This window comes from Vreelandella boliviensis LC1 (genome assembly GCF_000236035.1).
Lineage (GTDB): Bacteria > Pseudomonadota > Gammaproteobacteria > Pseudomonadales > Halomonadaceae > Vreelandella > Vreelandella boliviensis.
The window spans coordinates 271,076-316,746 of sequence record NZ_JH393258.1; the positions used below are offsets into that span (position 1 = coordinate 271,076).

43 protein-coding genes are annotated in these 45,671 nt (G+C 52.9%); 16 read left to right on the plus strand and 27 right to left on the minus strand.

The annotated features are described in order from the left end of the window. The 5 genes from KUC_RS10440 to KUC_RS10460 form a co-directional block, all read left to right on the plus strand. Window positions 1-963, plus strand: a 963-nt coding sequence (locus KUC_RS10440) for a thiolase family protein (protein WP_244264785.1), incomplete at its 5' end; no start/stop codon positions are given. Next, window positions 960-1,511, plus strand: coding sequence for a sigma-70 family RNA polymerase sigma factor (locus tag KUC_RS10445; RefSeq protein WP_007113164.1), 552 nt, complete (start codon window positions 960-962; stop codon window positions 1,509-1,511). The genes KUC_RS10440 and KUC_RS10445, both read left to right, overlap by 4 nt. Window positions 1,512-1,600: 89 nt before the next feature. Then, window positions 1,601-2,608 carry a permease gene (locus KUC_RS10450; protein ID WP_007113165.1) on the plus strand — a complete coding sequence of 336 codons (1,008 nt, stop codon included), beginning with the start codon at window positions 1,601-1,603 and terminating at the stop codon, window positions 2,606-2,608. Window positions 2,609-2,625: 17 nt separating this feature from the next. Beyond that, window positions 2,626-2,862, plus strand: a complete 237-nt coding sequence (locus tag KUC_RS10455) for a thioredoxin family protein (RefSeq protein WP_007113166.1) — start codon at window positions 2,626-2,628, stop codon at window positions 2,860-2,862. A gap of 76 nt (window positions 2,863-2,938) precedes the next feature. Continuing rightward, window positions 2,939-3,223, plus strand: a complete 285-nt coding sequence (locus KUC_RS10460; protein WP_007113167.1) for a CC/Se motif family (seleno)protein — start codon at window positions 2,939-2,941, stop codon at window positions 3,221-3,223. Window positions 3,224-3,332: 109 nt separating this feature from the next. Here KUC_RS10460 and KUC_RS10465 read toward each other — a convergent pair whose 3' ends face one another. From KUC_RS10465 to KUC_RS19360, 6 genes are all read right to left on the minus strand, one after another. Next, a complete protein-coding gene (locus tag KUC_RS10465) occupies window positions 3,333-4,157 on the minus strand; it encodes an inositol monophosphatase family protein (RefSeq protein ID WP_007113168.1) in 825 nt (274 codons plus the stop codon). After that, window positions 4,147-5,175, minus strand: coding sequence for an ABC transporter ATP-binding protein (locus KUC_RS10470; RefSeq protein ID WP_007113169.1), 1,029 nt, complete (start codon window positions 5,173-5,175; stop codon window positions 4,147-4,149). Before KUC_RS10470 ends, KUC_RS10465 begins: the two co-directional genes overlap by 11 nt. A 21-nt stretch (window positions 5,176-5,196) precedes the next feature. Further along, window positions 5,197-7,398, minus strand: coding sequence for an ABC transporter permease (locus KUC_RS10475; protein ID WP_007113170.1), 2,202 nt, complete (start codon window positions 7,396-7,398; stop codon window positions 5,197-5,199). 50 nt (window positions 7,399-7,448) lie between these two features. Continuing rightward, window positions 7,449-8,471: an ABC transporter substrate-binding protein gene (locus tag KUC_RS10480; RefSeq protein ID WP_040480654.1), complete on the minus strand. Its 1,023-nt coding sequence runs from the start codon at window positions 8,469-8,471 to the stop codon at window positions 7,449-7,451. A gap of 193 nt (window positions 8,472-8,664) precedes the next feature. Beyond that, a complete protein-coding gene (locus tag KUC_RS10485) occupies window positions 8,665-9,264 on the minus strand; it encodes an SIS domain-containing protein (RefSeq protein ID WP_007113172.1) in 600 nt (199 codons plus the stop codon). A 100-nt stretch (window positions 9,265-9,364) separates the two neighbouring features. Beyond that, on the minus strand, window positions 9,365-9,808 hold the full coding sequence (locus KUC_RS19360; RefSeq protein WP_083825772.1) for a GNAT family N-acetyltransferase: 444 nt from the start codon (window positions 9,806-9,808) through the stop codon (window positions 9,365-9,367). Window positions 9,809-10,365: 557 nt separating this feature from the next. Here KUC_RS19360 and KUC_RS10490 point away from each other — a divergent pair. After that, window positions 10,366-10,887, plus strand: a complete 522-nt coding sequence (locus KUC_RS10490; protein ID WP_007113173.1) for an arsenate reductase (azurin) small subunit — start codon at window positions 10,366-10,368, stop codon at window positions 10,885-10,887. 15 nt (window positions 10,888-10,902) lie between these two features. Continuing rightward, window positions 10,903-13,380, plus strand: a complete 2,478-nt coding sequence (locus KUC_RS10495; RefSeq protein WP_007113174.1) for an arsenate reductase (azurin) large subunit — start codon at window positions 10,903-10,905, stop codon at window positions 13,378-13,380. Between the two features lie 376 nt (window positions 13,381-13,756). Here the strand turns inward: KUC_RS10495 and KUC_RS19800 are convergent, their stop codons facing one another. From KUC_RS19800 to KUC_RS10515, 4 genes are read right to left on the minus strand one after another with little or no spacing between them, the layout of a single operon-like run. Then, window positions 13,757-14,140: a pyruvate-flavodoxin oxidoreductase gene (locus tag KUC_RS19800; protein WP_007113176.1), complete on the minus strand. Its 384-nt coding sequence runs from the start codon at window positions 14,138-14,140 to the stop codon at window positions 13,757-13,759. Further along, on the minus strand, window positions 14,109-14,417 hold the full coding sequence (locus tag KUC_RS19805) for a pyruvate-flavodoxin oxidoreductase (protein ID WP_007113177.1): 309 nt from the start codon (window positions 14,415-14,417) through the stop codon (window positions 14,109-14,111). The genes KUC_RS19800 and KUC_RS19805 overlap by 32 nt, the downstream gene beginning before the upstream one ends. A 47-nt stretch (window positions 14,418-14,464) precedes the next feature. Then, window positions 14,465-15,364 carry a cation diffusion facilitator family transporter gene (locus tag KUC_RS10510; protein WP_007113178.1) on the minus strand — a complete coding sequence of 300 codons (900 nt, stop codon included), beginning with the start codon at window positions 15,362-15,364 and terminating at the stop codon, window positions 14,465-14,467. Then, window positions 15,364-16,197, minus strand: coding sequence for a class II glutamine amidotransferase (locus tag KUC_RS10515; protein ID WP_007113179.1), 834 nt, complete (start codon window positions 16,195-16,197; stop codon window positions 15,364-15,366). Before KUC_RS10515 ends, KUC_RS10510 begins: the two co-directional genes overlap by 1 nt. 647 nt (window positions 16,198-16,844) lie before the next feature. Between KUC_RS10515 and KUC_RS19810 the strand changes: the two genes are divergently transcribed. Continuing rightward, the gene (locus KUC_RS19810) at window positions 16,845-17,261 is read left to right on the plus strand and encodes a cation transporter dimerization domain-containing protein (protein ID WP_040480656.1); all 417 of its coding nucleotides are present in this window, start codon (window positions 16,845-16,847) and stop codon (window positions 17,259-17,261) included. A gap of 48 nt (window positions 17,262-17,309) precedes the next feature. Here the strand turns inward: KUC_RS19810 and KUC_RS10525 are convergent, their stop codons facing one another. Continuing rightward, window positions 17,310-17,735 carry an arsenate reductase ArsC gene (locus KUC_RS10525; RefSeq protein WP_007113180.1) on the minus strand — a complete coding sequence of 142 codons (426 nt, stop codon included), beginning with the start codon at window positions 17,733-17,735 and terminating at the stop codon, window positions 17,310-17,312. A 292-nt stretch (window positions 17,736-18,027) separates the two neighbouring features. On the opposite strand from KUC_RS10525, the gene KUC_RS10530 reads away from it, so the two are divergent. Next, entirely contained in the window at window positions 18,028-19,260 is a 1,233-nt protein-coding gene (locus KUC_RS10530; protein ID WP_007113181.1) for a DUF3422 domain-containing protein, read from the plus strand. A gap of 255 nt (window positions 19,261-19,515) precedes the next feature. Here the strand turns inward: KUC_RS10530 and KUC_RS10535 are convergent, their stop codons facing one another. Beyond that, complete coding sequence (locus KUC_RS10535) at window positions 19,516-19,938, minus strand: hypothetical protein (RefSeq protein ID WP_007113183.1); 423 nt, start codon at window positions 19,936-19,938, stop codon at window positions 19,516-19,518. A 200-nt stretch (window positions 19,939-20,138) separates the two neighbouring features. Here KUC_RS10535 and KUC_RS19375 point away from each other — a divergent pair, with 200 nt between their 5' ends. The 6 genes from KUC_RS19375 (at window position 20,139) to KUC_RS10560 (ending at window position 27,344) form a co-directional block, all read left to right on the plus strand. Beyond that, a complete protein-coding gene (locus tag KUC_RS19375; RefSeq protein WP_007113184.1) occupies window positions 20,139-21,203 on the plus strand; it encodes a 4Fe-4S dicluster domain-containing protein in 1,065 nt (354 codons plus the stop codon). A gap of 94 nt (window positions 21,204-21,297) precedes the next feature. Continuing rightward, entirely contained in the window at window positions 21,298-23,784 is a 2,487-nt protein-coding gene (locus tag KUC_RS10540) for a molybdopterin-dependent oxidoreductase (protein ID WP_040480658.1), read from the plus strand. A gap of 41 nt (window positions 23,785-23,825) precedes the next feature. Then, the gene (locus tag KUC_RS10545; RefSeq protein ID WP_208854492.1) at window positions 23,826-24,587 is read left to right on the plus strand and encodes a 4Fe-4S dicluster domain-containing protein; all 762 of its coding nucleotides are present in this window, start codon (window positions 23,826-23,828) and stop codon (window positions 24,585-24,587) included. Continuing rightward, window positions 24,584-25,789 (plus strand): NrfD/PsrC family molybdoenzyme membrane anchor subunit, encoded by a 1,206-nt coding sequence (gene nrfD, locus KUC_RS10550; RefSeq protein WP_050804846.1) that lies wholly within the window; start codon window positions 24,584-24,586, stop codon window positions 25,787-25,789. The genes KUC_RS10545 and nrfD overlap by 4 nt, the downstream gene beginning before the upstream one ends. A 68-nt stretch (window positions 25,790-25,857) precedes the next feature. Continuing rightward, window positions 25,858-26,772 carry a molecular chaperone TorD family protein gene (locus KUC_RS19095; RefSeq protein WP_007113188.1) on the plus strand — a complete coding sequence of 305 codons (915 nt, stop codon included), beginning with the start codon at window positions 25,858-25,860 and terminating at the stop codon, window positions 26,770-26,772. 92 nt (window positions 26,773-26,864) lie between these two features. Continuing rightward, a complete protein-coding gene (locus KUC_RS10560; RefSeq protein WP_007113189.1) occupies window positions 26,865-27,344 on the plus strand; it encodes an FKBP-type peptidyl-prolyl cis-trans isomerase in 480 nt (159 codons plus the stop codon). A gap of 108 nt (window positions 27,345-27,452) precedes the next feature. Here the strand turns inward: KUC_RS10560 and KUC_RS10565 are convergent, their stop codons facing one another. Further along, on the minus strand, window positions 27,453-28,484 hold the full coding sequence (locus KUC_RS10565; protein ID WP_007113190.1) for a permease: 1,032 nt from the start codon (window positions 28,482-28,484) through the stop codon (window positions 27,453-27,455). Between the two features lie 211 nt (window positions 28,485-28,695). Here KUC_RS10565 and KUC_RS10570 point away from each other — a divergent pair, with 211 nt between their 5' ends. Then, the gene (locus tag KUC_RS10570; protein WP_040480660.1) at window positions 28,696-29,010 is read left to right on the plus strand and encodes an ArsR/SmtB family transcription factor; all 315 of its coding nucleotides are present in this window, start codon (window positions 28,696-28,698) and stop codon (window positions 29,008-29,010) included. Between the two features lie 57 nt (window positions 29,011-29,067). On the opposite strand, the gene KUC_RS10575 is transcribed toward KUC_RS10570, so the two are convergent. From KUC_RS10575 to hrpA, 14 genes are all read right to left on the minus strand, one after another. Beyond that, window positions 29,068-30,231 (minus strand): MFS transporter, encoded by a 1,164-nt coding sequence (locus KUC_RS10575; protein ID WP_007113192.1) that lies wholly within the window; start codon window positions 30,229-30,231, stop codon window positions 29,068-29,070. After that, the gene (gene arsJ / locus KUC_RS10580) at window positions 30,228-31,439 is read right to left on the minus strand and encodes an organoarsenical effux MFS transporter ArsJ (RefSeq protein ID WP_050804865.1); all 1,212 of its coding nucleotides are present in this window, start codon (window positions 31,437-31,439) and stop codon (window positions 30,228-30,230) included. Before arsJ ends, KUC_RS10575 begins: the two co-directional genes overlap by 4 nt. A gap of 16 nt (window positions 31,440-31,455) precedes the next feature. Further along, window positions 31,456-32,487, minus strand: a complete 1,032-nt coding sequence (locus tag KUC_RS10585; protein WP_007113194.1) for an ArsJ-associated glyceraldehyde-3-phosphate dehydrogenase — start codon at window positions 32,485-32,487, stop codon at window positions 31,456-31,458. A gap of 130 nt (window positions 32,488-32,617) precedes the next feature. Next, a complete protein-coding gene (gene pstB / locus KUC_RS10590; RefSeq protein WP_007113195.1) occupies window positions 32,618-33,457 on the minus strand; it encodes a phosphate ABC transporter ATP-binding protein PstB in 840 nt (279 codons plus the stop codon). A 25-nt stretch (window positions 33,458-33,482) separates the two neighbouring features. Continuing rightward, complete coding sequence (gene pstA / locus KUC_RS10595; RefSeq protein WP_040480662.1) at window positions 33,483-34,649, minus strand: phosphate ABC transporter permease PstA; 1,167 nt, start codon at window positions 34,647-34,649, stop codon at window positions 33,483-33,485. 15 nt (window positions 34,650-34,664) lie between these two features. Next, complete coding sequence (gene pstC / locus KUC_RS10600) at window positions 34,665-35,921, minus strand: phosphate ABC transporter permease subunit PstC (RefSeq protein WP_007113197.1); 1,257 nt, start codon at window positions 35,919-35,921, stop codon at window positions 34,665-34,667. 176 nt (window positions 35,922-36,097) lie between these two features. Then, window positions 36,098-37,108, minus strand: coding sequence for a substrate-binding domain-containing protein (locus KUC_RS10605; protein WP_007113198.1), 1,011 nt, complete (start codon window positions 37,106-37,108; stop codon window positions 36,098-36,100). Window positions 37,109-37,238: 130 nt separating this feature from the next. After that, window positions 37,239-37,970, minus strand: a complete 732-nt coding sequence (locus KUC_RS10610) for a sulfite exporter TauE/SafE family protein (RefSeq protein WP_007113199.1) — start codon at window positions 37,968-37,970, stop codon at window positions 37,239-37,241. Window positions 37,971-38,005: 35 nt separating this feature from the next. Next, window positions 38,006-39,202, minus strand: coding sequence for a Bcr/CflA family multidrug efflux MFS transporter (locus tag KUC_RS10615; protein ID WP_007113200.1), 1,197 nt, complete (start codon window positions 39,200-39,202; stop codon window positions 38,006-38,008). Window positions 39,203-39,385: 183 nt separating this feature from the next. Next, on the minus strand, window positions 39,386-39,904 hold the full coding sequence (locus KUC_RS10620; RefSeq protein ID WP_007113201.1) for an STAS domain-containing protein: 519 nt from the start codon (window positions 39,902-39,904) through the stop codon (window positions 39,386-39,388). Further along, complete coding sequence (locus tag KUC_RS10625; protein WP_040480664.1) at window positions 39,894-41,087, minus strand: PP2C family protein-serine/threonine phosphatase; 1,194 nt, start codon at window positions 41,085-41,087, stop codon at window positions 39,894-39,896. Before KUC_RS10625 ends, KUC_RS10620 begins: the two co-directional genes overlap by 11 nt. 8 nt (window positions 41,088-41,095) lie before the next feature. Further along, window positions 41,096-41,965, minus strand: coding sequence for an MlaA family lipoprotein (locus KUC_RS10630; protein WP_007113203.1), 870 nt, complete (start codon window positions 41,963-41,965; stop codon window positions 41,096-41,098). Between the two features lie 31 nt (window positions 41,966-41,996). Next, on the minus strand, window positions 41,997-43,118 hold the full coding sequence (locus tag KUC_RS10635; protein WP_007113204.1) for a beta-ketoacyl-ACP synthase III: 1,122 nt from the start codon (window positions 43,116-43,118) through the stop codon (window positions 41,997-41,999). A 126-nt stretch (window positions 43,119-43,244) separates the two neighbouring features. Next, a partial coding sequence (hrpA, locus tag KUC_RS20045; protein ID WP_244264787.1) for an ATP-dependent RNA helicase HrpA occupies window positions 43,245-45,671 on the minus strand: 2,427 nt, incomplete at its 5' end.

Genomic DNA, 45,671 nt, shown 5'->3' on the forward strand with positions numbered 1-45,671 from the left:
GGCGGGCTTCCTGTTGAAGTTCCGGCGCTTACCGTCAACCGCGTCTGTGGCTCTGGGGCTCAGGCCGTCGCGAGCGCCGCCATGGAAATTTGGAGCGGTATGGCCGATTGTGCCATCGCCGGCGGCATGGAGAACATGGATCGTGCGCCCTATGTGCTTCCCCAAGGCCGCTGGGGCGCGCGTATGGGCGACGTCACTATGTATGACACCATGCTTCTCGATGGCCTAAATGATGCTTTCAGCGGCAAGCACTCCGGCTGGCACACCGAGGATTTAGTCAACCGCTACAGCATCTCCCGCGACGACCAGGACGACTGGGCACTGCGCTCCCAGCTGAATTTTTCCAAGGCCCAGGAGGCCGGCCACTTCGACGCAGAAATCGCCGCTGTGGAACTCACCAGCCGCAAAGGCACCACGATGTTCGCCCGTGATGAGCACAACCGTGGTGATACCACCGTGGAATCCTTAGCGAAGCTTAAACCCGCCTTTCGCAAAGATGGCACCATCACCGCCGGCAACGCCCCCGGCCTCAACAGCGGTGCCGCGGCAATGATCGTCGCCGACCGCGATTGGGCTGAAAAGCAGGGCCTCACCCCCATGGCTCGCTTGGTGGCTTTCGGCATTGGTGCCGTAGAGCCCGACTACTTCGGCATCGGCCCGGTGCCAGCGGTACAGCAAGCGCTTGAGCGCGCTGGATGGTCGGTGGGCGATCTGGACCGTGTAGAGATCAACGAGGCCTTCGCCGCTATTGCCTTGGCCTGCCAGCGAGAACTTGGCCTGCCCGAAGATATCGTCAACATGGAGGGAGGCGCCATTGCACACGGCCATCCTATCGGCGCTAGCGGTGCGGTGCTGACCACACGCTTGTTGCATGCCATGCAGCGCAACGGCGAACGTCGCGGCATCGTTACTCTGTGTATCGGCGGCGGTCAGGGCATCGCCCTGGCACTGGAAAGCCTATGACAGTTAAGCCACAGCGATATCCCTGTATCGAGACCGCCTGGCAGACCCACCGAGATGAGCTTCGTGGCTTTCTGCTCAAACACAGCGGTGATCGCGATGACGTCGACGATCTCCTTCAAGGTATCTATATCAAGGCACTGACTCACCGCACCCGCTTTTGCGAGTTAGACTCACCTCGAGCTTGGCTTTTCCGTGTAGCCCGACATCAATGGATCGATGACCAGCGCCGCGCAAGGCGCTGGACAGGCGAGGAGCCACCCGAGATTGCCGAGGAACTGCAGAAGACCTCACCGCTGGAGAGCCTCGCTGACTGCATCTACCGTGCGCTGCCCGACTGCTCCCCGGAAGATGCCGACATTATCCAGCAGTGTGACCTGGAGGGTACGCGGCAGGCCGACTATGCAACACGTCACGGCCTGGGCCTGCCTGCCACTAAGGCGCGGCTGCGCAGGGCACGGCAGCGGCTGCGTGAGCGACTGATTGAGCAATGCGACATCATCTTTGATCAGCAAGGACGCGTCTGCTGCCATGGCGCTCTACGAAAATAGGCAACGTTTTTCGCATCAAATTTGCATCCTTTTGCCTCCTGCTCCGTCTTCTTATGTGACAACGTCTTTCACACAGGGAGCTAATTGAAATGTTGGAGGTCTTTACTTGGCTGGCCGATTGGCTGGTCTACGGGGTGGCAGGCCTGAACCCCGAGAGCAAGCTCGGCACCTCACTACACTTTTTCGTCGAGGACACCACCAAAATATTCGCACTTCTAGTGGTGATGATTTACGTGATTGCCCTGGTGCGCGCCTCGATGAACCTGGAGCGGGTGCGTCACTACATTCAGCAGAAGAATCGTATGGCAGGCTACGGCCTGGGCGCCGGTTTTGGTGCCATCACGCCCTTCTGTTCCTGCTCAAGCATCCCCCTATTTCTGGGCTTTACCAGTGCCGGGATTCCGCTGGGTATCACCATGGCGTTCTTGTTTACCTCGCCGATCATCAACGAGGTGGCGGTGATCATGCTATGGAGCCTGCTCGGCTGGGAATTCACCCTGGTCTATGTGGTCATCGGCATGGGGGTGGGTATCGGTGGAGGCATGATCCTCGATGCCCTCAAAGGCGAGCGCTGGTTGAAGGATTTCGCTGCCAAGGCCTATCAACAAGCCGCTGTGGCACCCCTAAGTGACGAGCCCGCCCCCGAGACTCCCTCTCTCACCATGAGGGACCGCCACGAGTTTGCCTGGAACGAACTCAAGGAAATCGTCGAGCGGATCTGGAAATGGGTCATCATTGGCGTCGGCCTAGGTGCCATCCTTCATGGCTTTGTCCCAGATGATTGGTTCAGTAACAACCTGGGTAGCGGCCAGTGGTGGAATGTCCCGGCAGCTGTATTGGCGGGCCTGCCGCTTTACTCCAACGCTACCGGCGTCATTCCCATCATGGAAAGCTTGATCACTAAGGGATTGCCCGTGGGTACGACCTTGGCCTTCTGTATGAGCACCGTTGCGGCGAGCTTTCCTGAATTTATCATGCTCAAACAGGTCATGCTGTGGCGCTTACTGGCCACCATTTTCATCATTCTACTCATCAACTTCATGTTGGTGGGTTGGATAATTAATCTGCTGGCACCCTGGTTATTCAGCAGCTTATAAACCCAAGAGGACATCACATGAAAAAGATCGAAGTATTAGGCACAGGCTGCAAAAAGTGCACCGTCACCGCGGAGCAAATTACCGCGATTGCCAAAGAGCTGGGCACCGATGTAGAGGTGACTAAAGTCACTGACCCGCAAGTCATTATGCGTTATCAGGTCATGTCGACCCCAGCCGTTGCGGTCAACGGCCAACTTGCCCACAGCGGAGGCATCCCGAATCGCGAAAAAATCGAAGCACTACTCAAAGCCTAAACGCTCGGTGCCTAGATTTCTTTCTGGCTCCCAGCTTACTTGGTAAACTGGGAGCTCTTGTTTAACAGGCGTCTGTATGCCAGAAATAATCGCAGTTTCTGACGCAGCCAAAGCGTTTATCAAGCAACAAGGTGGCGTAGTGACCGTGCGTTTATCACCCCGCCACGGCTGCTGCGGGGGTCTCGCCAACGTTGCTGTCGCCGAGGCGATCTCTCCCAAAGACCCTTCGCTTTACCAGCGCCATCGTGATGAAGATATCACCCTATTTATTGCCCAAGAGCTTGCCGACCAAGGGCTGCGCGTTGACGTTGAAGGGTTCTGGAAGTTGCGTCATTTGTATGTGGATAGCGTATTGAAGTAGCTATCGTTCCCGCACATACAGGTACAAATAGGATCACCGAGCCTAACCTATTGCATCAAGGTAATACGCACGCCCCCCACTACAGCCACTACTACAACTACTACAGTGGCTAATCTTCTTTCTCCGCAGCGATTACCATCGCATTCAAGTCGTCCCAAACACCGGGGGCTGAAGCGATGATGTGGTCGCCCTTCGCCAGAGGCCAATGCTGGCAAAAAGGCGCGGTTAGGCCGCCCGCTTCACGTATCAATAGCAGGCCAGCCAAGCAATCCCAGGGCATAATGTGATTTTCGTAGTAACCGCCTAATCGCCCTGCTGCAACGCTGGCCAGCATAAGAGCACCTGAGCCGTTGCGGTAGAACATGCCACCGCCTGCTAGCAAGGCTTGAATGACGTTTACCGAATGCTGGGTCGGCCCCCGCTGGCTTACGCCAACGCCAATCAAGCTGTTCTGAATGGTGTGAGCGTTATTAAGGTTCAACCGCTCACCATTTAAAAAGGCGCCTTGGTTTAGACTGCCGGTGAAGGTCTCTTTATAGAGCGGCACCTGTATAACACCCACCACGGTGGTGTCATCAAGCATTACCGCGATGGAGACACACCAGTGATGTAAGCCCGCCAGAAACAAACTGGTACCGTCAATCGGGTCGATAACCCAGGTAAACCCCGATGTGCCGACCGTTTCAGGTCGTTCCTCGCCGATAATACCGTCTTCGGGGAAGGCCGTTTGAATATGCTGGCGGATTAGATCTTCTACATCTCTGTCAGCTTGAGAAACGGCATCCTGCGCGCTCATTTTGGTTTCGACCACCAGCTCTGACTGGCGATAGAAATAGTCGGTCGCCAGTTCGCCGCCGCTGATGGCGACCGAGCGGGCAATGGCTAAGCGAGCGTCAATAGCAGAGGCGTCAGTGCTTGAATGATTATGAGACACGGGTTAAATCCTTTTCATTAATAACTAACGAGACGTGCTGCTTTAATCCCAACCGCGGCTCGGCGATGGGGCGGGAAACCAAAAGTTCAGTAAAGTTGGTCGCAATCACGTACTCCATACGGCTGCCCAGGTAAGTCGCACTAACGATCTCACCACTAATTGAACCAGGCTTGGCACTGCCACCAAGAACGATACGCTCCGGGCGAATGGAGACACGGGCGTTACCTGCTTCCCCCGGAATGGCCAAGTTTAAATTGCCGGCACTAAAACAACCGGCTGCTACTTTGCCATCTACCAGGTTGGCGTCCCCGATAAAGTCGGCAACAAAGGGGGAATTGGGGCGGTCGTATAAATCTTCTGGCGTGCCTATCTGGGCAATGCGCCCCGCGTTCATTACCACGATCCGATCCGATACCGCTAACGCCTCCTCTTGATCGTGGGTGACGTAGATGGCCGTTAGCCCAAAACGCTGCTGCAGTTCGCGAATTTCGGCGCGCACCTTGCGTCGCAATTTGGCGTCAACATTGGACAGTGGCTCATCGAACAGCATGACCTCTGGCTGCTGGGCAATGGCCCGCGCCACGGCCACCCGCTGCTGCTGGCCGCCGGAAAGCTCTGAAGGTAATCGACGGCTAAGATTGGGCAGCCCAAGTAGTTCGAGAATTTCCAGCGCGCGGGCATGGGCTTTGTGTTTGGACTCACCGCGAATAACGGGGCCATAGGCGACGTTATCGAGAACCGACATATGTGGAAATAACGCATACGACTGGAACACCATGCCCACATTGCGCTCCGATGCCGGGCGGCGGCTTACATCACGGCCATGAATCAACATCTGACCAGCAGTGGGCAGTTCCAGGCCCGCCACCAAGCGTAAACTGGTGGTCTTGCCACAGCCAGAAGGGCCTAGAAAGGTCACCAGTTCGCCACGGCGAATGGATAGGTTGATCTGATCCACCGCCGTCACGTCGTTGTACTTCTTAACCACATCAATAAATTCTATGGCGATATCAGCCATGGTTTCTCCCTTTAAACCGGGTTAATTGACACTGACGGCTTCTGATAGCTGAGGCTTAGCATTATCTGGCACGCGTCGCCCAAGGCGTCGCTTGCCAATCAGCGCGCTGAAAATGACGATAGCTGCGATCATGACCAGCATAAGAACGGCAGAATAGGTAATTGCCAGCGCGTATTCACCGTTTTCCACGCGCCCCATAATGTAAGCCGTGGCCATATTGTGGCGTGCGCTAACCAAGAAAATAACCGCTGACACCGCCGTCATGGCGGTGACGAAGGAGTACACCATGGCTGTGAACATCGCCGGTTTCACCAACGGCAAAACAATTCGCCGCAGGGTAGTAAACCCACCGGCACCTAGCGTCTGGCTAGCCTCTTCCATTGAACGGTCGATTTGAGATAGTGCCGCAATACCCGCGCGCATTCCCACGGGCATATTGCGGAACATAAAGCAGATCACCAGTATCACCATAGTGCCGGTGATATCCACCGGTGGCACGTTAAACGCCGCCACGTAAGAGACTCCAACGACCGTGCCTGGAATCGCAAAGCTGAGCATGGTGCCAAATTCAAACTGACGCTTACCGGCAAAATTTTGTCGGGCGATCAACCAGGCAGTGATAATCCCAATGGCCGTTGTCAGTGGCGCAGCCAGGGCTGATACCAACAAAGTGGTTTTAAGCGAACTCCAGGCCGAGCCATAAAACTCAATGCCGTTGCCACCCATCTCAACCGAAAATGCCGTGCCTAGATGGCGTAACGTCGGAGTGAGATCCCAGCGGCCAATATCATTTACAAAACCACCCAATAAAACAATGGCGTAGACGGCGAGAGTAAACAGCACAAAAAGCCCCACGATACTGTAAGACACCGCTTGCAAAGGCTTTGGAAGCGGTGCTGCCAAGCCAGCATCTGACTTGCCGGTCACCGTGACATAGCTTTTTTTGCCTAGCCAGCGCGCCTGAATCCAGAACGCCCCCAGCGTGAGTGCCAGTAAAATGATCGACAGCGTAGCGGCATTGCCCAGGTCATAGCGCGCCCCAACAACAGCAAAAAAGATCTTGGTCGATAGCACCTCATAGCCCCCGCCGAGTACCAATGGGTTGCCAAAGTCAGCCAGACTCTCGATGAAGGCAAGTAAAAAGGCAGCGGCCAGCCCTGGCCGTAGTAGCGGCAAGGTAATGCTTTGGAAGGTGCGCAGCGGGCCTGCGCCCAACGTATGGGAGGCTTCTTCAAGCGAGGGGTTAATCGCCTCTAAGGTGCCGAGCAGTACCAAAAAGGTGACGGGCGTGAAGGCCAGCGTTTGTGCCATCAATATGCCGGGCAACCCGTATAGCCAGCGTGACGGCGTCACTCCAAACAGCTCTGCGCCCCAGCCGGTTACCAGCCCAGAGCGCCCAAACAAGACGATCAACGCCACCCCAACGACAAAGGGCGGCGTTATAATCGGCAGTATAGAAATAGCACGCAGCGTTTTTGTAAAGCGAAACCCGGTGCGCGCCACCAGCATCGCCAGTGCCAGGCCAAGCAGGGTAGACAATGTTGCCGACATTATCCCCAGCACGACAGAGTTGATCACCACACCACAGCTGCCACCCTCTGATGATATACAATTCAACCGCCATAGTTCTGGGGCGATTAACCGGGCCCCAAAAGCCTGCAGGGCCAGGCCGCCCTCTGGGTTCGTAAAGGCGGTGGTGGCAAGTTTTATAATGGGGAAAAACACGAACAAACCGAGCAGCGCTACGACAAATACCACCGCGGCGGCTGCAAACCGGTCTCCTTTACAGAAACCGCTATCCGCCAGTTCATTGGCCAACAGCCCTAACAGGGCAATCGCCGTCAGAAAGCCGCCCCATCCCAAACCCGTTTGGCCTGTCGAGGCACCCGGGAAAAGGCCTGCAACACTCGTGAATAGCGGGCCGTTCAAGCCGATAAGCGATACTTGAAGCAGTAAACTGAGCAACCCGAAAGCCAGCAGCAGTAACGTCATAATTTGGCGCTTTAGCGCAGATCGTTGTTGCCATACCACGAGCAAAACTATAGGCAACACAATCACTGGCAATAACCACAAGCGGCCTGCCATGGCATGAAAAAAAGCTGACTCCCAAAGAGCCGAAATGCCGTCAGGGGGCACTTTGTACCAGGGCAATAGAAATACAGCGACACTAAGCAATAAAAGCCAGCTTGCGCTGGCTTTATGCCCAAGACCATGAGCTTTCATAAACTCTCCGCTAAGATACGCCAACTAGCGCGACAAACTAATTTGAAAAGTTAGCGTGCCAGAGAGCCAATTTCCTGATCCCAGCGTTCCAGCAAGCGGGTACGCTCTTCACTTGACCCGTACAATGCAAAGTCATAGTCAATCAAAGCGATATCGGCCAGGCGCGGAGCTTGAGGGGGCGTTTCAGCATTAACGTTAGAGGGCACCTGGAAGGAGTTTGCCTGAACGGCCAACGCCTGCGCATCTGCCGAGAGTGCCCAATCGTACCAAATACGTGCGTTTTCGCTGTTGGGGCCGCCCTCGATAATGCTCATGGAGCCTATCTCATAGCCTGTGCCTTCGCAGGGCGCTACGGTTTTAATCGGTGAGCCTTGAACCGCTTGGGCGACCGCATCGTGCATAAAGACGATACCAATGGCCGTCTCCCCAGTACCCGCTGCACGGATGGGAGCACTACCTGACTGAGTGTACTGGCTGACATTATTATTAAGTTCGCGCAAATAGTCGAAGGCTTCATCTTCTCCGAATAGCTGCACGAGTGTTGCCAGCAAGGTGTAGGCCGTTCCCGAGGAATTGGGGTTAGCCACCTGGATATCATCCTCATAGCGACTGTCCAGCAGGTCAGACCAACACGCTGGCGCATCGTCGCTAATCAGATCAGTGTTATAACCAAAACCCAATCCACCCGCATAAATACCCACTGTATGATAATCAGACGCCTCCGCCTGACTCACTGCCCAGTCTTGCAATTCTGTCAACATGGGGGATTGGTAAGCGGTTGTTAAACCTTCTTGAGCCGCCTGTAGATGAGGGTCACCGGTACCCCCCCACCAAATATCACCGCGGGGCTGGCCAAGTTCTGCACGGATCTGTGCATAGGTTTCACCAGAAGAGCGGCGTGTCATCAGAACGTTGATGCCGGTCTCACGCTGAAAGGCTTCTGCCATCACGCGGCACCAGTTTTCATCCACGGAGCAATAGAGTACCAATTCACCGGATTCGGCTTGTGCATTCATTGTCGGTAATACGCATAGCGCGGCTGCGAATCCAACTGCTTTTTTAGTGATGTTCACCTTAGCTCTCCCCTGGTAAAGAAAGACTAACGTAAAGCGCTAAGATGAACAGACGATGACGACGAGATGGCAGTTGTATGTAACCCTCTGACGATCAGGTACAAACCCAGGAGATACGTCGACCATGGGGATATGAGGCTCTTCCTGAAAGATTGTCAGCTGTGGAGTGAGGAACGCTCTACCTTCCAGAAGGTCAAGCATTCCGTTGATAGTTCTCCGGGAAGAAATGCCGCTCAATTAACTCAATGAGAATATGTAGTACCTTAATATGCAGCTCTTGAACTCGATCAGCAAAACTGCCCGCCGGGGTGTAGATGTAAACATCACTTAAGGCTTCAAGCTCTGGGTTACGTCTACCTGACAAAATAATAACATTCAAATTTAGTGACTTAGCAGCACTAGCAGCTACCAATACATTCTTGCTCGTTCCGCTAGTACTAAGCGCCAATAAGCAGTCGCCCTCACGACCATGCGCCTCAATGTACCGAGAAAATACATACTCATAGCCAAGGTCGTTACCAACACAGCTTATATGCCCAGGGTCACTGATGGCAGCAGCGGCAAGCGCAGCGCGGTCTTGACGGTAACGACCTGTCAGCTCTTCAGCAAAGTGCATAGCATCACACATTGAGCCTCCGTTACCACATGAATAGACACGTCCTTTGCGTTCAAAAGTTTCTATTAATAAGTCAGCTGCACGCTGAATACTGGCAAGCGCATTTTGATTTTGAAGTAAGCTACCGAGAGCTGTAGAAGCTTCATGCAGGCTAGTTTTTATATGATAAATTGACATTTATATCCAAATAGTTTCGACGTTAATTTTCGCTTAAAAATTATTAACGTAAAATCCGAAAAAAAGAAAATTATACATCGGAAGTTTTTACAGTTTTATTTCACTGTTCAAAGAATCTTATCTGATAACCCTGTTTGGTTGGATAAAAACCTGCGGCCTCATAAAACCCATGTGTCGCTGGATCTTTCGAACCTGTCATTAATGCTACTTTATAACAGCCAGTTTCTTTTGAGTGACTTACGGCGTACCCAAGAAGAGCCTTTCCTACTCCTTTATTTCTATAATCCTTTGAGACAATTACATTTTCTATAATCGCGAATGAACGACCAGACCAACTGAGATTGGCACAACAGTTTACCGTACAAGTGCCAATCATTTTATCTAAGGTAAAAACACCAATGACGCATCCACCACATTGAAATATTGTATTATAAATTTCATCTACTTCACCATCGCTAGGCCATGGAGATCGTGGCCTGTCATATTCATCAATTAAGTTTAGAACCTTATCAATTTCATTTCTTTCGACTTGCCTAATTTTCATTGTTCGCCCCTACATAGCATATGTTTAATATCAAATAGTATCTAATCATATCCAGAATCTAGAATTTGTGGACATTTTCATGGGTCAATGTCGTCTTTTATTTTTTAATTCACTTCCATGGGTTCTTAGAACACTAAAGCGAGGGGTTATTGACGTCTCGCTTACGCCCTCGCTGGTGACCGCTTAACTTCGGAGCAAAGCAGAAGGAGAAACGTTTGGGTATTCCAAATAAATAGCGACTAACACCGCAGCGGATAAAAACGGGCACAGCTGGTTAGGTTGCGCCACAACAATCGACATACGGCGTTACAAAATTTGCAAAGCGAACGCCCCTTCCCTGCATTTTTCGCCTTGTCTGGCACTCATTGAGGAAATAACGCGATGCAACGTCAACAGACACTCTAAGCCTGACGTTTATCTAGAAGTGGGGATGCTATCCGTTTCTTGCGCGCCTGTCAGAGCAGAACTAGACTCAGATCGGGCTATCATATTTGAATAGCCATATATAATTATTCCCCGCCTCTGGCTTCTCAACAACAATAAAGGAGTGCTAAACAATGACACAATTGAGTCGCCGTAACTTCCTAAAATTAACCGGCAGCAGTGCAGCACTGGGTACCCTTTCGCTAGCCCCTGTTACACACGCACAGCAAGGTGGCCCCTTGCTTCCCGCTGGTAGCACCGCACTGCCTTATCCCAGGGAACTGGTAACAAAGTTGAGCGAGTTGGTCATCAATCAACCGCTTTATTTTAACTACCCCGACAACCGCTCGCCATGCGTGGTGATCCGCAGAGGCCGAGAGATCAAAAGCGGGGCTGGACCAGACAAAGATGTCGTGGCTTACAGCACCCAGTGCACACACATGGGCTGCCCAGTGAGTTATGACCAAGAGGCAGAGGCCTTCAAGTGTCCTTGCCACTACAGCATTTTCGACCCAGATAACACTGGCCAGATGGTGATTGGGCAAGCTACTGAGAATTTGCCCCGAATCATTCTAGAGTATGACGATGCCGAAGACGCCCTGATGGCGGTTTCGATCGATGGCCTGATCTATGGCCGTCAGGCCAATATCATCTGAGGCGGGAGAACAACAATGACGCAATTTAAAGATCGTATTCCTCTGCCCCCGGGGGATGCCCAGAAAACCAACATGACCTGTCACTTCTGCATCGTCGGCTGTGGGTACCACGTCTACAAATGGCCTGCTAACCAGGAAGGTGGCAGAGATGCCAGCCAGAATGCGCTGGGGCTCGACTTCAATCAGCAGCTACCTCCCATGCAACTCACCATGACCCCCGCCATGGTTAATCAGATACAAGACCATGATGGCCGCGCATACAGCATCATGATCGTTCCTGACAAGGAGTGCCGCGTCAATAAAGGGCTATCTTCAACGCGTGGCGGCCAGATGGCCAGTGTGATGTACTCGGAAGGAACCCCAATCAGCGAGCGCCGCCTCAAGTATCCCATGATTTATAGCGGAGACGACTGGTCAGAAACCAATTGGGAACATGCAATAGCTCTATATGCTGGCCTAACCCAGCGTATACTCGATAATGATGGGCCGGATCAGCTGTTCTTCAACCTCTTTGATCATGGCGGCGCTGGCGGTGGTTTTGAAAACACATGGGCTACTGGCAAGCTAATTTTTGATGGCATACAGTCAAAAATGGTGCGCATTCACAACCGCCCCGCCTATAACTCGGAATGCCACGCCAGTCGCGACATGGGTGTTGGTGAACTCAATAACAGTTACGAGGATGCGGAGGTGGCTGATGTCATCTTCTCCATCGGCGGAAATTCGTACGAGACCCAGTCAAACTGGTTCCTGGCTCACTGGGAGCCGAACTTAAGGGGGACAAACATCGCCAAAAAGCGGGAATGGTTTCCTGGCGAGTCAGTAGGCAAAGGAAAAGTGATTCTGGTTGACCCGCGACGCACGCCCACTGTAGCAATCTGTGAAACGATTGCCGGGAAGGAGAATGTTCTACACTTAGCGATCCAGCCAGGCACTGACACTGCCCTGTTCAATGGGCTGCTGACGTATGTGGTCGATCAGGACTGGCATGATCAGGCCTTTATCACGGAGCATACTATCGGCTTCGAGGAAATGCTGGCAGCCAATCGGATGGAGCTGGATGAGTGTAGTCGCATTACCGGCGTGAGTCGGGCCGATATCATTAAAGCCGCTGAGTGGGCCTATAAACCCAAGGCCAATGGCCACGCCCCACGCACCATGCATGCCTACGAAAAAGGCGTGATTTGGGGTAACGACAACTATCGAATTCAGTCCTCTATCGTCAATCTTGCGGTGGCCACCCATAATGTCGGGCAGCGTGGCACCGGCGTGGTTCGTATGGGGGGGCACCAAGAAGGCTATGTGCGCCCGCCTTACCCTGGCGGACGCCCTGCTCCCTATATTGATCAGGAATTGATTAATGGCAACGGTATGATGCTAACGGTCTGGGCCTGTAATGCCTTTCAAACCACCATCAATGCCGAGACTTACCGTCAGGTAATCAAGCGCCGTGCTGCTATCGTCAATCAGGCGATGGCTAAGGCAATTGGCTCCAACATTGATGAGTTAATCGACATTGCCTATGACGCCGTAAAAAATAAGGGCGGCCTGTTTATTGTTGATATCGACCTTTATCGCACTAAGTTCGCCGAATTTTCACACTTAGTGCTTCCAGCTACTCATCCCGGCGAGATGAACCTGACCTCCATGAACGGAGAGCGGCGGCTTCGTCTCTCCGAGCGATTCATGGACCCTCCCGGCATCGCTAAGCCAGACTGTTTGATTGCCGCCGATATGGCTAATGCTCTTAAGCAACGCTACGAGTCGGCAGGCGATACAACGATGGCCGAGCGTTTCGTTGGGTTTGACTGGACGACCGAAGAGGATGCCTTCAACGACGGCTTCCGCATGGCTCATGAAAAAGAAATCGACAGCCAAGGTGGGCCAACAGGGCACCTAGCCACCTATGAAAGGCTACGAGTCGCTGGTAATAATGGTGTCCAACTTCCCATCAAGGAGTATCGGGACGGCAAACTCATTGGCACCGAGATGCTCTACACCGACAACAAGTTCGATACCGATGACGGCAAGGCACATTTTCAGCCATCGCCCTGGAACGGTTTCCCCGAGGTGATTGAGCGCCAGAAGGAGCAGTACGACTTCTGGATCAACAACGGGCGAACCAACCAGATATGGCAGTCTGCCTACCACGACCAGCACCTGGCCTTCCGCAAGGGCCGCTACCCCATGGCGCCGATCGAGATCCACCCCCAAGATGCCGAGGCTCTGGGTATCGCCAACGGCGATATTGTCGAGGTCTACAACGACTACGGCGCAACCACTGCCATGGCTTACCTGGAACCCGACCTGGAGCGGGGGCAGGTCTTTATGATGTTTGGTTATCCTAACGGGGTGCAGGGTGATGTTATTAGCGAATGGACGGATCGCAACCATATTCCTTACTACAAAGGAGCCTGGGCCAACCTTCGTCGGATCGGAGCGAATCCGGCCTATCTTCGGGATGTGTCCTTTAAGCGTCGACGCTATTCATGAGGCCTCTACGCTTTCGAAGACGAAGGCCGGTGGCGTACCCATAATTGCCTGGGCGAAACAGGTGAACTTCTGGGGCGCCCTGGCCATGGCGCTCACAGCCGGTGTTGGCGCGCTGCGCGGAGTGGTTGCGGGTTGATCCGCTGATATTAAAGCTTCTGCTCGCTCACCAGCACCAGGTCCACCTCGTGCACCAGGGCGACTACTTCCCAATCAGGTTAACCTCCCGCTCGGCTTCCGGATGGCCCACGTAATCAAACAGCTGATACTGGCGGCCGGTGATGTCAGCAAACTGCGCCATAACGGCTTCCAAGCGTTCGGGAAACGCCTGATAGAACGGGTTGGTCGCTTCCAGAGACTGGAAAAAGGCATCCGGGTTCTAGGAATTGCCCCGGACCACCGGCCGGTCCGGGATCATGCGGCGGTAGCGGTGTGTCTCCACCCTTTCGTGAGGCATCAGCGCCTGCAAGTCCTCATCACTCAACGCGACGATCTTGTCAATTTCATGGGACGTACGGAAGCCGTCGAAGAAGTGCATCACCGGCACCCGGCTTTCCAGCGACACGGCGTGGCCAATAGCGGCCAGATCCTGGGCTCCCTGCACTGAGCCGGAGGCTAGTAGCGCAAAACCTGTGCCCCGAGCGCTCATCACATCGGAGTGGTCACAGAAGGTAGACCAGGCATGGGTGGCCACACTGCGGGCAGCAACATGCATGCAAAAAGGAGAGATTTCACCGGCAATCTTGAACAGGTTGGGCAACATCAGCAACAGCCCCCTGAGAGGCCGTAAAGGTGGTGACCAGAGACCCTGCCTGCAGCGCGCCATGCACTGCACCGGCGGCACCAGTTTCAGACTGCATTCCCACCACACTGGGCACCTGGCCCCAGAGGTTAAATTTGCCTAAAGCGGCCCAATCATCTGCATATTCACCCATCACCGACGCTGGGGTGATCAGGTAAATAGTAATGGTTTCACTCAGGTGGTACGCCACCGCGGCCACGGCTTCATTGCCATCCAGAGTTTTGAATGCAATTGCCAAAACTCCTTGTCGAAACCTTCAAACTGTTTTGAGTTTAGGCGGGGCTTCTAACAGCCGCAAGCAGTCGGACAGTTGGCCGCATAAGCCTCACTCTCTGGCTGCAACACTGTGTGACAGATTCCAAAACGTTCGTGCAGCATCTCTGTCGCCAGCGTCAGCAGTTGGTCATTGCCGATGTCACCTCCGGCCATGACCAGGTGGGCGGTGATGGCGTTGTCACTCGTGCTCATGGCCCAAACGTGGAGATCGTGAACGGACACCACCCCGGGCAATTCCAGCAGCGCCGTTTGTACTTCCTCCAAATTAATTTCCTCCGGAACGCCGTCAAACAACAGGTGCAGCGATCGCCGGAACAGCGACCAAGTACCAACCACAACCACCAGTGCGATCACTAGGCTCATGACTGGATCAATCCAACCCCAACCTTGCCAAAGATAAAGAGCACCAGCGATCACTACACCCAGGGACACCAGGGCATCGGCTGCCATATGCAGAAAGGCCCCTCGTATATTGAGATCGCCTTTGCTGCCCGCCAGGAACAGCCAAGCGGTCACCGAGTTGATCACCACGCCGATCCCGGCCACCACCATCACGGTGCCCGCTGCCACCGGCGACGGCGTCTGCAAACGCTCAATTGCCTCCCACGCCAGGTAACCCATAGCGATCAGCAGGACCACAGCATTCACAAAACTGGCCAGGATGGAGCCTTTTCGCCAGCCATAGCTGTGGCGCATATTAGGGTGCAGTTGCGCCGCACCAAAGGCGGACCAGGCCAGCAGCAAGCCCCCCACATCACTCAGGTTGTGAGCCGCGTCCGCCAGCAAAGCCAGGGAGCCGGTTTTCCAGCCATAAAAGGCTTCGATTACCACAAATGCCAGGTTCAGCGTTACCCCGATGGCAAACGCCCGGCCAAAATTGCGGGGAGCATGATCGTGGTCGTGTGCCATCAGTTCTTTTTCCTTGTGGGTAAACAGGTTCGCGCGACAATTCTGCCTGCCTCAATGGCTAGCAGCTCGCCCTCAGCCAAAGGCCGCCAGGGCTTGTCATTCAAGGGTACGGTGGATATCAATGCGACATGCTGACCGGGCGCAAAACTGCTGGCAACGTTTTGGTCCAGTAACTCCGGAGATTGCTCGCTGCCGCAGGAGAGCAGATACAATGCCGGCGCTTCAATTTTGCCGGTGGCGGGCTGAAACCTGCGGTCTGCGTAAACAAACAGGGTCTGGGAGTCTGCATAGAGAAAATTGGCCGGACCCAGCTCGCGCAATTCGCCGAAAAGCACAGCAAGGTTCGCCAATCGCTCGTCGACCGGTGGCAGGGTTTTGTAATCACCTTCCTGGGCAGCAAGGGTTTCCAGTAATAGGCAGAACGCGGCCTCTGAGTCGGTATCGCCCACCGGATGGTAGCGCCTGCGATCACTTTCATACTGACTCCGGATACCCGTTAGATTGCCATTATGTGCAAATAGCCGCATTCGGCCATTCAACTCACGCACATAGGGCCCGGTATTGGCCAGCTCAATCGAACCCTGGGTGGCATGGCGAATGTACGCCATGGACAGTGTTGCTTCAGGGCCATGGGCCTCAAGCCAAGGGACAAGTGGGCTCTGGTCCGCAGCGGACGTATCCCGGTACAACGCAATGTCCGCTCCCTGATAGAAGGCTGCGCCCCAACCGTCATGGTTGCGGCTGACAGCCTTCTGAGCACGAGCGGCTAATCCCGTCAGTGAGGTAGTCAGCCTGGCCGGGTAGCGGCAGGAGAGCGCAATAAGTTCACACATTTGCAGACCTTCGGAGGTTTGGATACCCGTAGACCGGCGCAAAACCGCCGCCAAGGGTGCGGAGGAAGCCAGTACCGCGGCGTCTTCCAGAAGAGCGGTGCATAGTACTTTGTGTGCTGGCCGGTCCAGCAAAAAAATCCGTCAGCCGGTTGTAAACCATATCGATAGCAAGCTTGCCGTGCCACAGCCGACCGTCTCACAACATTTGGCCGAGCAGAAAGTCGTCAAGTTCTGCCTGCTGGGCGTACCAAGTTTCCAATAAACAATCGAACTTCATACCTTGCATCATAACCACTCAAGGCGCCTGAAAAACCAGATCAGCCCTGCGGTGATAGCAAAACTTGCAGCACAAAACAAGATAGCTAGCTGGCTGAAAGCGTAATCCTAACCATAAAAAAGGAAAATTTATGATCTCAAAAATAGTTGAGTGTTGGTGATTTGGGGCGGCCAGGCAGATCTTGCCACCGGTTATTTTTCTGCGGCGTTATAAATTAGATTATCTTATTCTGGATCGGGAACCAGCACCAGGCGAAGCCTGGCGCCATAGCTGGGATTCTCTGCAGTTGTTCTCGCCCTCACAATGGAGCTCTTTGCTTGGCTGGCAAATGCCAGTAACAGAGAATAGCGAGTGGTCGTAGCGGAATGAAGTGATCGACTATCTGGGGCAGTACCAGAAGCGATATGACATATCCGTTGAGCGGCCGGTGAAGGTCAAGTCAGTCATAGAGAATTCCGATGGCCTGACGGTTGAAACCGACAAGAGCACTGGAGTGGTCAACCAGTTTGTGACACCCCAGTTCGACGGAGTTCCGGATGGTATTGATATGAAAACAATAAATCAAACCCTGTTGGCGCTTCCCGGCGTGGTTGGCGTCCACGACCTACACGTCTGGGCGATGAGTACCTCATACAATGCACTCACCGTTCACCTCGTCATCGACAATAACCTACACAACTACGATGCCTACTTGAATAAGCCACCAAGATACTGCATGACCGTTTTGAGATACGCCATTGCGTTCTGCAACAAGAATCCAAGGTGTACGCCGCAAGCTGGCCCATGAGTGAATAGTGCTAATCCTCAACCAACCAGCAGTACACGGCCGTCATTATCAGCGCTGAATATCATCACGTGTCTTGATGGCAAGCCATAGCGAAAGACGATGGTGAATCTCAGTAAAGGCCTGCTCATAAGCATTCCAGCACTCAATCAGACGCGGGTCGCGTATATCCCAATACAGATACTCGTCACTTGACTCCTGCCAATCTCGACATATTTGATGAGCTTTATCACACAGAACGATCACCGCTGCAAAATGCTCGCCAGTAAAATCATTTAATGACTTACTAGCCAGTTCTTGCGTAGCAATCCCTTGCCGTTCTAGCACTGCCAAGGTGAGTGCATGGGGTTCATCTGGCTCGCTGCCTGCACTGTAGGCCTCAAAGCGGTCTCCAGCCAAATGGCGAAGTAACGCCTCACCCATCAGCGAGCGAGCAGAATTAGCATTACAAAGAAAAAGCACGCGCTGTTTCAGCATGGGAAGTAGCTCCTGACAACATCTGTAATATCAGATATGGTGCCGCTGAATAGTATCTACGTCACATCATGCTGGCTACACATACATGCCCGACAGTTAGCTTAATATTGGGGAAATTCGACAGTGCGCCAAGTGTTGTATGCTAGGCGGAGTTTAAATTCTAAATAGCTCGCAAGCGAAATTGCCACAACACCGGTTAACTTCCCTATGAGCGGCATCTTGACACATAAGCTTGGCGTCCTTTGTATCTCCCCTTACGCTTAGCGCATACCCATTATAATAAGGTAGTTACATGCACCCGCTTCACGCTTCGCTGCATAATGAACTTCATGCAAGACCCTCCATTTATTTTGATGGCCCTGCAATCCTTCATCACTTTGCTTTTTTACAGGAAAGTGTTCAGCGTTCCGCACTTCTTAACCAACTCGCTGAAGCAGCGGACATCAGGATGGAAACGTCAGCCGCTCAGCAAATAGTAGACTGCCAGCACCTCACACTAAAATGGGAACAGCATACCGAATTTTTTACCTTAACGGTGATGCAACACATAGACGCTGACACCCCTCAGTGGCCATCACCACCAACGCTGTTAAAGCCGCTTCTCGAAGAAAATGCCCAAGCCATCGTTAGCGCCACTCTTCTGCGTATAGAGTCCGCTCACCAGTGGGCAGGTAGTGTTGAAGACTATGGGTTTGATCACCCCACGGGGTCACGCGTTGCTGGCAACGATGCGACAATATGGAGCGATTTTCAGCTTAACGAGAACCATATCAACCGTTTGCTGCTAGTGAATAACAGCCTTGACCGTTACCGTTTGGGCCGCATGGCGCGACGTTTGTTCGATATTGAAACCTACCGCATGATGGCCATGCTGGGGCTTCCAGAAGCAAAGCATTTAAGCCACGAATTAGCCCAGTACGAACAACAGCTGACCACACTTTCCACTCAGCATGCCGAACAGCAACAAGCCGCTCCAGAACCATTATTCAAGTCGTTAACCGCTCTCTCAGCGCAGCTAGAACGTTGTGGCGCACAGACTCGCCAGCGTTTTAGCGCCACCGAAGCGTATGCGCGCATCGTGTTCACCCGTATAGAGGAGCTGCGTGAAGAGCGCCTAGGCGACTACCCTCGCCTAGGCACTTTTATATTGCGGCGCTTTCAACCTGCAGTGCGCTATTGCGCCGCAATGAGCCAACGTTTAGAAACACTTGCTGCGAGCGCAACGCGGCTTAATGATCTTCTACGTACACGGGCTCAGGTAGAAATTGAGGTGCAAAACTCCAAAATTCTCAACAGCCTGAACGAGCGCACCAGTAGCCAGCTAAAAATACAAAAGGCGGTAGAAGGACTGTCGATCATCGTGATCAGTTACTACCTTTTTAGCCTGTTCAAGCTCGGCCTGCAGAGTCTTAATGCATTAGGCGCTGAGATTTCCCCCCTCACCGCCGCTGCGGTAATCGCACCATTGAGTATAGGTATATTAAGTGCAATAGCTTGGCGCATTCAACGCGTAAAAAAACATTAAATTCACTGTTTTTTTCTCCCAACAAGGTTTGATATTATTATCAGTTTCGGTAAGGCGTTTGCCATCGGGATAATACTTAACGTGGCCTTTGTGATTATTGAGGCCTTCTAAACTGGAAGAGTAGCTCTCTAGCGCTTCTCGCTTCCGGCTAAATGCCCGGCACACCTGGGTAGAAGCGAGACTCAATTCTAGCTAGCTTCACCAAGGCCATCATAATTTGTATAAAACGCTGCATAGAAGTGCGTGATCGAGTCATCAACTACCAAACTGTTCGGTCAATGATCCTTGATATCGCCAGCCTTCAGGCACTCGTAATTCATGACTGTGACTATTTGCCAGACGGCATATAGCAACCTCTGGTGGTGTGCCACCAATACCAATATTTACTGTCTCGAATACCAGCCAGTCACATTGTGTGATGAGCCCACGCTTCTGGTCCGCGAAAGCAATATCTTCAAAATGCCCACCCCACGCAAACCCCAGGCCAAGCGAGGCTAGTTTTTCAGCCAACTGACGCACCTCCGCTGGCTCAATCAAGCTGATACTTACCAGTTCATCGTCTGAACTGACGTTGCACTTAGGCAAAGCCGCTTTAAAAGCCTCCCATCCCCCTGCGACCTTTTCATCTATTGCTGAACCTCGAACAAGAATCGCCGTTGCCTCGACCAATACCGCCATTGTTGCGTCTCCCACCAGACCTAAGACTTTATGCGGCTATATATAAAATTGACGCAGATCAAAATTCCACACATTACAGAATAAAGCTCGACTAACGTAGATGGCTGCAAACCTACATATATGCCAAAGTAAATATAACTTCACACACACTAGCAACCATAACAACAATATGTATCTTTCTGTGGTGGTCAATAACACGTATGAAATATTCAGAAGCCACGCACTTCAAGCAAACGACTAGCATCGGTTTCCGTAATACTGGTTTGGGCTGGCTATCTTCCCGCTGCTTGCAAACGCCGCCCCACCCGCTTGCCTGCGATAAATGTGTAAATGTCTGTCCTGTTAGCGCGATTGGTTTTCAAAATACTCAGAATGGTAGCGAAGTCAAACTTACTATTAGTGACGACTGCCATGGCTGCATGCAATGCGTACCTGCTTGCCCTTCCGAGGCCATTTTCAGTGCAGAGATAACCGCACTGACGTCTCAACAAAAAGTACATCAAACGCTAGATTTAACCTGCCATCGCGCCGCGACTCAAAAAGATGGCTGGCATCGCCTACACTGCCTGCGTTCACTTGGCGGGGATGTGTTAGCAGAGTTTGGCGCGAATGCTCTTCCCGAAAGTGTGATACTTCATATTCCTAATAGTTGCCACGGTTGTAATGCAGCGCCCATCGAGTCCAACGACGACTGGCTGGCAAACGCACACTTGATTTGTCACCTTGATAATGTTGCCGCACAACACGCCTACCGCCCACCGCACCGTTCACTCAATCGACGGGAGTTACTGTTTGGGAGGCCTGCAGAGAGTTTGCCCAACATTTCTTTTGATGATAAAGCGCCTAAAGCCAGACGCTTGCAACGTCAAGCAAGCGCAGCACAAACGCTCGGAACTCACGCAACACCCCGGTATTTGAACTTAGTACTCAATCACGATTCATGCCTAGCTCATGGCGTTTGCTCAAAAGTATGTCCAACGGATGCCTTGATTGACGATGGCAACGCGCTGACCTTTAACCCTTCTGCATGTGTGAGCTGTAGTCACTGCGTATCCGCCTGCCCAGAAAAAGCGCTAACAGCTTCCAGTGGCGGCAATGGCGAAATCGTGACTCTTCGACAATCTGAACATGCAACTTGCCACTCATGCGGACACCTATTTCAACAACGCATTACATCAAATAATGACAGCGCGATGTTGGCCTGCTCTGCGTGCCAACGTGAAGCCACGCTTATGCAGGAAAGCTTTCATGATCTTTTCCATTAATGATTACACGCTGCCAGCTACTCATCCTTAAGCACCGGTGGCTTTGCGACAAGGCTCGCACTAATACAGCGAGCCATACCCTGAGGGAGACTCCATGAAATTATTTGAAACGCTTATTAACCGGCGTCGATTCTTGCAATCGTCAGCTGCCGTGGGCGCTTCTGCCGGGGCCGTCGCCACTGGCATGACCGGGTTAAAAGGTTTCAGCACTGTAAGTGAAGCCCGTGCCCAAACTCCGCGAGGCGAAACAACCATTACCAAAAACGTTTGCGCGCAATGCCCCGCTCGGTGTGGAATCGACGTATATACGACCAATGGCCGCGTGCATGCCATGTATGGGGACACAGGTAATCCTATCGCGAATGGCAAGCTCTGCCCTAAAGGGCATTTGGGCAGCTATTTTCTTTACGACCCTGACCGTTTCAAAGGACCGATGAAGCGTACCAACCCAAATAAAGGCCGCGATGAAAACCCAGGTTTTGTACCAATCTCTTGGGATGAGGCATTAGACACTGTTGCTACACGCTTGAATGATCTTCGCCGTAGAGGAGAATCGCATCGCTTTTCAATGTTTTATGGGCGCGGATGGGGGGCTTCTGACGCTGGAATGCAAGGTGACTTTGGGAAGTTATACGGCACACCCAATGCGGCCATCGGACACTCATCCATGTGTGCGGATGGTTCTAAAAAAGCCAAGCACGCAACCGATGGTAATAAATCTTACAACTCCTACGATTACCGCAATACCAACTATTTGCTCATTATAGGGGCTAGCTTCCTCGAAGCTTTCCGCCCGTACAACAATGTTATGCAAATGTGGGGGGAAATGCGCAGTAAAAGCCCTAAAACGCGTGTTACCACAGTTGATGTACGCATGAGCCCCACCATGGCCGCTTCAGACCGTGCGCTTTATATCAAACCAGGCACCGACGGCGCGTTTGCCCTAGCCATTGCTCATGTCATTTTAAGCGAAGGGCTTTGGAATCGTGAGTTTGTCGGAGATTTCACGAATCCCAATATGCGATTTATTCCCGGGCGGCGTATTGCCGCTGACAGCTTCAATGAAAAATGGGTGCATGGCCTAGCTGACTGGTGGAATGAAGAATTAATTGAGCGCACTCCTGAATGGGCTGAAGAGATAACCGGCATTAAGGCGAGCGATATACGTAAAACCGCGATCGAATTTGGCTCAACGCGCCCTGCCGTCGCCCTTTTTGAACGCGGCGCTACCGGCCACTTCAACGGCACCTATAACGGCATGGCGATTCATAGCTTGAATGCGTTAGTGGGTTCGCTATTTGCTGAAGGCGGCTTGGGTTATCAGCAAGGGCCTTCCTATGGCGCGTTACCTGCTGACGCCAATAATTACCTTGATGATTATGCTCGCAACGGCGCATGGAAAGACCAGCCGCGCATCGACATGAAAGGCACTGATCGCTGGCCCATGGTCGACAACATGATGCAGGAGGTTGCGCCTAACCACCTGGCAGGCGATCCCTATAAAATCGACACGGCGATGTTTTTCTACACCAATCCCATCTGGTCGGCACCGAACCCAAAAGTGTGGGAAGAAGCACTCAAAGACGTTTTTATTATCGACACATCACCCTTTCCGGGTGAAACCGCCATGTATGCGGATATTGTGCTTCCAGATAGCACCTACCTGGAACGTCTGCAGGATATTCCCTCTTATCCCTTTGAAGGCTGGCCGATGGCAGCACTGCGCGTTCCTGCCGTTGAGCCAATTCATGATACCAAAATGTACGGCGACGTCATTATCGAGCTGGGTAAACGTATCGAGGGCCCTACCGCTGATTACTATCACGCGCTGGGTAATATCGAAAATGTGGTTCGTCACCTGGCCGCCGGTTTCGCAGATGACCCTGGCGACAACGGAGTTGATAGCTTTGAGAGCTGGAAAGAAAAAGGAGTCTGGTACAAGAAACCTTATAAATGGCGTCAGATCCGTGGCGAATTCTATGAGTGGGATGGCCGACGCTACAGCCGCCAGCTCAGTGAAGAGGAGGTTCAAGAACACCTTTTCAAGACAACCTCTGGAAAGTTTGAGGTGCGCTCAAGTTATCTAGAACAACACGCCGCTTATATTGAGCGCGAAATGGGCATTCCCAGAGAGCGTGCAGGACTTGTTCAGTGGGTTGAGCCAAGATACAGCGGCGGTGATGGTGATCTACATTTTATTACGCCAAAAACACCGCTCCATGCCGAAGGGCGTGGTGCCAATATTCCCCAACAAATGATGGTTCACCAACCGATTGTGGGTGGCCGCAATACCGTCTATCTAGAAGTCCACCCACAGACCGCAAAAGATCGCGGTATCCGCAACGGCGATCGTGTACGTATTACGTCCGATATCGGCAGTATCGAGGCGGAGTGCCGCTTTGTGGCCGCGCATCGACCAGACACCTTGGTACTTCCCTTTGAGTATGGCCATTGGGCACAAGGGCGCTGGGCAAAAAACCGAGGCCCAGGCAATTCCAGCGAAATTACAACGAATCAGTCAGACCCGATCTCCGGCCTAGCCAACTACTACACCGGCAAAGTAACGCTAGAGCGCGCCTGATAACAATAACTCTGACCGAATAGATTAGTAGGAGAACGACTATGGCAAAGTGGGGAATGGTCATCGACCTGGATAAGTGTACCGGCTGCCAAGCATGTACCACTGCATGCTCGATGGAGAACAATACTCTACCAGGAGAAACCTGGCAGGACGTTCTCTTTTACAACGCTGGCGAATATCCGAGTGGTCAAATGAAGTGGTTACCGCGGCCATGTATGCAGTGTGAAAATCCCTCTTGCGTGCATGTCTGTCCAACTCGCGCGACTTATAAAGACCCTGATGCAGGCGGCATCGTCTTCGTTGATTGGAACAAATGCATTGGTTGCAAATACTGCATGATTGCCTGCCCGTACGGCGTGCGCTTTTATGCCGATGAGAAACCATTGATCGAGCCGGATATCCGCGACGTTTTCCCAGGTGAAAACGCCCAATTGTGGAGTCCTCCCTACCAGAGTCCTGATGAGGATTGGCGCCGTGGTATTGGCATTCAGCCCAAAGGCGTCGTTTCTAAATGTACTTTCTGCTACCACAAGGTAAAAAATGCACCCGAAGGAATCGCTGACCTTGATGAGGATAACCCAGACGTCAAGGAATACGTACCTGCTTGCGTGCGCACCTGCGCTCCTAAAGCGCGTTATTTTGGTGATCTTGATAATCCGGAAAGCCACGTAAACCAGCTAATTGGTGACAAGCACGGTGTACGCCTTAAGGATCATACCGGTAATAAACCGCAGGTCTATTACCTGGGCGCTGGCGCGGGTGTACCCGCCTTTACGCCTGCTGATAGGGAGAATGACGCATGACCACACAACTTCACAAAAATGCCCTTCAAGGCCCTTTAGGATGGGGGCTTTTAGTAGTTGCAATGGCAGTGCTACTCGTTAGTTTAGGGTATGCACTCTCACAAATCATTACGAATGGTCATACATCATTCAATACAAGCTCTGCTCTACCCTGGGGGCAACCCATTGCTACTTATGTCTTTTTTGCACTCGGATCTTCTGGCCTAGGGCTAATTGCATCTTTACCATTAGTATTCGGTTTTAAGCAGTATTACCCCATAGCGAAACGTTGCGTATTCCTGGCCTTTGCACTGCTCATATCAGGAATGATCGTACTAGCACTAGAGCTTGGCCACGTGTTTCGCATGCTGTGGGTAATCCCTTTAAATCTACAAGTTCAATCAGCTATGTTCTGGATGGGTGCATTCTACGCCCTCGACTTACTGTTTTTGCTATGGAAGTTTAGCAAACTTCAAGGTGGCCACTGGGATAGTAAAACAGCAAAACAGGTAGGCATTGCTTCGTTTATTGGTGTTCTACTGGCTAGCGGTAACTTAGCACTCATTTTTGGCATGATGAGCATGCGCCCTTTTTGGTTCGATCCGCTCATGCCTGTGTATTTCTACGTCACCGGCATTACCACCGCTGTGGCTATATTAGTGCTCCTGACGTATTTAGCGTATGGCTTCAGTCGAGAGCGTATGCCTGCGGCCCTAATAGCACTTTCAACAGGCTCGCTCCCGAAATTATTTGCGGCATGCCTTGGTATGACGCTCCTTTTTATCACTGCTCGTGCCATTACCGGCTTATACAGTAACAATCCAGAAATTAACGTTGTATGGGCGGATTACTTATTTAAGTCTGGTGTATACATTGCCGCATTGCTGATAGGTCTGCTGCTACCGTTCATTGTCTTGCTTAGCAAACTACGCAACAAAATGAGCATCCAGATACTTGCTGCCTTTCTCGTGATGATCGCCATGTTTGTAGAACGGCTCTACTTTGTGGTGGGTGGCCAAGTAGTACCTCTGTTCAAGGGCACATGGATACCTGATCTCATTAGCTACATCCCATCTGCAACAGAGTGGTCGTTGACCTTTATCGGCTTTGCGTTGTGCTTTGTAATTTACCTACTAGGTGAAAAGTTTTTAAATTTAGGCGATATGCCAAACAAAATGCTAGATCACACAACAGCGCGTAAACCCATAGAAACCACGGCATAAGCCAGTCATCGAACCAAGACAACAGGAGGAAGGGCAGCTCATTATCAACAAGTTGCCCTTATTTATTAATGAAAGAAGCGACACTTCCTGACCTGATGCCCAACGCAGAGTTTGCTATCTGCATGGCCCGCGCGACTCAAGGCCATCATGCCAGTATCACACTAATCGACATGCAAGATGCTTTGATTGAGGACTTATGCCAACTCTCAGATGTACTGCCAATGCTTGAACGTGAGCGGATTGAAACATTAGCGCTCGCTCTTACTGCGTTAACAGACACCCAACAGTTACTGCTAGGCTATAGTAAGCTTTTTCTTTCGCCCCCTGCCCCAGCGCCTTTAAACCTTGGCGCTTACCTGGATGGCAGCTTGATGGCCCGCAGTGTACAAGCATTGGAAACGCTTTATCGGCAACATGGCTTAGAGCGGGATAGGCACTTTCGTGAACTCCCAGATCATCTATCGCTTAATCTGCAGTGGCTTGCCTGGGTTTACAGCGAAATTGCCGAAGCGCGGCAAAACAACAATCACTCCATAACAACCATTAATGATGCAGTGACCATGCTGCGCGATTTTAGTTTGCCTGCGCTTGAAGGTATTCGACGTAAAGTCGTCGCTGCTTCTGGCGATACCATTACCCAGCCTTGGCGCCTGTTGATTGAACTGATTCAGGCCCAGTTAACCAGTGATCTGGATATCCTAGCACCGTTTGCAGACAAACCTGTTGCAGAAGAGGTTCTTGGTAGCGATCTATTGATGACGCAAATGCATACATTTGAAACCAGCGACGCCCCTAGGGAACAGCTAATTTGTCGCAGCTGTGACTCATCTTTTCAAAGCTCCCCGGTGCTTGCCGAAATGCGTAAACGCTTACATGAAGCGGGTGTTAGCGCTGATCACTTGAGTGTTTGCTCGCACTGCCAAAATAGCCATAACAACGCAGCCATGAAGCCACCTGGCTCCACTATAAAGGCGTGGAAATAGCGCCGATTTACGTTAGGTGATCACATCACTTTTCGCTGGCTTGACCACTTTTTATCATCATTCCGCTAATCGACATTGGGGCCTTGGCAACCATGAATTCCATATACCCGCATTGCGAAGTTATCGCGGCATATACACTAAGCGATGCCAGCGGCAATACGCTTGCCAAATCTACACCGGAAACCCCGCTACGCTATATACATGGGGCTGGGCAGATGATCGCAGCACTTGAGACAGCTATGTCAGGACATCAAGCAGGGGACGAGCTTAGCGTTACGCTCAAACCCGAGCAGGCTTACGGCCAGCATCGTTCTGAACTGGTCTTTGAAGCGGTGCGTGAAAACCTACCTGCTGGCAAAGAGCTTCACATCGGCATGACATTGACACCGGGCGGCCAACAGGGAAAGTTTTCTTTAAAGGTGGTAGAGCTCACTGACCGAGGAGCCATCCTTGATGGTAACCACCCGTTAGCCGGTAAAACGGTCACTTGGCAGATAAAAATATTAGCCGTTAACCTACCTGATACAGACTGGCAAGAAGCGCATCAGCCTATCAAGTGGGTTAACGTATAAAATAAAAACTGTAATATTTTTATTAAAAAGGCCTGGACAGCCTATCATTCCAAGTTTAACGCTATTGTCTTGGTTGGATTATCGACTAGGGTTCGATGGGTTTGCCATTCAGAAAAACAGAAAAGTAGCAAAGCCCGCTAACATCGCCATCGCAAAAACGACCGCGACAAAGGCCACCAGCAGCTTAAACGAGAACAATGAGCGCAGTAGGATAAGCTCTGTCAGGCTGGCTCCAGCACTCCCAATAATCAACGCCAGCACCGTTCCGGCCCCCACGCCTTTTGCCATCAGCGCAGATGCTAACGGTATAACGGCTTCAGCACGGATATACAGAGGCACACCGATAATGGCGGCGACGGGGATGGCAAAAGGATTATCGGCACCAGCATACTGTTCCAGCAGATCAGTAGGCATAAAACCATAGATCACGCTACCAATCGCAATACCAATAAGTAGGTATGGTAAAACGTCCACGAAGTCAGACCAGGCTTCACCCCATAAACCGCTGTATCTGTTTTTCCCTCGTTTCGGTTCAGTTGTTTGACTACCACAACCGCCACCTGATTGAGCGCCAGCCGATTCGGCGCTACCGCAGCCAACCGCAATTGGAGTGCTACTGCAACTACTGCTTTCACAATCGGTCGCTACTGGCTTGACGCCGCAGCTATTGACGGAGGCTTCATACCCTGAAGCGGTATCCGTTGCGGCACGGCGCACGTAACGCTCGAAGCCAAAAGCCTGCAGTAACCAGCCGGCGGCCAAAGAGACAATGAGTGCCGCAAGCACGTAGATAGCGGTGAGGGTAAAACCAAAGGTGGCAGCCAACAGACCAACAACAATAGGGTTTAACAGTGGAGAGGCGAATAGGAACACCATCATAGGCCCAAACCCAGCACGTGCGCGAATCAGGCCTTTCAGCATGGGAATCGTCGAGCAACTACAGAAGGGTGTGATAGCTCCTAATCCCGCAGCGAGGAAATAGCTACGGTATCGGTTAGAACTCAATAAAGCCTCTACCTTGGACGGCGGAATATGGCGCTGAAGAGCCCCGACCAGGAAACTAATGCCAATAAACAAGGCCGATAGCTCGACCGCGAGAAAGGCAAACATGCCTAACGTATCTTGCCATTGAGAAGACATACCGAACTCCTATAATTCTAGATTAATCGAATTATAGGAGCTTAGATTGCATCTCTTGCACTCGTCAACTATATTTCTAGATATTTAGAAATAATATAAAAAAGAAAACATAGCACTGAAAAACATAGCACTGAAAAACATAGCACTGAAAAACAGGCATTGAAAAACAGGCACTGAAAAAGAGCACAGAGAAAACATCATGGAGAGTTTTATGGATCATGAGGGGGTCGCAGCCAGTTTGGCTGAGCTGGGCAATACGCACCGATTGGCGGTGTTTCGCTTTTTAGTCAAGGCTGGCCATCATGGAGCCTCTGTCGGAGAGATACAGAAAGCGTTGGATATTCCAGCTTCAACGCTATCGCATCACTTAGCACGAATGGCTAGAGTAGGTTTGATTAAGCAGGAGAAGCACAGCCGTACTATCGTCTGTATACCTAATTACCATCACCTACAAAATCTGATTGGCTTCTTACAGGCGGAATGTTGTATGGGCGAAAATATGGCGCCTGATGCGGCATCTTTATAAATGTCTACCCTGGTTTAATCAGGGTTTTAGAGAGTAAAAGGCCTTTATGTATAAGGCTCACCCCTGCAACCGCGGCACACGAATAAACAGCAACGCTAAACACGCTGCCAGCATCAACCCCGTGGTCAGCCATAGCGCACCGGCGCCATTTTGCTCAATCAATAAGCCAAACAGCAGCGGTGCACAGGCTTGCATCGCCCTGGCCGGGGCGATAATCAAGCCTTGGCGCTGCCCAAACCCTTTCGGGCCAAACAGCGCCAGCGGCAGTGTGCCGGAGGCAATCGTCATCATGCCATTGCCCGCACCGTGCAGTAGCGCAAAGCCTGCCGCAGGCATACCCACTGTGGCAAGCAGTGCCGCACCTAGGGGGTGAAGCGTTGTCGCCACCCGTGCCGCCACCAGCGGATGCAAATGACGTAATAGCGCAAACTCGCCCAGTCGAGCGGCCACTTGCGCAGGCCCTACTAACGCCGCAGCGGCGACAGCCACCGAAAGCGATACGCCGGTTTCCTGCAAAAGTCTGGGCAGATGCGCCGCCATCGCCGTAGAGACAAACCAGCCCGCTGCAAACACATAGGCTAATAACATCATCGCCAGGCGAGGACGCTCCGGCGGCGGTGACGATTTGTCGTCATCTTGCTGAGCCCTACCATCGGCAGCTTTGGGCAGGCAGGCATTCAACGGTAGGCCTATCACGATATGCAGCATGGCCCAGACGCCACAGGCTGCCCGCCACCCAAACTCATTTTCCAAAAGCGCTGTTAGCGGCCAGCCAATGGTGCTGGCAAAGCCTGCCAGTAGCGTTACACCGGTAATTGACGAGCGCGCACTACGCCCAAGAAGTCGCCCCAAGGTGGCAAAGGCGGCGTCGTATAAGCCCATCGCCATGCCAATGCCGACAATTAGCCAGGCGAACATTAAACTGAGAACCCCCTGGGAGAGCGCCATAATGACTAGGCCAATCGCCAAGACAGCGTTGGATACCATCAGCACGCCGCGCCCACCCTGCTGGTCTATCAAACGCCCTATGCTGGGGCCCAGCATGGCGGTTAGCAGCAAGGCGGCAGAGAACGCCGCAAACACCCAGCTTGACGATATCCCTAGCTCGCGAGCCATGGGCACCGCAAGGATAGCGGGCAAGTAGTAACTGGAGGCCCAGGCAAGGGTTTGCGCACTGCCTAAGGTGAGCGTTAGTCCTAGCCTGGACGAAGAGAGGATCATGCCACTTGTTTAGGCAGTGCCAATGCCATTAATGCGCTGGCCGCCACTAAGGCCGCGGACACCCACAGGCAGGCACTTAGCCCGTAGGCCATATACAGCCAGCCCGACAGTAGCGTGCCTACTAAGCGGCCCATGGCGTTGGCCATATAGTAGAAACCGACATCCATAGAGACGCCATCGGCGCGGGCATAATGCACAATCAAATAGCTGTGCCAGCTGGAGTTAATCGCAAACAGCACCCCAAAGGCGAGCAAACCGACGACTAACCAGCCAACTTGGGCCAAGGGCAGCATCGCCAACACAATCGCCAGCACTGCAAGTGCCGCCGCCCAGCCAGCGGTCAGTGCCCGGGCATCGCCTTTGATCAGCCGGGTTAATTTAGGCGCCTGGGTTTGTACCCCTCCGTAGCCAATCACCCATATCGCCAGCAGCCCACCGACCGTCCAGTGAGTCCAGCCGTGCTGATCGTATAAAAACACCGGCAGTGCTACGACAAACCACACATCCCGCGCCGAAAAAAGGCAGAAGCGCGCCGCGGAGAGCACGTTAATCGCACGTGATTTTGAGAAGATTTCGGAGAACTTGGGTTTTACTTTTTGCCGGCCTAAATCCGCCTTGAGTCGCAGCAGTGAAAGCAGCAACACACCTCCTAGCATCACCGCCATAACAAACACGGCCGCCTGGAAGCCAATCAATGTTAGCAGCACGCCGCCAACAAAAAAGCCCAGCCCTTTTAGCGCGTTTTTAGAGCCGGTCAGCATCGCTACCCAGCGGTAGAGCGAGCTATTGGCGTTGGCGCTCTCTTTAGGTACCAACACTTTAACGGCGCTTTTAGCACTCATTTTGTTAAGGTCTTTGGCAATCCCCGAAATCGCTTGTGCGGCCATTACCCAGACAACGGTCAGCAGGCTAGCGGGCACCATCAGCATAACGAGGGCAATAATTTGCAGCCCAAGCCCCACATTCATGGTGCGGTTGAGTCCCAAGCGCGCACCCAACCAGCCGCCGACCAGGTTAGTCACTACGCCAAAGGCTTCATAAAACAGAAACAGCATGGCGATGGCCAACGGCGAGTAGCCCAACTGGTGGAAGTGCATCACCACCAACATGCGCAACGCACCGTCGGTTATCGTAAACGCCCAGTAGTTGCCGGTAATCAGCATGTATTGGCGCACCTCGAAAGGTAGCGCCTTTACTCGAGCACGCATGTTCAACAACGGCGATTCAGCCACGGCCCACCTGCTCACGCCCGACCATCAGGGCTAGCTCGGCGGTGCGGTTGGCATAGCCCCACTCGTTGTCGTACCAAGCGTAGAGCTTTAGCTGGGTGCCGTTGATCACCATGGTGGAGAGCGCATCGATAATCGAACTGCGCGGATCGGTACGGTAATCGATCGACACCAGCGGGCGCTCTTCATAGCCCAAAATCCCTGCCAGCGGGCCATCGGCAGCGGCTTTCAGCGCCTGATTTACCTCGTCGACGGTGACTTCGCGCTCCAGCTCGAACACCATATCGGTAAGCGAAGCGTTAGCCAGCGGCACGCGAATCGCATGGCCATTTAGCTTGCCTTCCAGCTCGGGGAAAATGGCGGTAATCGCTTTGGCCGAACCGGTCGTAGTGGGAATCAAGCTCATACCGCAAGCACGAGCCCGGCGTAGGTCTTTATGCGGCGCATCTAGAATCGTTTGGGTATTAGTGATGTCATGTACGGTGGTCATCGAGCCATGGCGAATACCAAACGTTTCCTGAATGACTTTGACCACCGGCGCCAGACAGTTGGTGGTGCAGCTAGCTGCGGTCACGATCTTGTGCTGAGCAGGGTCATAAAGATGGTCGTTCACCCCCACCACTACATTAAGCACGCTCGCCTCTTTCATAGGGGCACTTACCACCACACGCGCAACGCCTTGATCAAGATACGCCTGGAGTTTATCGGTGGTTTTCATTACACCTGAGCACTCAATGACAATATCGCAGTTCGACCAGTCGCTATCGGCAATGGCTTTGTTGGCGCTAAAGGCGACGGACTTGCCGTCGAGAACAATGGCGCCATCCGTTGCCGCGATGCCCTTCCCGGGCGCCCAGTGCCCATGCACCGAGTCAAACTCCAGCAAATGGGCAAAGGTGGTCGCATCGCCGCCTGGGTCATTAATGCGCATCAATTCTACCGAACCAGATTCTACCTGCGCCCACAAGCTGCGCAGCGCCAAGCGCCCAATACGGCCAAAACCGTTGATACCGATACGTAGTGCCACGGGGGCCTCCTAAGCTGTCTGTTTTGCAAAAGCATAACGCTAACATACGTTTAAACATATATTAATGTTAAAAAAAAGAATCAAAAAACTGGCCCACTGATGAAAGGTGGGCCAGCTTGATTATCAAAGATTAACCATAACGACCAGAGATATAATCTTCGGTTTTCTTCTGCGCGGGCGTTGAGAACATCACTTTGGTGTCGTTGTACTCAATGATTTCCCCCAGGTGGAAGAACGCCGTGTAGTCCGCCACCCGTGCTGCCTGCTGCATATTGTGGGTAACGGTAATGATGGTGAACTTCTCTTTAAGCTTGTCCATCAAATCTTCGATAGTCGCTGTTGAGATCGGATCAAGCGCCGAGGTTGGCTCATCCATCAAGATCACATCGGGCTGAACCGCAATGGCACGGGCAATACACAGCCGCTGCTGCTGACCACCAGAAAGCGAGGTACCTGGCTCATGCAGCTTGTCTTTAACCTCGTTCCACAGACCCGCATCGCGCAGTGCTTTCTCTACCAGCTCTTCCTGCTCAGCCTTACGGCTGACGATGTCGTGCATGCGTGGTGCATAGGCCACATTTTCAAAAATCGACTTAGGGAACGGGTTTGGCTTCTGGAATACCATGCCCACCCGACGTCGCAGCGCCACTTCGTCCATTTTCGGCGCGTTGACGTCACGGCCATCCATTTCGACCAACCCTTCAATTCTGACAGTAGGAATAAGGTCGTTCATACGGTTCAGGCAGCGGAGAAACGTCGATTTGCCGCAACCAGAAGGCCCGATCAGTGCCGTCACATTCTTCTGGAAAAGATCAATATTGAGGCCATTCAGCGCCTGCGCCTTACCGTACCAGAGATTCAAATCACGCACGCGGATGCTCAGATCGTGACACGCTTGATCATTGCGCGTGTAAGGCTGCCCAACCGCCGGGGATTGCTGCTCACTCATTTCAGGTACTTGACTGTTCATAATAGTTTCCTTGAAAACGGTCGGCTTACCAGCGACGTTCAAATTTCTTGCGTAACAGGACAGCGGCAGCGTTCAGCGAAATCAGAACTGCCAGAAGCACTATAATCCCGCCTGCGGTTTTTTCGACAAAGGCTCGATCAGGCTCACCTGCCCAGGTAAATACCTGGGCAGGCATCACCGTTGCCGCCTCGGTAAATGAGGCTGTCACGTCCGGAATAAACGCCACCATGCCCACGATAATCAGCGGCGCTGTCTCCCCCATTGCCTGGGCCAGACCAATGATGGAGCCCGTCATAATGCCGGGCATAGCCAGCGGCAATACGTGGTCTTTAACCACTTGCCAGCGCGAACAACCTACCCCAAACGCCGCATGGCGTATAGATTCTGGCACGCTGCGCAGTGCAGTACGTGTAGAAATAATGATCACGGGCAACGTCATCAGTGCCAGCGTCATACCACCCACCAAGGGGGATGAGCGTGGTACCCCGAAGAAGTTAATAAAAATCGCCAAACCCAGTAGACCAAACAAAATCGAGGGGATGGCAGCCAGGTTATTAATATTAATTTCAACCAACTGGGTAAGCCGGTTATCGGGTGCAAACTCTTCCAAATAAACCGCTGTCATCACACCGATAGGAAAGGCAATGGCCAGGGTGACGATCATGGTCATAACTGTACCGACGACGGCCGACAAGATGCCTGCCAGCTCCGGCATTTTTGAATCCCCTCGGGAAAAGAAGCCAGAGTTGAACTGCATCTCAACCTTGCCCTCTTCTACCAGACGGTCAATTCTGGCCATTTCTTCGTCATCAAGACGAACGCGATTCCCCTTTAGATATTGATCCACCGAGCCATCCGCCAACACCCAACGATTCTGAGTAGTGCCCAGTAAGGACGGATCGTTGCGCATTTGCAGGGGGATAACCCGGACGACACTGCGGCTTATTAAGGTGGAAAAATCTCGATCAACCGCTGCCCGGCCATTTGTGGACGCATCCTCGGTGTAGTTGATTTCTATATTGATCATCGCCTGTTGGAAGGCTGGCAAGCCCTTGCTCAACATATCGGCAAAAAATATCAGCAAGAAGGCAGCGGCCAGCGCCAGGGCGCTCATCGAAATATATTTCAGGCGCGTAGATTTACGATGGCGGCCCTTGAGTTGCTGGCTTATCTGATCGTATGAATCACTCATTGGGATATCCTGGCGTTACAGATTGTTGACGCGGTATTTGTCACGGAAGCGGCGAATCATGATCACCGACACGAGGTTCAACACGAGTGTCACCACAAAAAGCACCAGACCCAGTGCAAAGGCTGAGAGCGTTTCTGCACTATCAAACTCCAGGTCACCCGTCATGGCGGCAACAATCCGCACAGTGACGGTCGTCATCTCTTCCAACGGGTTAATCGTAAGATTGGGGCGCATACCGGCGGCCATCACCACAATCATCGTCTCGCCCAGCGCCCGAGACATACCCAGCAGAGAGGCTGAAATAATGCCGGGTAGTGCGGCTGGCACCACCACGTCACGAATGGTTTCGCCTTTGGTCATCCCAAGTGCCAGCGACCCCTGGCGCATGCTATCGGGCACCGCATTGATAACATCGTCGGAAAGCGAGGAAATAAACGGGATGATCATAATGCCCATCACGATACCTGGAGCCAAAGCGTTGTTAAACGATGCATCCAAGCCAATGGCACCCGTTACTTGCACAATAAACGGAGCAACGGTAATCGCGGCAAAGAAGCCGTAAACCACTGTCGGGATACCGGCGAGAATTTCCAACATGGGTTTAGCAAAAGAACGCACACGGCTAGGCGCAAATTCGGCCATATAAATAGCCGAGAGCAGGCCTACCGGCACAGCCACGCACATGGCAATCGCGGTGATCATGAAGGTACCGGCGAATAGCGGTACCGAACCAAACTCGGCGCCACCGCTAGCGCCCTCGCCACGACCCGCGGCCATCAGGAAGCTGTTACCGGGCGCCCATGTCGTACCGGTAATAAATTCCCAGAAGCTGTACATCTGGAAGAAATTCAGTGCTTCGCCGACAATTGATATCAGAATACCCAAGGTAGTCAGGATTGAAATCGTCGCAGCGCCTGCGAGCACCCAGAGAATGACCGTCTCGATCGCCCGGCGCGCATGAAAATTGGAGCGAATAAACTTAATGCCTAAGGCGAGCCCTACTACCGCCACAGCGAGACTTGCCAAAAGCAGGGAAAAAGTAGGTATCTCGCTGCCTATCAACAACATGACAAAAGCGCCAAGCGCACTCACCAGTATGGCCGGCCCAGCCGTAGCCACCACAGCGAACCAGGCGTACTGGTCAGGCTGGGCATGCATCGACGTTCCAGATGCACGTACACGTGTGGCCTTGCTTCGCCCGACAAAAAAGGCGGCAAGCCCCAGCAGCAGAAGTACGCTGCAAAAAATCAAAAAAAGCTGGTTGGTCTGCATCGTTAATATCTCAGGTTAACCAATGGATCCGTTTGCCGAGTCACCTTAAGGCAAGAACATGACAACCATGTGACAACCCTTCTCCCACTAGCGAACAGCGGCTGTCCCAAGACTTTTATGAAAAGCAAGAAGCCGGCAGCGTGGGCTGCCGGCTTCTCTGCTGTCGTAAGGCTAACTTACTCCAGGTCTTCTTTTGTAAGCTGCTTGCGATCCGCCAGATCAGCCTGGACTTGCTCAAGCGCATCGGCGGTTGGAAGGATCAAACCGATATCCTTAAGCAGACCACCTTCACCAATCATCATGTCAGATGCGAACATTTCCGCGTATTCATACATGACCGGCACTTCGTCAGCATGCTGGTTCTTGATGTAGAAGAACATGGTACGTGCAACCGGATATTCGTCGTTAGCGATCGTTTCTGGTGTAGGGTCAACACCATCAATGCTAGAACCGATCAGCACGTGGTCGTTCTCTTCAAGGAAGGAGTAACCGAATACACCAAAGGCAGTCGTATCCTGGGTCAGACGTTGAACGATCAGGTTGTCGTTTTCACCGCCGTCAACCCAGCCGCCATCGGTACGAATATCGGAGTACTCTTCACCGTATTCTGGAAAGCTTTCGGAAGCGGCTTCCATAATCAACTCATCGAAAGAGTCACGGGTGCCCGAGGTGGTCGGTGGCCCTACGATGACGATTTCACGGTCAGGCAATGAAGCGTCGATCTGGCTCCAGTTGGTGTAAGGGTTTTTCACCAACTCACCATCAACTGGTACCATATCGGCGACCGCAAGGAATATCTGCTCACGGGTAACCGGCATCGGCTCATTTTCATTGGACTGAGCAAAGGCAATACCATCGCTGCCGATATAGACTTCAGTGATATCAGTAACGCCGTTTTCTACACAGCGCTCGAACTCAGACACCTTCATACGACGAGAGGAGTTGGTAACATCCGGCGTACCGGTGCCAACACCGTTACAGAACAGACGCATACCGCCACCTGAACCTGTACCCTCAATGACGGGTGTTGGGTAGTTGGTCGTCGCACCAAACTCTTCCGCTACAAAGCTGGAGAATGGGTAAACAGTACTGGAACCTACGATATTGATCTGCTCACGTGCTTGGGCAACACCGGCAACGCTCATTACGGCAGCTGCTAGCACGGTAGTTTTTAGAATACGGTTCATGCGAAAAACTCCTGTTCATGTAGGGATCTAACCTTCGCAAGACACACCTTGCACTGGTTCCATGACAACTTCATGACAGGGAGAAAAACGTGGAAAAGTTTTCGTTACGTGGGAGCAATCAAGCTTTACTTCACCACAAAAGCCCAAGCGCGGCGAAGGTGCATAAAGCCAACGAGGCCCCTTGCAGTAGGCGTCTATCCATGCGGTGGGCAACGGCATCTGCCAATGCGTTACCGATTAATACCGCGGGTAGAAAGGTAATCGCGACTTGGAAATGCCATAGTTGAATCTGGTCTGCTAAGGCGAGGGTGATTAAGGTCAACATGGAGGTCAAAATGAAAAAAGCGGCTAAATTGCCCCGCATGCGATCAGCCGGTAAGCCGTGCATCAACAGTACGATGGGCGGGCCGCCAATGGCGGCGACGGTGCCGAAAATGCCGGAGAGTATACCGGCGCAAAACAGGGTTATGCGGTTTACCGGTAGTTGAAAGCGGCACAAGGTGACCAGTACCGCAAACAGCACGATAACCGCAATCAGCTTTTCCAATACAAACATCGGCGCGGCGAGCAACAGCCAGATACCCAACGCATTGCCGGGAAGACGCCCCACTAGCGCCATACCAATGGAATCCAGGCGCACCTCATGCCAGTAGTGACGAACCATCATCAGCGAAACGGTAAATCCAAATAGCACCAGAATGACCGGCACCAGCCGCGGCTCAAGCATCAACAGCAGCGGCGCACCGATAACGGCTAAACCAAAACCGGTAGCGCGCTGTACAAAGGCGCCCAGCAGAAGTACGCCGGAACAGGCCAACCAGGCACTCATGGGCATATTGACCCACGCCAGCAGGCTATCCATTAGTGCTGTTCATCCCTACGGTTCATTCCTGCCAGTTATCCCTGTTGTTCTTCATCGGTAGGCGCTTTGGTGAGTTTGCGCACGCCAATATTGCCCAGTAACGCAGCACCTAGCATGGTGAGTACCATGGGCCAGAGGTGCTCAACCTCAAAGAGTCCTACCATAACGCCCGCGAACGCACCGCAGGTAAATTGGATGCCGCCCAGCAGCGCTGTGGCCGTGGCGCTGATATGGCCAAAATGATCCAACAGCGACGAGATCGCGTTGGGGGTAATCAGCCCGATCATACCGGTAAATAGCATAATCAGCGGCACCACAATCGCTAGCGTCGCTATATCCAAGGCGGTCACCGCCACTAGCCCTAGCGCCGCCACCAGCTGTATCAGCAAACCTAGGCGCAAATTTTGCTGGGGAGTGCGCTTACGTAACAGGTGAATATTGACCCGATTAGACAGCGCAATTACCACCACGTTGACCCCAAACACCAGCGGATAGGTGGCTGGCGAGAGGCCAAAATAGTCAAGATATAGAAACGGCGAAGCGGTCACGAAGGCAAACAGGCCCGCGAAGGAGGCAGCAACCGCGCAGATATAGCCCATGCCTTCACGATGCTTAAGTACACTGGCGTAGTTGCGGATGACCTGCCGCGGAGAAGCGGCGGGCAGAGACATATCGCGGGTTTCAGGCAAGCGCGTGCCTAATAGCCAGAGTAAAAAGCCTGCATAGACGGCCAAGAACACAAAAATTAGCCACCAACCGGCAATATGCAACAATAAACTACCCACGGTAGGCGCCACTAGCGGCGCCAGCATCATAATCATCGCCATGGTCGACATGACTTTAGCGGCCTCGCGTCCACTAAAGCAGTCGCGCACAATCGCCGCCGAATTGACGACACAGGCCCCGCCCCCCAGCGCCTGGATAAACCGCCAAACCAACAGCGTGGGCAAACTGTCTACCAGGGTAATGGCAAGGCTTGCCAACATAAACACCATCAGTCCACCCAGGAGCACCGGCTTCCTGCCCATGCGATCCGAAAGTGGCCCAAAACATAGCTGGCCCAACGCAAAGCCGAACAAAAACACGCTAATGGAGAGTTCTGTGCGATGAATACTTGCCCCGATGCTCTCCGCAATAACCCCCATGGCGGGCAAGTAGGCATCAATAGCAAAAGGCGCCAGCGCCGTGTTGGCGGCAACCAACAGAGCTACCCGGCGAGGATTAAGGTCCATGGGTCTCCTTAAGGCGATAGTGTACGCACTAAAATAGATAGGCCGCTAATAGTAGCCGATTTAAAGACATTTGTCGGGGCTGAACACTATCGATACAGGTCTATCGCAGATAGAAAGAGCGAAAAAAAGCAAAACTGCGTTAGCCCTGGGAGATGGCCAGGGGCTTATCAAGGTAAGGGGAGCTTAGTGGTGCGTGGTGGCGTCTTGCGACTCAAGCATCTCAACCAGTGGCTGAAACTGCTCACGGTTATGCTCGTTCATGTGCATCAAAATACGGTGGGCTTCCAGGATGCGATCACGCAGCCCTTCTTCATCTGCTGGCTCTTGGGGAAGCTCCTCAAGCTCATTGTTGAGCGTGGTCGTCTGCTGTAGCGGTGCTTCCATCAGCGTGAAAAAGCGCGAAAAGCCCATCACGTCCAACATCTGGCGCACGTCAGGATTATCGACAATAATCGTCGGTGGCTGCTCCAAGCGCCCTTTCACCGCCATCGCGACTTTGGCCAGAAAGCCAAGCGCCGTCGAATCCACGTTGGTGGCTTCACGCAGGTCGATCAATACGGCAAGCAATCCCGGCGTCTCGGCGAGACGTTGGGCCTGGGTATCCAGCGTTGCGCAGAGCGTCAAGCGCACATCACCGCACAGCTTTAGAACAAAAACACCAGAATCGAACGCCGCTTTAATACGGCCTTCTTCAATCAGCATGACCAAATCCGCTCACCATCATGATTGTAATATCATCGGGTAAAGCATCGCGCTCTTGGTTGGCATCAAACTCCGCGTCCCCTTCTGCAAGGAGTGCGTTTGTTTCTGCTAGCCGGTCGCGCAACTGCTCAAGCGTGACACTCTCGCTTACTAATTGCTCAAGCTCCTTGAGCCGCGTGTCGAGCGTTTTACCCGGCAAGCATTCCAATACTCCATCCGAGCAGAGCCATAGCCGAAATTTATTCGGCAGCGCACAACTCAGCGAAGGATACTCCACATCGGGGAAAAGGCCTACCGGCATTCCCTCGCCTTCTAACCGGCGTAGCTCTCCCTCTGCCGCCAACAAAGGCATAGGAAGCTGCGCGCCAAGCGAATAGTGAAGAGTATGTGCCTCATGGTCAATAACACCGACAAATAAGGTGGCATGTTTGCCAATATCGGTGCCCTGCAGCTCACGGTTCATCGCCTTTAGCCAATCAGGTGGCAAGTTTTCCGGATGCTGACCATCCCACTCACTCAACCAACGGTTGCATAAATATTTGAGCAGCACCGTGACAAACGCCGAAGAAGCGCCATGTCCCGACACATCAGCGAAATAGAAGGCACTGTAACGCTCGTTATAACGCTGATAATCGAGGAAATCACCAGACAAATAGAGCGAAGGGGCAAATACGTAATCGTAATACACCCCGTTAATCACTTTGGGGCGTAGCGGTAATAAACGCCGCTGGATATGCCCCCCGCTCTGCTGATCCATCCGCAACAGCGCTAAGTGTGTCTCTAGGCTTTCATTTAACTCCGCCAGCCGTGCATGATCACGCTCGCGCTCCAACGCCAAATCGTTAAGCTCAATGGCCTTACGGATCATTCGCCGCAACAGCTCAGCGTGACGCAGTGGATGAACAATATAATCCACCAATCCCACATCAATGGCCTTGATCAAGTCGGCATCCTGGCGCGAGTCGCTGACCACCAGCGTGGGTAGGCGACGCGTTAATTGCGACCATTGCTGCCTGGGAACCGCTCGGGCATGAGCAACGATGAACGCCGTGTCATCGGGTAAATGCTCGATATCCTCAGCGGCAAACACCCACATGCCGTTGCAGGTAATCGCTTCAGCCAGCGCATCGCGTTCACGACCGGGCTCGTCGATTACCGCGATCAACTGCTTAGAATGATCCATCATATGCCTCAATTGGTGGCTTCTTCGCCACCAAAGTCGCTATCATCCTGGTCACTGTTGTCAAAGCCGCTATCTTCAAAACTATTATCTTCAAAATCAGCGTCATCAAAATCGCTGACATCAAATTCGAAGGTTTCGCTGGCAAAGGGGTCATCACCCAATACTCCATCGCTCACCTCAAACTGACGGCTCTGTAAGTAAGCGTCACGAATGAAACGGTAGCGATCACCGCGAATTAACGCTTCCTGGTCAAGCAAGCCCGCTCTAATATCAATCACATTCAGTGCGGTAAGGCTTAGTCGAACGGCATCATCGTCAACGTAGGTAACAGGATAGGACGCCATATCAGCCGGCATACCGGTGGTATCCCGTAACGTGCTGGGGCCGAAGAAAGGCAGCACCAAATAGCGCGAATCTTGCCAACCCCACACAGCCAAAGTTTGACCGAAATCCTCTTTATCCGCGGTAATTTCCATCAGGGTGGCATAATCTAATAAGCCACCAATGCCTACCGTGGAGTTAATCAAAAAACGCGATGTGGCGAGGCCTGCATTCTTCGGTTTGCCTTGCAGCACGCTATTAAGCACGGTACGCAATTCGCCTAAGTTGGAGAAAAAATTACCCACCCCGGTTTCCACTGGGTCTGGGGTAATGGTGCGATAGCCTTTTGCCACCGGCTTAAGCGCGTAGCGATCTAGCACATCGTTAAATGTAAACACTTTGCGGTTAAAGCCTTCCCATGGATCTTCGGGAGCAGCATTTTCCGTCATTTGAGTACTGGCACAGCCGCCGGTTGCGAGTAACGTCACCATCAGTAGTGGCACCCCTTTGCTACGCAGCGAAAGCGCAGGCTTCTCGTTATTTAACCACTGCCACATGACATTTTCCTTTTTCAATTCCGCTGCACACTTACAAACGCCGAATTACTACACTGCCTGCGCTATATCCTGCTCCAAAGGAGCAAATTACACCAATGTCACCCTCCACCAGCCCCTCGCGATGGAGGTGGAAGGCGATGATTGAGCCCGCGGAGCTGGTATTGGCGTAACGATCCAAAATGATCGGCGCCTGAGCTTCACTCGGGTCATAACCCAATACTTTACGGGCAATCAAATCGTTCATATGCCGGTTAGCCTGATGAAGCCACATGCGTTTAAGATCACTACCGGCTAACTCTAAGGAGGCCAAATGATCGGTGATCAGTTTAGCCACCATCGGGCAAACCTCTCTAAACACTCGCCGCCCTTCCTGCACAAAAAGCTTATCCAAGGCCAGCGGATCGCTGTCCGTTACGCGGTTAAGAAAGCCAGCATTATTGCGGATCGCGTTGGAAAACTGGGTGACTAACCGTGTGCCGAGGATTTCGAACTGCTCATCGGCAATCGCGACGGCGCTATTTTCTAGTACCACTGCTGTGCAAGCATCGCCGAAAATGAAGTGGCTGTCACGGTCTCGGAAGTTGAGGTGCGCCGAGCAAATTTCCGGATTAACCACCAAGGCGCGCTTAACACTACCTGAAGCTATGGCATTGGCAGCCGTTTCCACAGCAAACGTTGCTGAGCTACAGGCCACGTTCATATCAAATCCGTAGCCGCTTGTTTCCAGGGCATGCTGCACTTCTACCGCCAAGGCGGGATAGGCGCGCTCTAAGTTTGAGCAGGCAACGATCACCAGCTCGATGTCAGCAGCATCTACCTTGGCAGCGGCCAACGCCTGCCGCGCAGCGGCGGTCGCCATCTCGCACTGAATCGAAGGTTCGTCATTGCCCCGCTGAGGCAGTTTAGGCCGCATACGCTGTGGGTCAAGGATTCCTGACGCATCAAGCACGTAACGGCTCTGAATACCGGAGGCTTTTTCGATAAATTCGCTGCTTGAAGGCGCCAGCGGTTCGCGCTCGCCGCGCGCAATGGCGCCGGCGTGCTGTTCATTCTCGCTGTTTACCCAAGCATTAAATGCCGCCACCAGGGCCGCATTATCAATGGCGTGTTCCGGTGTATAGAGTCCTGTACCGGTAATCACCACATGTGTCATGCCAATCTCCTCTAAGCGGCTTGCCGACGTGACCGGCCATCAATGTAGCGTGCGACTTACGGCGAAACCATCACGTTACTGTGTGCGTAAAATAGCGGTTTTTCCAGCACCTTTTTCCAACCACTGCTAAACGCTAGTGATCTCTTGCCAGCGCTTCTCCAATCGTTTTACCGACACCACCATGCTAGTACCCAACTGCTGAGCGAATAGCGACACCCTAAGCTCTTGCAACCACCAGCCAAAAGCGACCAGTTCTGGGTCTTCCACCCGCCCGCGGCGCTCACTTTCGCGGCGGGCATCAAAGCGCGCCTCTAATGCCTGGACATCTTGCATCATCATTTGATCGCGGCCACGTTCACGGGCGGCTTTTTCAAGCCGAATAAGCGCCGCCTCGGTATAGCGCGGGTATTCATCTAGCCATGCGCCTGCATCACGGATAAAGCCTGGGTAGACCAAACGCTGCATCTGCGCGCTAACATCGCTGTACACCAACGCCAGCGCAAAATTAAGCTTCCCTTTGAGCACCTTACTGACCGCCAGATGGCCTTTTAGCGCGACCTCTACGCGTGCCAAGAGCGCTTTCGCTTCGTCAACGAGTTGGCTCTGAGTAGCGTTTAGGCGCTGGCTGAACTCTCCTTCTGAGCGCGGCAGAGGGTGCTGGGCGACCACTTGGGTAAATACCGCCAGCAGCAGATCGTCAATTAAGGCTTGCTTGCTGCCCACTTTGGCAAACAGCAGCGCGCACTTCTCGACACCCGGCAGTTGCTTAATCGCTTTTACCTGTTCGGGTAGCTTGGCAATGCCAAGCCGGGCGATGCCTTCCTGGTGAGCGGCATCAGCTTTTGCCGGGTGGTCAAACAGCGCCACCTTGAACTCGCGGGCGTCAGCTGCAACGTCAGCAACAACCAAGGCAGGGTACGCCTCTACGCGGATGCCTGCCTGGGTGGTAACACGCGAAGCAGGCAGCGGCGTTTTGGGTAACCCGGCAACGGCAGGTTCATGGCTAACCTGCTCGGCCAGCGCCTGAGCGCCTGCGCTGGCAGCGGCTTCAAAGCGCTGTTCCAAGGCGCGTAGATCACGCCCCTGCCCCAAGGTTTTACCTGTGTGGCCAACAACGCGAATATTCATGATCAAATGCCGCTCAAGCAAATCCAGGCGCCAGTCGTCAGGATGCACCCGCGTCGATGTTCGGCGGCGAATAAACTCCCCCAGCGCCTCAGTTAACGGGCGCTGATCGGGTACCAGGGTTTCCAGCGCAGCATCGACCCAATCGGGAATCGGCACCACCTGGCGGCGAATACTTTTCGGCAGTGATTTCAACAGCGCAATACACTTTTCACGCAGTAGCCCAGGCACCAGCCATTCCAGCGCATGCACCGGCACCTGGGGCAGCATGGCAGCGGGAACGGTCAGCGTAACACCGTCGTCTTCGGCCTCCGGGTCAAAGTGGTAGCTGACCGGATACGCAACGCCCGCCAAAACGAGATGATCGGGGTACTGCGCCTGAGTGACGTCATCCGCATCCCGCGCCTTCAGCGAATCAATATCGAAGTGCAGTAATTGCGGGTCTTGCTGTTCGGCCTGTTTACGCCAGTGCTCAAAGCCCTTGCCGTTGACGATTTCAGCCGGAATGCGCTGGTCGTAAAAATCATACAGGGTGTCTTCATCGACCAGAATATCCCGCCGCCGAGCGCGATCTTCCAAAGCTTCGACTTCGTCGATCAGTGCGCGGTTATGCGCAAAGAAGGCACCTTTGGTTTGAAACTCCCCTTCCACCAGGGCACGGCGAATAAACAGCTCTCGGGATTCCTGGGGAGCGATTGGCCCGTAATGTACCCGGCGGCGCGCCACAATCGGCAGACCAAACAGCGTGACCTGTTCAAAGGCCACTACCTGGGCACGTTTCATTTCCCAATGGGGTTCGCTGTAGCTGCGCTTAACCAAATGCTGCGCCTGGGGTTCGATCCACTGGGGGTCGATTTTGGCCACGGTGCGGGCAAACAGTTTGGATGTTTCCACCATCTCAAACGCCATGATCCACTTGGGCGATTTCTTGGCCAACCCAGAGCCAGGGTGAATCATAAATTTACGATTGCGGGCGCCGAGATATTCGCGGTTCTCCACCAGCGTGCCCAGGTTGGATAGCAGCCCTGAAAGCAGCGCCTGATGCACCTTGCCCGAGGTTTTACGCCGTGTTTGGCGCGCCTGCTCTTCGCTCTCGTCGTCATTGCGGGGCGGCGGCGGGGGCACCTCAATGTCCATATCGCGCAGCAGCTGGCGCAATTGACGGAAGGTGTCGTGCCACTCACGCATGCGCAGGTAGTTAATGTAGTGCTCGCGGCACCAGCGGCGCAGCTGATTGCCCGACAGCGCCTCGCGGGCATTCTCAATACCGTGCCACAGGTTCAACAAAGCCACAAAATCAGAATCCGGGTCGTGCCAGCGCTGGTGAGCTTGATCAGCCGCTTGGCGTTTATCCGCCGGTCGGTCGCGCGGATCTTGAATCGCCAGTGCCGAGACCACAATCAACACGTCGCGCAGGCTGCCGACGTC

What these genes read in the sequence shown, in the direction of transcription:
- KUC_RS10460 (WP_007113167.1), top strand. Translation starts at nt 2,939, where the DNA reads ATGCCAGAAATAATCGCAGTTTCTGACGCAGCCAAAGCGTTTATCAAG.
- KUC_RS19360 (WP_083825772.1), bottom strand. Translation starts at nt 9,808, where the DNA reads ATGAAAATTAGGCAAGTCGAAAGAAATGAAATTGATAAGGTTCTAAAC.
- KUC_RS10515 (WP_007113179.1), bottom strand. Translation starts at nt 16,197, where the DNA reads ATGTGTGAACTTATTGCGCTCTCCTGCCGCTACCCGGCCAGGCTGACT.
- KUC_RS10575 (WP_007113192.1), bottom strand. Translation starts at nt 30,231, where the DNA reads ATGATCCTCTCTTCGTCCAGGCTAGGACTAACGCTCACCTTAGGCAGT.
- KUC_RS10450 (WP_007113165.1), top strand. Translation starts at nt 1,601, where the DNA reads ATGTTGGAGGTCTTTACTTGGCTGGCCGATTGGCTGGTCTACGGGGTG.
- KUC_RS10625 (WP_040480664.1), bottom strand. Translation starts at nt 41,087, where the DNA reads ATGGATCATTCTAAGCAGTTGATCGCGGTAATCGACGAGCCCGGTCGT.
- KUC_RS10620 (WP_007113201.1), bottom strand. Translation starts at nt 39,904, where the DNA reads ATGCTGATTGAAGAAGGCCGTATTAAAGCGGCGTTCGATTCTGGTGTT.
- KUC_RS10455 (WP_007113166.1), top strand. Translation starts at nt 2,626, where the DNA reads ATGAAAAAGATCGAAGTATTAGGCACAGGCTGCAAAAAGTGCACCGTC.
- arsJ (WP_050804865.1), bottom strand. Translation starts at nt 31,439, where the DNA reads ATGCGTGCTCGAGTAAAGGCGCTACCTTTCGAGGTGCGCCAATACATG.
- nrfD (WP_050804846.1), top strand. Translation starts at nt 24,584, where the DNA reads ATGACCACACAACTTCACAAAAATGCCCTTCAAGGCCCTTTAGGATGG.
- KUC_RS10525 (WP_007113180.1), bottom strand. Translation starts at nt 17,735, where the DNA reads ATGCTGAAACAGCGCGTGCTTTTTCTTTGTAATGCTAATTCTGCTCGC.
- pstB (WP_007113195.1), bottom strand. Translation starts at nt 33,457, where the DNA reads ATGAACAGTCAAGTACCTGAAATGAGTGAGCAGCAATCCCCGGCGGTT.
- KUC_RS10530 (WP_007113181.1), top strand. Translation starts at nt 18,028, where the DNA reads ATGCACCCGCTTCACGCTTCGCTGCATAATGAACTTCATGCAAGACCC.
- KUC_RS10495 (WP_007113174.1), top strand. Translation starts at nt 10,903, where the DNA reads ATGACGCAATTTAAAGATCGTATTCCTCTGCCCCCGGGGGATGCCCAG.
- KUC_RS10475 (WP_007113170.1), bottom strand. Translation starts at nt 7,398, where the DNA reads ATGAAAGCTCATGGTCTTGGGCATAAAGCCAGCGCAAGCTGGCTTTTA.
- KUC_RS10545 (WP_208854492.1), top strand. Translation starts at nt 23,826, where the DNA reads ATGGCAAAGTGGGGAATGGTCATCGACCTGGATAAGTGTACCGGCTGC.
- KUC_RS10635 (WP_007113204.1), bottom strand. Translation starts at nt 43,118, where the DNA reads ATGACACATGTGGTGATTACCGGTACAGGACTCTATACACCGGAACAC.
- KUC_RS10510 (WP_007113178.1), bottom strand. Translation starts at nt 15,364, where the DNA reads ATGGCACACGACCACGATCATGCTCCCCGCAATTTTGGCCGGGCGTTT.
- KUC_RS10540 (WP_040480658.1), top strand. Translation starts at nt 21,298, where the DNA reads ATGAAATTATTTGAAACGCTTATTAACCGGCGTCGATTCTTGCAATCG.
- KUC_RS10485 (WP_007113172.1), bottom strand. Translation starts at nt 9,264, where the DNA reads ATGTCAATTTATCATATAAAAACTAGCCTGCATGAAGCTTCTACAGCT.
- KUC_RS19375 (WP_007113184.1), top strand. Translation starts at nt 20,139, where the DNA reads ATGAAATATTCAGAAGCCACGCACTTCAAGCAAACGACTAGCATCGGT.
- KUC_RS19800 (WP_007113176.1), bottom strand. Translation starts at nt 14,140, where the DNA reads ATGTTGCCCAACCTGTTCAAGATTGCCGGTGAAATCTCTCCTTTTTGC.
- KUC_RS10570 (WP_040480660.1), top strand. Translation starts at nt 28,696, where the DNA reads ATGGATCATGAGGGGGTCGCAGCCAGTTTGGCTGAGCTGGGCAATACG.
- KUC_RS19095 (WP_007113188.1), top strand. Translation starts at nt 25,858, where the DNA reads ATGAAAGAAGCGACACTTCCTGACCTGATGCCCAACGCAGAGTTTGCT.
- KUC_RS10565 (WP_007113190.1), bottom strand. Translation starts at nt 28,484, where the DNA reads ATGTCTTCTCAATGGCAAGATACGTTAGGCATGTTTGCCTTTCTCGCG.
- KUC_RS10630 (WP_007113203.1), bottom strand. Translation starts at nt 41,965, where the DNA reads ATGTGGCAGTGGTTAAATAACGAGAAGCCTGCGCTTTCGCTGCGTAGC.
- KUC_RS10535 (WP_007113183.1), bottom strand. Translation starts at nt 19,938, where the DNA reads ATGGCGGTATTGGTCGAGGCAACGGCGATTCTTGTTCGAGGTTCAGCA.
- KUC_RS10560 (WP_007113189.1), top strand. Translation starts at nt 26,865, where the DNA reads ATGAATTCCATATACCCGCATTGCGAAGTTATCGCGGCATATACACTA.
- pstA (WP_040480662.1), bottom strand. Translation starts at nt 34,649, where the DNA reads ATGAGTGATTCATACGATCAGATAAGCCAGCAACTCAAGGGCCGCCAT.
- KUC_RS10445 (WP_007113164.1), top strand. Translation starts at nt 960, where the DNA reads ATGACAGTTAAGCCACAGCGATATCCCTGTATCGAGACCGCCTGGCAG.
- KUC_RS10610 (WP_007113199.1), bottom strand. Translation starts at nt 37,970, where the DNA reads ATGGATAGCCTGCTGGCGTGGGTCAATATGCCCATGAGTGCCTGGTTG.
- KUC_RS10605 (WP_007113198.1), bottom strand. Translation starts at nt 37,108, where the DNA reads ATGAACCGTATTCTAAAAACTACCGTGCTAGCAGCTGCCGTAATGAGC.
- KUC_RS10490 (WP_007113173.1), top strand. Translation starts at nt 10,366, where the DNA reads ATGACACAATTGAGTCGCCGTAACTTCCTAAAATTAACCGGCAGCAGT.
- KUC_RS10470 (WP_007113169.1), bottom strand. Translation starts at nt 5,175, where the DNA reads ATGGCTGATATCGCCATAGAATTTATTGATGTGGTTAAGAAGTACAAC.
- KUC_RS10615 (WP_007113200.1), bottom strand. Translation starts at nt 39,202, where the DNA reads ATGGACCTTAATCCTCGCCGGGTAGCTCTGTTGGTTGCCGCCAACACG.
- pstC (WP_007113197.1), bottom strand. Translation starts at nt 35,921, where the DNA reads ATGCAGACCAACCAGCTTTTTTTGATTTTTTGCAGCGTACTTCTGCTG.